The sequence below is a fragment of the Metallococcus carri genome (genome assembly GCF_011440275.1).
GTDB lineage: Bacteria > Actinomycetota > Actinomycetes > Actinomycetales > Dermatophilaceae > Metallococcus > Metallococcus carri.
Genome location: NZ_JAAOIV010000001.1, coordinates 111779 through 168507 on the forward strand (window position 1 = coordinate 111779; position 56729 = coordinate 168507).

The 56729-nt window shown below is 69.3% G+C and carries 54 protein-coding genes (2 of these 54 running past the window's edge); 18 read left to right on the forward strand and 36 right to left on the reverse strand.

The features are described 5' to 3' along the window. On the forward strand, nucleotides 1-349 hold the 3' portion of the coding sequence (locus G9U51_RS00565) for a VOC family protein (protein ID WP_166191672.1). Its footprint begins 17 nt before the window's first position; only the last 349 of its 366 coding nucleotides appear in the window; the start codon falls outside the window, past its left edge; its stop codon occupies nucleotides 347-349. Between the two features lie 240 nt (nucleotides 350-589). Here G9U51_RS00565 and infB read toward each other — a convergent pair whose 3' ends face one another. The 4 genes from infB to rimP all read right to left on the reverse strand — a co-directional run bounded on the left by infB (nucleotide 590) and on the right by rimP (nucleotide 5534). Continuing rightward, nucleotides 590-3466 carry a translation initiation factor IF-2 gene (gene infB, locus G9U51_RS00570; protein ID WP_166191675.1) on the reverse strand — a complete coding sequence of 959 codons (2877 nt, stop codon included), beginning with the start codon at nucleotides 3464-3466 and terminating at the stop codon, nucleotides 590-592. A gap of 81 nt (nucleotides 3467-3547) precedes the next feature. Next, a complete protein-coding gene (locus tag G9U51_RS00575; RefSeq protein WP_166191678.1) occupies nucleotides 3548-3871 on the reverse strand; it encodes a YlxR family protein in 324 nt (107 codons plus the stop codon). A gap of 74 nt (nucleotides 3872-3945) precedes the next feature. Continuing rightward, on the reverse strand, nucleotides 3946-4998 hold the full coding sequence (nusA, locus tag G9U51_RS00580) for a transcription termination factor NusA (protein WP_166191681.1): 1053 nt from the start codon (nucleotides 4996-4998) through the stop codon (nucleotides 3946-3948). Beyond that, the gene (gene rimP / locus G9U51_RS00585) at nucleotides 4998-5534 is read right to left on the reverse strand and encodes a ribosome maturation factor RimP (RefSeq protein ID WP_166191683.1); all 537 of its coding nucleotides are present in this window, start codon (nucleotides 5532-5534) and stop codon (nucleotides 4998-5000) included. Before rimP ends, nusA begins: the two co-directional genes overlap by 1 nt. Nucleotides 5535-5646: 112 nt before the next feature. On the opposite strand from rimP, the gene G9U51_RS00590 reads away from it, so the two are divergent. Both G9U51_RS00590 and G9U51_RS00595 read left to right on the forward strand, forming a co-directional pair. Then, nucleotides 5647-5964, forward strand: a complete 318-nt coding sequence (locus G9U51_RS00590) for an ArsR/SmtB family transcription factor (RefSeq protein ID WP_166191686.1) — start codon at nucleotides 5647-5649, stop codon at nucleotides 5962-5964. Then, complete coding sequence (locus tag G9U51_RS00595) at nucleotides 5961-6383, forward strand: SRPBCC family protein (protein WP_166191689.1); 423 nt, start codon at nucleotides 5961-5963, stop codon at nucleotides 6381-6383. Before G9U51_RS00590 ends, G9U51_RS00595 begins: the two co-directional genes overlap by 4 nt. Nucleotides 6384-6854: 471 nt before the next feature. On the opposite strand, the gene G9U51_RS00600 is transcribed toward G9U51_RS00595, so the two are convergent. The 5 genes from G9U51_RS00600 to G9U51_RS00620 are packed head-to-tail and all read right to left on the reverse strand — an operon-like array spanning nucleotide 6855 to nucleotide 12021. Continuing rightward, the gene (locus G9U51_RS00600) at nucleotides 6855-7778 is read right to left on the reverse strand and encodes an ABC transporter permease (protein WP_166191692.1); all 924 of its coding nucleotides are present in this window, start codon (nucleotides 7776-7778) and stop codon (nucleotides 6855-6857) included. Beyond that, the gene (locus G9U51_RS00605) at nucleotides 7765-8547 is read right to left on the reverse strand and encodes an ABC transporter ATP-binding protein (RefSeq protein ID WP_166191695.1); all 783 of its coding nucleotides are present in this window, start codon (nucleotides 8545-8547) and stop codon (nucleotides 7765-7767) included. Before G9U51_RS00605 ends, G9U51_RS00600 begins: the two co-directional genes overlap by 14 nt. Continuing rightward, nucleotides 8544-9635 (reverse strand): ABC transporter substrate-binding protein, encoded by a 1092-nt coding sequence (locus G9U51_RS00610; RefSeq protein WP_166191698.1) that lies wholly within the window; start codon nucleotides 9633-9635, stop codon nucleotides 8544-8546. Before G9U51_RS00610 ends, G9U51_RS00605 begins: the two co-directional genes overlap by 4 nt. A 32-nt stretch (nucleotides 9636-9667) precedes the next feature. Further along, a complete protein-coding gene (locus tag G9U51_RS00615) occupies nucleotides 9668-10366 on the reverse strand; it encodes a phosphoadenylyl-sulfate reductase (protein ID WP_166191701.1) in 699 nt (232 codons plus the stop codon). Beyond that, nucleotides 10363-12021: a nitrite/sulfite reductase gene (locus G9U51_RS00620; RefSeq protein ID WP_166191704.1), complete on the reverse strand. Its 1659-nt coding sequence runs from the start codon at nucleotides 12019-12021 to the stop codon at nucleotides 10363-10365. The genes G9U51_RS00615 and G9U51_RS00620 overlap by 4 nt, the downstream gene beginning before the upstream one ends. Before the next feature lie 106 nt (nucleotides 12022-12127). Between G9U51_RS00620 and G9U51_RS00625 the strand changes: the two genes are divergently transcribed. After that, on the forward strand, nucleotides 12128-13027 hold the full coding sequence (locus G9U51_RS00625) for a hypothetical protein (protein WP_166191708.1): 900 nt from the start codon (nucleotides 12128-12130) through the stop codon (nucleotides 13025-13027). After that, nucleotides 13024-13929 (forward strand): aminoglycoside phosphotransferase family protein, encoded by a 906-nt coding sequence (locus G9U51_RS00630; protein WP_328823233.1) that lies wholly within the window; start codon nucleotides 13024-13026, stop codon nucleotides 13927-13929. The genes G9U51_RS00625 and G9U51_RS00630 overlap by 4 nt, the downstream gene beginning before the upstream one ends. A 4-nt stretch (nucleotides 13930-13933) precedes the next feature. Here the strand turns inward: G9U51_RS00630 and G9U51_RS00635 are convergent, their stop codons facing one another. From G9U51_RS00635 to G9U51_RS00655, 5 genes are all read right to left on the reverse strand, one after another. Continuing rightward, nucleotides 13934-14692, reverse strand: a complete 759-nt coding sequence (locus G9U51_RS00635) for a DsbA family protein (RefSeq protein ID WP_166191714.1) — start codon at nucleotides 14690-14692, stop codon at nucleotides 13934-13936. Nucleotides 14693-14735: 43 nt separating this feature from the next. Beyond that, nucleotides 14736-15236, reverse strand: a complete 501-nt coding sequence (locus tag G9U51_RS00640) for a DoxX family protein (RefSeq protein ID WP_166191717.1) — start codon at nucleotides 15234-15236, stop codon at nucleotides 14736-14738. Between the two features lie 50 nt (nucleotides 15237-15286). Then, nucleotides 15287-16000 carry an HAD family hydrolase gene (locus G9U51_RS00645; RefSeq protein WP_166191720.1) on the reverse strand — a complete coding sequence of 238 codons (714 nt, stop codon included), beginning with the start codon at nucleotides 15998-16000 and terminating at the stop codon, nucleotides 15287-15289. Beyond that, on the reverse strand, nucleotides 15997-17757 hold the full coding sequence (locus G9U51_RS00650; protein ID WP_407941402.1) for a proline--tRNA ligase: 1761 nt from the start codon (nucleotides 17755-17757) through the stop codon (nucleotides 15997-15999). The genes G9U51_RS00645 and G9U51_RS00650 overlap by 4 nt, the downstream gene beginning before the upstream one ends. A 73-nt stretch (nucleotides 17758-17830) precedes the next feature. Further along, nucleotides 17831-17998, reverse strand: a complete 168-nt coding sequence (locus G9U51_RS00655; protein ID WP_166191722.1) for a hypothetical protein — start codon at nucleotides 17996-17998, stop codon at nucleotides 17831-17833. A 2027-nt stretch (nucleotides 17999-20025) separates the two neighbouring features. Here G9U51_RS00655 and G9U51_RS00660 point away from each other — a divergent pair. Continuing rightward, a complete protein-coding gene (locus G9U51_RS00660) occupies nucleotides 20026-20475 on the forward strand; it encodes a hypothetical protein (protein ID WP_166191725.1) in 450 nt (149 codons plus the stop codon). Nucleotides 20476-20756: 281 nt separating this feature from the next. On the opposite strand, the gene G9U51_RS17155 is transcribed toward G9U51_RS00660, so the two are convergent. Next, on the reverse strand, nucleotides 20757-20993 hold the full coding sequence (locus G9U51_RS17155; RefSeq protein WP_328823234.1) for an acyl-CoA dehydrogenase family protein: 237 nt from the start codon (nucleotides 20991-20993) through the stop codon (nucleotides 20757-20759). Between the two features lie 216 nt (nucleotides 20994-21209). Between G9U51_RS17155 and G9U51_RS00670 the strand changes: the two genes are divergently transcribed. The 3 genes from G9U51_RS00670 to G9U51_RS00680 all read left to right on the forward strand — a co-directional run bounded on the left by G9U51_RS00670 (nucleotide 21210) and on the right by G9U51_RS00680 (nucleotide 23909). Further along, the gene (locus G9U51_RS00670) at nucleotides 21210-21968 is read left to right on the forward strand and encodes a maleylpyruvate isomerase family mycothiol-dependent enzyme (protein ID WP_207947898.1); all 759 of its coding nucleotides are present in this window, start codon (nucleotides 21210-21212) and stop codon (nucleotides 21966-21968) included. Between the two features lie 65 nt (nucleotides 21969-22033). Continuing rightward, complete coding sequence (gene folP, locus G9U51_RS00675; protein ID WP_166192582.1) at nucleotides 22034-22876, forward strand: dihydropteroate synthase; 843 nt, start codon at nucleotides 22034-22036, stop codon at nucleotides 22874-22876. 211 nt (nucleotides 22877-23087) lie between these two features. Further along, nucleotides 23088-23909 carry a nucleotidyltransferase domain-containing protein gene (locus tag G9U51_RS00680; RefSeq protein ID WP_166191727.1) on the forward strand — a complete coding sequence of 274 codons (822 nt, stop codon included), beginning with the start codon at nucleotides 23088-23090 and terminating at the stop codon, nucleotides 23907-23909. Nucleotides 23910-24023: 114 nt separating this feature from the next. On the opposite strand, the gene G9U51_RS00685 is transcribed toward G9U51_RS00680, so the two are convergent. Next, the gene (locus tag G9U51_RS00685) at nucleotides 24024-24407 is read right to left on the reverse strand and encodes a DoxX family protein (protein WP_166191730.1); all 384 of its coding nucleotides are present in this window, start codon (nucleotides 24405-24407) and stop codon (nucleotides 24024-24026) included. Next, on the reverse strand, nucleotides 24404-25249 hold the full coding sequence (locus tag G9U51_RS00690) for a GNAT family N-acetyltransferase (RefSeq protein ID WP_328823235.1): 846 nt from the start codon (nucleotides 25247-25249) through the stop codon (nucleotides 24404-24406). Before G9U51_RS00690 ends, G9U51_RS00685 begins: the two co-directional genes overlap by 4 nt. Nucleotides 25250-25306: 57 nt before the next feature. Here G9U51_RS00690 and G9U51_RS00695 point away from each other — a divergent pair, with 57 nt between their 5' ends. Beyond that, a complete protein-coding gene (locus G9U51_RS00695; RefSeq protein WP_166191733.1) occupies nucleotides 25307-25849 on the forward strand; it encodes a DUF402 domain-containing protein in 543 nt (180 codons plus the stop codon). On the opposite strand, the gene ispG is transcribed toward G9U51_RS00695, so the two are convergent. The 10 genes from ispG to G9U51_RS00745 form a co-directional block, all read right to left on the reverse strand. Further along, complete coding sequence (ispG, locus tag G9U51_RS00700; protein ID WP_166191736.1) at nucleotides 25836-26993, reverse strand: flavodoxin-dependent (E)-4-hydroxy-3-methylbut-2-enyl-diphosphate synthase; 1158 nt, start codon at nucleotides 26991-26993, stop codon at nucleotides 25836-25838. The two genes, G9U51_RS00695 and ispG, sit on opposite strands and share 14 nt — an antisense overlap. A 27-nt stretch (nucleotides 26994-27020) precedes the next feature. After that, nucleotides 27021-28358 carry a M50 family metallopeptidase gene (locus G9U51_RS00705; RefSeq protein ID WP_166192588.1) on the reverse strand — a complete coding sequence of 446 codons (1338 nt, stop codon included), beginning with the start codon at nucleotides 28356-28358 and terminating at the stop codon, nucleotides 27021-27023. Nucleotides 28359-28374: 16 nt separating this feature from the next. Then, a complete protein-coding gene (dxr, locus tag G9U51_RS00710; protein ID WP_166191739.1) occupies nucleotides 28375-29559 on the reverse strand; it encodes a 1-deoxy-D-xylulose-5-phosphate reductoisomerase in 1185 nt (394 codons plus the stop codon). Further along, nucleotides 29556-30260 (reverse strand): hypothetical protein, encoded by a 705-nt coding sequence (locus G9U51_RS17160; protein ID WP_166191742.1) that lies wholly within the window; start codon nucleotides 30258-30260, stop codon nucleotides 29556-29558. Before G9U51_RS17160 ends, dxr begins: the two co-directional genes overlap by 4 nt. Then, nucleotides 30257-31552: a WXG100 family type VII secretion target gene (locus G9U51_RS00720; RefSeq protein WP_166191745.1), complete on the reverse strand. Its 1296-nt coding sequence runs from the start codon at nucleotides 31550-31552 to the stop codon at nucleotides 30257-30259. The genes G9U51_RS17160 and G9U51_RS00720 overlap by 4 nt, the downstream gene beginning before the upstream one ends. Beyond that, nucleotides 31549-31845 carry a hypothetical protein gene (locus G9U51_RS00725; protein ID WP_166191748.1) on the reverse strand — a complete coding sequence of 99 codons (297 nt, stop codon included), beginning with the start codon at nucleotides 31843-31845 and terminating at the stop codon, nucleotides 31549-31551. Before G9U51_RS00725 ends, G9U51_RS00720 begins: the two co-directional genes overlap by 4 nt. Before the next feature lie 102 nt (nucleotides 31846-31947). Then, the gene (locus G9U51_RS00730; RefSeq protein ID WP_166191751.1) at nucleotides 31948-33393 is read right to left on the reverse strand and encodes an NAD-dependent succinate-semialdehyde dehydrogenase; all 1446 of its coding nucleotides are present in this window, start codon (nucleotides 33391-33393) and stop codon (nucleotides 31948-31950) included. Nucleotides 33394-33427: 34 nt separating this feature from the next. Then, a complete protein-coding gene (locus G9U51_RS00735; RefSeq protein ID WP_166191754.1) occupies nucleotides 33428-35131 on the reverse strand; it encodes an APC family permease in 1704 nt (567 codons plus the stop codon). Nucleotides 35132-35164: 33 nt separating this feature from the next. Then, nucleotides 35165-36607 carry a gamma-aminobutyraldehyde dehydrogenase gene (locus G9U51_RS00740; RefSeq protein ID WP_328823236.1) on the reverse strand — a complete coding sequence of 481 codons (1443 nt, stop codon included), beginning with the start codon at nucleotides 36605-36607 and terminating at the stop codon, nucleotides 35165-35167. 16 nt (nucleotides 36608-36623) lie between these two features. Next, nucleotides 36624-37997 carry an L-serine ammonia-lyase gene (locus G9U51_RS00745; protein ID WP_166191756.1) on the reverse strand — a complete coding sequence of 458 codons (1374 nt, stop codon included), beginning with the start codon at nucleotides 37995-37997 and terminating at the stop codon, nucleotides 36624-36626. 136 nt (nucleotides 37998-38133) lie between these two features. On the opposite strand from G9U51_RS00745, the gene G9U51_RS00750 reads away from it, so the two are divergent. The 5 genes from G9U51_RS00750 to G9U51_RS00770 are packed head-to-tail and all read left to right on the forward strand — an operon-like array spanning nucleotide 38134 to nucleotide 43539. Further along, nucleotides 38134-38610 (forward strand): Lrp/AsnC family transcriptional regulator, encoded by a 477-nt coding sequence (locus G9U51_RS00750; protein ID WP_166191759.1) that lies wholly within the window; start codon nucleotides 38134-38136, stop codon nucleotides 38608-38610. Continuing rightward, on the forward strand, nucleotides 38607-40049 hold the full coding sequence (locus G9U51_RS00755; protein WP_166191762.1) for an aspartate aminotransferase family protein: 1443 nt from the start codon (nucleotides 38607-38609) through the stop codon (nucleotides 40047-40049). The genes G9U51_RS00750 and G9U51_RS00755 overlap by 4 nt, the downstream gene beginning before the upstream one ends. Nucleotides 40050-40052: 3 nt before the next feature. Next, nucleotides 40053-40850: a hypothetical protein gene (locus G9U51_RS00760; RefSeq protein WP_166191765.1), complete on the forward strand. Its 798-nt coding sequence runs from the start codon at nucleotides 40053-40055 to the stop codon at nucleotides 40848-40850. Between the two features lie 27 nt (nucleotides 40851-40877). Beyond that, nucleotides 40878-42116, forward strand: coding sequence for a saccharopine dehydrogenase family protein (locus G9U51_RS00765; RefSeq protein ID WP_166191768.1), 1239 nt, complete (start codon nucleotides 40878-40880; stop codon nucleotides 42114-42116). Nucleotides 42117-42126: 10 nt separating this feature from the next. Beyond that, entirely contained in the window at nucleotides 42127-43539 is a 1413-nt protein-coding gene (locus G9U51_RS00770) for an ATP-grasp domain-containing protein (RefSeq protein WP_166191771.1), read from the forward strand. A gap of 33 nt (nucleotides 43540-43572) precedes the next feature. Here G9U51_RS00770 and G9U51_RS00775 read toward each other — a convergent pair whose 3' ends face one another. After that, nucleotides 43573-45474, reverse strand: a complete 1902-nt coding sequence (locus G9U51_RS00775) for an acetate--CoA ligase (protein WP_166191774.1) — start codon at nucleotides 45472-45474, stop codon at nucleotides 43573-43575. A gap of 43 nt (nucleotides 45475-45517) precedes the next feature. On the opposite strand from G9U51_RS00775, the gene G9U51_RS00780 reads away from it, so the two are divergent. Continuing rightward, entirely contained in the window at nucleotides 45518-46768 is a 1251-nt protein-coding gene (locus G9U51_RS00780; RefSeq protein ID WP_166191777.1) for an MFS transporter, read from the forward strand. A gap of 1 nt (nucleotide 46769) precedes the next feature. Here G9U51_RS00780 and G9U51_RS00785 read toward each other — a convergent pair whose 3' ends face one another. Further along, a complete protein-coding gene (locus tag G9U51_RS00785) occupies nucleotides 46770-47942 on the reverse strand; it encodes an AAA family ATPase (RefSeq protein ID WP_166191780.1) in 1173 nt (390 codons plus the stop codon). 51 nt (nucleotides 47943-47993) lie between these two features. Here G9U51_RS00785 and G9U51_RS00790 point away from each other — a divergent pair, with 51 nt between their 5' ends. Beyond that, nucleotides 47994-49106 carry an LOG family protein gene (locus G9U51_RS00790; RefSeq protein ID WP_166191783.1) on the forward strand — a complete coding sequence of 371 codons (1113 nt, stop codon included), beginning with the start codon at nucleotides 47994-47996 and terminating at the stop codon, nucleotides 49104-49106. 250 nt (nucleotides 49107-49356) lie between these two features. Here the strand turns inward: G9U51_RS00790 and rlmN are convergent, their stop codons facing one another. The 4 genes from rlmN to pyrH are packed head-to-tail and all read right to left on the reverse strand — an operon-like array spanning nucleotide 49357 to nucleotide 52769. Next, nucleotides 49357-50520, reverse strand: coding sequence for a 23S rRNA (adenine(2503)-C(2))-methyltransferase RlmN (gene rlmN / locus G9U51_RS00795; RefSeq protein WP_166191786.1), 1164 nt, complete (start codon nucleotides 50518-50520; stop codon nucleotides 49357-49359). Nucleotides 50521-50527: 7 nt separating this feature from the next. After that, nucleotides 50528-51415, reverse strand: coding sequence for a phosphatidate cytidylyltransferase (locus G9U51_RS00800; protein ID WP_166191789.1), 888 nt, complete (start codon nucleotides 51413-51415; stop codon nucleotides 50528-50530). Nucleotides 51416-51421: 6 nt separating this feature from the next. Beyond that, entirely contained in the window at nucleotides 51422-51988 is a 567-nt protein-coding gene (gene frr / locus G9U51_RS00805) for a ribosome recycling factor (protein WP_166191792.1), read from the reverse strand. A gap of 49 nt (nucleotides 51989-52037) precedes the next feature. Further along, nucleotides 52038-52769, reverse strand: a complete 732-nt coding sequence (gene pyrH / locus G9U51_RS00810; RefSeq protein WP_166191795.1) for a UMP kinase — start codon at nucleotides 52767-52769, stop codon at nucleotides 52038-52040. A 182-nt stretch (nucleotides 52770-52951) separates the two neighbouring features. On the opposite strand from pyrH, the gene G9U51_RS00815 reads away from it, so the two are divergent. Next, on the forward strand, nucleotides 52952-54010 hold the full coding sequence (locus tag G9U51_RS00815; RefSeq protein ID WP_166191798.1) for an LGFP repeat-containing protein: 1059 nt from the start codon (nucleotides 52952-52954) through the stop codon (nucleotides 54008-54010). Here the strand turns inward: G9U51_RS00815 and G9U51_RS00820 are convergent. From G9U51_RS00820 to rpsB, 3 genes are all read right to left on the reverse strand, one after another. Further along, nucleotides 53929-55101: an aminotransferase class V-fold PLP-dependent enzyme gene (locus G9U51_RS00820; protein ID WP_166191801.1), complete on the reverse strand. Its 1173-nt coding sequence runs from the start codon at nucleotides 55099-55101 to the stop codon at nucleotides 53929-53931. The two genes, G9U51_RS00815 and G9U51_RS00820, sit on opposite strands and share 82 nt — an antisense overlap. Nucleotides 55102-55451: 350 nt before the next feature. After that, nucleotides 55452-56279, reverse strand: coding sequence for a translation elongation factor Ts (gene tsf, locus G9U51_RS00825; protein WP_166191804.1), 828 nt, complete (start codon nucleotides 56277-56279; stop codon nucleotides 55452-55454). A 39-nt stretch (nucleotides 56280-56318) separates the two neighbouring features. After that, on the reverse strand, nucleotides 56319-56729 hold the 3' end of the coding sequence (gene rpsB, locus G9U51_RS00830) for a 30S ribosomal protein S2 (protein ID WP_166191807.1). Its footprint extends 498 nt past the window's final position; only the last 411 of its 909 coding nucleotides appear in the window; the start codon falls outside the window, past its right edge; it ends in the stop codon at nucleotides 56319-56321.

The following is a 56729-nucleotide window of genomic DNA, read 5'->3' on the forward strand; positions in this document are numbered from 1 at the left end:
CGCGATGGTCACCATCGACGTCGCCGACGCCAGCGCCGCCGCGCAGTTCTACAGCGACCTGCTCGGTTGGGAGAAGATGTATGACGCCGACGGGTACGCCATGGTGCAGGGGCCGGGCGTGCGCCTCGGCTTCGGCTCGACGCCCGACCTGAAGGCGCCGTCCTGGCCGGACGACGGCCACAAGCAGTTCCACCTCGACCTGGCCTCGGACGACATCGAGGCGACGGCCAAGCGTGCGGTCGAGCTCGGTGCGACCAAGCCGGACGAGCAGCCCGGCGAGGGCCAGTGGACCGTGCTGATCGACCCGGGCGGGCACCCGTTCTGCATCACCAACGCCGCCAACTGGTGATCTACACCGGTAGGAGAGCCCACCGGCTGCAAGAGCGACCATTTCCCGAGGGCTCCAGGGGAAAGGCCCCGCACCCCCGTCACCGGGGATGCGGGGCCTCCGTTGCGTGTTTCGTCAGACGCGCGATTACTTCTGCGCGCCTTCCTCACACTCCGCTTCGGCCGCCGACTCGCTGACGCCCTTCGACTCGCTTCGCTCGCTCAGGACACCGCTCGCCGACAACCTCCGCTGCGTGTTTCGTCAGACGCGCGGCTTTTCCCGCATCTCGTAGGTCGCGATCAGGTCGCCGATCTGCAGGTCGTTGTAGGACCCGAGGTTGACACCACACTCGTAGCCCTCGCGGACCTCGGTGACATCGTCCTTGAACCGGCGCAGACCGGCCACCTCGACGTTCTCGGCCACGACGACACCGTCACGGGTGATGCGAGCCTTCGCACCACGACGGATCTCACCCGAGCGCACGATCGAACCGGCGATATTGCCGAACTTGGACGAGCGGAAGATCTCGCGGATCTCCGCGGTGCCCAGCTCGACCTCTTCGAACTCCGGCTTGAGCATGCCCTTGAGCGCCTGCTCGATCTCCTCGATGGCCTGGTAGATCACCGAGTAGTACCGGATCTCGACACCCTCCTTCTCGGCATACTCCGCGTTCTGACCCTCGGCTCGCACGTTGAAGCCGATGATCACCGCGTCGGAGGCCACCGCCAGGTTGATGTTGTTCATCGTGATCGCACCGACGCCACGGTCGATGATGCGCAGGTCGACCTCGTCGCCCACATCGATCTGCATGAGCGCGTCCTCGAGGGCTTCGACCGAACCGGACACATCGCCCTTGAGGATGAGGTTGAGCGTCTCGACCTTGCCCGCGGCGAGGGCCTCGTTGAGGTCCTCCAGGCTGATCCGCTTGCGGGCCTTGGCCAGCGACGCCTGCCGGTCGGCCGCCTCCCGCTTCTCCGAGATCTGCCGGGCGGTGCGGTCGTCGGGCGCCACGATGAAGGTGTCGCCCGCGCGGGGCACCGACGCCAGACCGGTCACCTGGACCGGACGGGATGGCAGCGCCTCCTGCAGGTGGTTGCCGTGCTCGTCGAGCATGGCGCGCACCCGGCCGTGCGCCGTGCCGGCGACGATCGCGTCACCGACCCGCAAGGTGCCGGACTGCACGAGCACCGTCGCCACCGCACCGCGACCGCGGTCCAGGTTGGCTTCGATCGCGACACCGCGGGCGTCCTTGTCCGGGTTGGCCCGCAGATCGAGCGCGGCGTCCGCGGTCAGCAGCACCGCCTCGAGCAGCGCGTCGATGTTTTCGCCCTGCTTGGCCGAGACGTCGACGAACATGGTGTCGCCGCCATACTCCTCGGCGATCAGGTTGTACTCGGTGAGCTGCTGACGGATCTTGGCCGGGTTGGCACCCTCGACGTCGATCTTGTTGACCGCGACCACGATCGGCACGTCGGCCGCCTGGGCGTGGTTCAACGCCTCGATCGTCTGGGGCATCACCCCGTCGTCCGCCGCGACCACGAGGATCGCGATGTCGGTCACCTTGGCACCACGGGCACGCATGGCGGTGAACGCCTCGTGACCGGGGGTGTCGATGAAGGTGATCGCCCGGTCGGTGCCCTCGTGCTCCTGGTGCACCTGGTAGGCACCGATGTGCTGGGTGATGCCACCGGCCTCGTGCGCCTGCACGTCGGCATTGCGGATCGCGTCCAGCAGTCGGGTCTTACCGTGGTCGACGTGACCCATCACGGTCACGACCGGCGGCCGCGGCTGCAGGTCATCGTCGGACTCCGCCTCCGCCTCGGCCTCAAGGTCGATGTTGAACGAGCTGAACAGCTCCTTCTCCTCGTCCTCCGGCGAGACCACCTGCACGTCGTAGCCGAGCTCGGCGCCGAGGAGCTTGAAGGTGTCCTCGTCCAGCGACTGGGTCGCCGTGGCCATCTCACCGAGGTGGAACAGCACGGTGACCAGCGATGCCGGGTTGGCGTCGATCCGGTCGGCGAAATCGGTCAGCGAAGCACCACGACGCACGCGCACCACGGTCGAGCCGTCGCCGCGCGGGACGGTGACACCGCCGACCGAGGGGGCCTGCATCTGCTCGAATTCCTGGCGCTTGGCGCGCTTGGACTTGCGACCGCGGACCTTTCCACCGCCACGACCGAACGCTCCCTGCGTGCCGCCACGGCCGCCGGGGCCACGACCGCCGCCACCGGGACGACCGGCGAAACCACCGCGACCGCCACCGCCACCAGGACCGCCACCGGCGCCACGACCACCACCGGGTCCGCCGCCACGACCGCCGCCGCTGGTGCCCGGACGCACCGACGAGCGGTCCGGCATCATGCCCGGGTTCGGACGGGCACCACCCGGACGCGGCCCACCGGGGCCGGCCTGACCGGGACGCGGCGCTGCCGGACGGGGGCCAGCGGAACCGCCGGCACCACGAGCACTGGCCGGACGCGGCATACCTTGGCTGGGCGCGAAGGGATTGTTGCCCGGACGCGGCGAGCCGCCACCACCGGAGCGCATGCCCTGGCTGGGTGCGAAGGGGTTGTTGCCCGGGCGCGGGCCCGGACGGCCACCGGCCGGACGGGGAGCCGCCGGACGGGGCGAACCGCCACGCTCACCAGAGCTGCGCTCCGCGGACGGACGCTCAGCACTCGGCTTGGGTGCGGACGGAGCCGCCGGACCCGGCTTGGGACCGGCCGGTGCCGCCGGAGCCGACGACGCGGCCGGCTTCGCGGGCGCGGGGGCTTCGGCGGTTTCCTGGGCAGCCGGCGCGGGGCCGGGTCCCGGCGTCGGAGCGCTCTCGGCGGTCTTCGCCGGTGCAGCCTTCGCCGGAGCGGCCGGGGCCGCCGGCGTGGGCGTCGCCTCGGTGGCCGCAGCCTTCTTCGCGGGTGCCTTGGGGGTCGCGGTCGTCTTCGCCGCGGGCTTGGCGGGCGCCGCGTCAGCCTTCTTGGCGGATGCGGGCGGGTTTTCCTTGATCTTGCGCACCACCGGAGCCTCGATGGTGGAGCTCGCCGTCTTGACGAACTCCCCCTGCTCCTTGAGGTACGCCAAGAGTTCCTTGCTCTCGATCCCGAGCTCCTTGGCGAGCTCGTGAACTCGGACCTTGGCCACACTTCTCCTTGATGGGTTGGCGACGGTCCGAGCGGTCGGCCTCAGGGCCGGGCGGACGGAACCGTCAAAGGGTGTACGTGCTCATCGCTGAGTACTCATCGGGTGCTCATCAGCGTCAAACCCGCTTTCCGGTATGCCGTCCGGTCCGGCGGGTGCCGGACCGGGGTGAAGGGTCGAGACCCAGGCCTGCAGCCGGCTCGCATCGACCGGGGAGGTCGCTCGCAAGGCTCGCCCGAAGGCCCGCCGCGAGATCGCCTTGTCCAGGCACTCCGCGGTCGGGTGCAGCCAGGCCCCTCGGCCCGGCCGCCGGCGCTCGGGATCGGGAACGACGTCCCCACCCTCGAGCACCACTCTCACCAGTGCTGAGCGCTCGTCGCGTGATCGACACCCGACGCAGGTCCGCATCCCGGCGTGAGCCGGTGCGGACGGAGGGGATTGTCGAACAGGCGGACGACCGCTCACCACACAGTCTATCGCAGTCAGGCCTCGGCCCCGGGAGCGGCCGAGGGCTCGGTCGTCTCGTCGTGGCCGACGCCGGCGCTCACCTCGGGGGCATTGTCGGGCCGGATGTCGATCCGCCACCCGGTCAGCCGGGCCGCGAGCCGGGCGTTCTGGCCCTCCTTGCCGATGGCGAGGCTGAGCTGGAAGTCGGGCACGACGACGCGTGCGGACTTGCCGGCCCGGTCCACGATCTCGACCGACTCCACCCGCGACGGGCTGAGCGCCGCCGCCACGAAGGTCGCCGGGTCCTCACTGAAGTCGACGATGTCGATCTTCTCGCCGCCCAGCTCGGTCATCACCGCCCGCACACGCGAGCCCATCGGGCCGATGCACGCGCCCTTGGCGTTGACCGAGGAGTCCTTGCTGAACACCGCGATCTTGGTGCGGTGGCCCGCCTCACGCGCGAGCGCCGCGATCTGGACGGTGCCGTCGGCGATCTCCGGGACCTCCAGCGCGAACAGCTTGCGCACCAGGTTGGGGTGCGTGCGCGACAGCATGATCTGCGGACCCTTCAGCCCGCGCTTGACCGACACGACATAACAACGGATGCGCTCGCCGTGGCGGTAGGTCTCCCCCGGCACCTGCTCCGAGCTCGGCAGCACGCCCTCGACGGTGCCGAAGTCGACGTGCACATTGCGCGGGTCGCTGGACTGCTGGATCACGCCGGCGACGATGTCGCCCTCGCGGCCGCGGAAGTCGCCGAGGATCGCCTCGTCCTCGACATCGCGCATCCGCTGCACGATCACCTGGCGCGCGGTGGCGGCGGCCACCCGGCCGAAGTCGTTCGGGGTGTCGTCGAACTCCGGGCCCGGCTCGCCCCGGTTGCCCTCGTCGTCGACCTCGCCGTCCTCACGGGCCCACACCACGACGTGTCCGGTCTTGCGGTCGAGTTCCACTCGCGCGTTGTGGTAGCTGCCGTCGACCCGGTGGTATGCCGTGAGCAGCGCCTGCTCGATCGCCGGCACGATGACGTCCATCGGGATCTCGCGCTCACGCTCCAGCGCTCGCAGTGCGGCCATGTCGATGTCCATCAGCGGTCCTTTCCTTCGTCATCGGCGGGCTCGGCGCGCGAGAACTCGACGTTCACGCGGACCCGGCCCAGGTCGGCATACGGGATGGTGCGGGTGGCGATGCTGCCGTCGGCACCGGCGACGGCCACGTCGATGTCACGCTCGCCCGCGCGTTCGAGTCGGCCCTCGACCTGCGAGCCGTCGGCGAGGGTGGCGGTGAGCAGGCGACCGACATTGCGGCGGAAGTGGCGCGGCTGCGTGAGCGGACGGTCGACGCCGGTCGAGCTCACCTCCAGCACGTAGGGCTGGTCCCCCATCAGATCGGAGCTGTCCAGGCGGTCGCTGACCGCGCGGGTGGCGTCGGCGACCAGGTCGAGGTCGAGCGGCGGCACGGGCGAGGTCTCGTCCTGCAGGCCGGAGAGTTCGCGATCGACCAGGACGCGCACGACCCGGCGCTTGCCGGCCGGGGTCACGGTGACGTCCTCGACCACCAGACCGAGCGGGGCGAGAGCCGGAGCGAGCAGTTGGTCGATGTCCGCAGCTCGTTGCGAGGTCATCACTGGCTCCTTGACGGCTCCGTCGATCTTCGGTTTGGGAAGACACAGCCTAACCCGACCGATCCCCGCTCTTCACTTGCGTTCCGCGGACCGCTGGCGAATACTGAACCTTATGGTTCAGCATCGGGAGGACGTGTTCGCCGCGCTCGGGCACCGCACCCGGCTGCAGGTGATGGCGGCGTGCTGCCGACGCCCGCACAGCACCACCGAGCTCTCCCGGCTGTGCGCACCGATCACGCTCACCGGCATGCGCAAGCACCTCGCCGTGCTCGAGGACGCCGGGCTGATCGAGCGGCGCAAGTCCGGCCGCACGGTGTGGTGCACGGCGCGGCCGGGCGCACTCGACGACGCGACCGCCTATCTCGCGCAGTTGCAGACCTTTTGGACCGGCCAACTCGATTCGCTTGCACGTCACCTGGAGGATTCATGACCGACTCGATCGCCTTCACCCGCACCGTCGCCGCGGACCTGCCGACGGTATGGCGGGCCTGGACGACTCCCGAAGGGCTGGCCGCCTGGTGGTGGCCGCAACTGCCGGACACCACCTACCGGATCGACGCCCGGCCCGGTGGGACCTACCACTTCGAGTCCAAGGCGGCCGGCATCGGAGCGCGGGGTGAGTTCCTCACTGTCGAGGAGCCGACGCTGCTGGAGATGACCTGGTGGTGGCTCGGCGGCGAAGGCACGCAGGAGGTTGCCGATGTCGTGCGGGTGCGATTGACGCGGGACGGTGACGGGGTGCGGGTCGACCTCGAGCACGAGTTGCGTGACGGCGTCGCCACCGGGAGCCCGAGCGACGGACTGCGTCAGGGCTGGACCGACGTCCTGGACCGGCTCGCTCGCCTCTGAGCCAACACGCCTGTGCGCGACTTCCCCCTGCGCGCTCGCCCCTGGGCGAGCACCTCCGGAAAGTCGACAGAATGTCGACTTTCCGGACGCAGACCCCGGCATACCGCCCGACCAGCGCAAGAAACCCGACACAATGTCAACTTTCCGGACGCAGACCCCGGCATACCGCCCGACCAGCGCAAGAAACCCGACACAATGTCAACTTTCCTGACGCGCAGGCCGGTATGGAGCGGGAACGGCCGGAGAAACCCGACACAATGTCAACTTTCCGGACGCAGACCCCGGCATACCGCCCGGCCAGCGCAAGAAACCCGACACAATGTCAACTTTCCTAACGACCAAGCCGGCGTGGAGCCCGACCGGTCGGAGAAACCCGACACAATGTCAACTTTCCTGACGCGCAGGCGGGCGTGGAGCGGGACCGACCGGAGAAACCCGACACAATGTCGACTTTCCTGACGCGCTCGTCGACTACAGGCCGCTGGCGGCGAGACCGCGATCGCGGAGCACCTTGCGCTCCAGCGGTCCGAACAGGAACAGCTCGACCACGACACCGACCACGAGGATCAGCCCGATCGCCGCGATGACGGTCGGCATGTCGAGCATGTCGCGGCCGTTCTGCAGCAGCTGGCCGAGACCGGTGCCGAGTTCGGGGCTGTTCACGATCACCTCGGCGGCCATCAGCGAGCGCCAGGAGAAGGCCCACCCCTGCTTGAGGCCGGACAGATAGGTCGGCAGGGCGGCGGGCAGCAACACGTGCCGCACCAGACCGAGCCGCCCGGCGCCGAGCACCTGACCCGCGCGGCGCAGGATCGGCGGCGTCTGGTCGAGACCGCCGATCAGGCCGTTGGCGACCGACGGCACCGCGCCGAGGAGTATGACGAAGTAGATCGTCGCCGGGCCGAGGCCGAACCACATGATGGCGAACGGCACCCACGCCACCGACGGCAGCGACTGCAATGCCGACAGCAAGGGGCGAAAACCCTTGCGCAACAACGAAACCTGACCCACGAGCACGCCGAGCACCGTGCCCGCCACCACCGCGATGACAAAACCCAGCAGACCCCGGCTGAGGCTGGTCCAGACCACACCCCAGGCCGTGCCGTCGGCGACAAGCGACCACAGGGTCGAGCCGACCGTGAGCGGTGACGGCAGCGTCGACTCCGGCTTCCACGCGCTCCACCAGACGAGCTGCCAGATGCCGATCAGGCCGGCCACGACGACGATCGGAGCGACGATCGCCATCCAGTCGACGGTGCGACGCTGCGCCGGGTGCTCCAGCGCGTCGAGGCCGTGGCTGAGCCGGTCGAGCCGGTCGTCGTCCTTCGACGCGATGGGTGCGGTCGGCGCAGCGGTCGCGGCGCTCCCGCCGTGCGCGGCGTCAGGCTGCGGCATGACGGCTGATCTCCTCTCGCAGCGCCTGGGTGATCTCCACTGACAAGGCGGCGACGCCCGGGTCCTCGATGCTGCGCGGCTGCGTCATACCGACCTCCCAGGTGCGCAGCACGCGGCCGGGGCGGGAGGACAGCAGCACCACCCGTTCGCCCAGGCGGACGGCCTCGCGCACGTTGTGGGTCACGAAGACCACGCTCATCCCGGTGCGCTGCCACAGCTGGGCGAGCTCCTCGTGCAGCACATCGCGGGTGATCGCGTCGAGCGCCGCGAACGGCTCGTCCATCAGCAGCACCTCGGCACCCTGAGCGAGGCTGCGGGCCAGGGCGATGCGCTGCCGCTGACCACCGGACAGCTCGTGGACGCGACGCCCCGCCGCGCCCTCCAGCCGCACCAGGCGCAGCAACTCGGCCACCCCGTCGCGGCGCTCGGAGCGCGGGACACCGGCGAGCTTGAGCGCCAGCTCGATATTGGCACCGGCGGTCAGCCACGGGAAGAGCGCCGACTCCTGGAACATCAGCGCCGGCCGGGAGCCGGCGACCTCGATCTCCCCCGAGGTCGGCTGCTCCAGGCCGGCGAGCAGCGACAGCAGCGTGCTCTTGCCGCAGCCGGACGCACCGAGCACGGTGACGAACTCACCGGCGCCGACCTCCAGGTCGATGCCGTCGAGCGCGACGACGGGTGTGCCCGCCTGCCGGAAGACCTTGGTCACCCCACTCACACGCACGCGCGGCTGCACCGCCGACGCGGCGCGGGTCTCGGTGATCGTCATGAATTCCCCTTCGTCCCGAGCCCGGCGTCGGAGACGGCGGGCAGCGACGCGGCCTTGAGGACCGCGTTGAGCGGAGCCAGGTCGTAGATGCCCCGCAGGTCGGTCTTCTTCAGCAGGCCGATCTCGATCGCGTGGTCGGCCACCTGCTGCAGGCTGGCGGCATACGGATCCCAGCCGACGGTGACCTTCGCGAGCGCGGCCGAGGCGACGCCTGCGGGCAGCTTCTTGCCGGTGAGTTTGGCCAGCGCCGCGTCGAGGTCGGTCGCCGCCTTGGTGCGGTCGCCGTTGATCTGCTGCACGGTCTGCACGTGCGCGGTGAGCAGGGCCTTGACCGTCTCCGGGTATTGCGTGAGGAAGGTCTTGGCCACCAGCAGGTTCGTGGTGACGAACTGGCCACCCTTCCACTGCGTGCGCTCGTCGACGAGCACCTTGCCGCCGCCCTGGATCTGCAGCCGAGTGGCCCACGGCTCGGGCAGCCAGCCGCCGTCGATCGACCCCTCCTTGAATAACTGCAGCGTCTGGGAGTTCTCCTGCGCGATCACCTGGACGTTCTTGGCGCCGGAGCCGTTGACGGTGAACCCATTGCGGCGCAAGAAGTATTTTGCGGCGATGTCCTGGGTGCCGCCGAGCTGCGGGGTGGCGATCCGCTTGCCGGCGAGCTGGGCGACCGAGGTGATCGAGGGATGCACCACCAGGGCCGCACCGCCCGATGCGCCGCCGGCGATCAGCCGCACCGCTCCACGACTCTTGGAGTAGGCGTTGATCGCCGGGTTGGGACCGAGGTAGACCGCGTCGATCGACCCGGCGAGCAGCGCCTCGGTGGCCGACGGTCCGGCGTTGAAGGTCTGCGTCTTGAGCGCGGTGGCGCCGAGCGCCTTGGCGTAGGCGCCACCCGCGACGCCGAGCACCGGCACCGCGTGGGTCAGGTTGGGGAAATAGCCGAGCCGGAGGGTCTTGGCGGCCGCGGTGCTCGCGGCGGACGACGGGGTCGCGCCCGCCGCGCGCCGGCTGCACGCGGACAGCGCGACGCCGGCGGCGCCGAGCAGCGGCAGAGCGAGGAACTGTCGTCGAGAGGCAGCGTGAGTCATGGAGGGTTCCTGAGGCTTGGGTCTGTCGGGGATCAGAGCTGTATGCCGCATTCGGTCTTGTCGGTGCCTGACCAGCGGCCCGCGCGGCGGTCCTCACCGGGCGCCACGCGGCGGGTACACGGCCAACAGCCGATCGACGGATAACCCTGTGCCAGAAGGGGATTCGTGACCACGTCGTGTTCGCTGGCATAGGCCTCGACCTGTTCGTCGGTCCACGTCGCCAGCGGGGCGAGCTTGAGGATCTCGCGTCTTTCGTCGAAGGCCAGCACGGGTGTGTTGGCCCGGGTCGGCGACTCCGAACGCCGCACCCCGGTGGCCCAGATGTCGTAGCCGTCGAGGGCCTCGTCGAGCGGCTGGGTCTTGCGCAGGGCGCAGCACAGGTCGGGATCGCTGGCGAACAGGTCCTTGCCGTAGGCCTCGTCCTGCTCGGCGACGGTCAGCCGCGAGCGCAAGTCGCGCACGGTCACGGCATACCGGCGGGCCACCTCATCGCGGGTCTGCAGGGTCTCGGTGAAGTGATAGCCGGTCTCGAGGAAGAGCACGTCGACACCGGGCAGCGCGCGACTCGCGAGGTGGGCGAGCACGGTGTCCTGCATCGAGGCGGCAACGGCCAGCCCTCGACCGAATTCGTCTGCGGCCCAACGCAATACCTCGAGCGCGTCGAGCTTCTCCAGCCGCGGCCCCTCGGTGCGGGCGATATCGCGCAGGCGGTCGATCGTCGCCGTCGTCATCGCAGATCGGCCTCCTCGGCGCGCTGGACCCATTCGGCGAACCGCTCACCGGGGACGCGCTGCTCGTCGAACCGCCGCACCACCCGCTCGACATAGTCGCCGAGCTCGGCGGAGGTCACCTTGAGTGCGCGCAGCTTGCGGCCGAAGCCGGCGTCGGCGCCGAGGCCGCCGCCCAGGTGCACCTGGAAGCCCTCGACCTGCTCCTCACCCACGGTGACGATCTGGCCCTTGAGGCCGATGTCGGCGGTCTGGATGCGGGCGCACGAGTTGGGGCAGCCGTTGAGGTGGATCGACACCGGGGTGTCCAGGCCGAGACCGTCGAGGCGCTGCTCGAGCTCGTCGACCAGATCACGTGCGCGCTGCTTGGTCTCCACGATCGCGAGCTTGCAGAACTCCAGGCCGGTGCAGGCCATCACCGAGCGGCGCCAAGGCGTCGGGCGAGCTTCCAGCCCGAGTGGGCGCATGGTCTCGATCAGCGGCTCGACCCGGTCCTCGGCCACGTCCAGCACCAGCAGCTTCTGGTATGGCGTGAGCCGCACCCGCTGCGATCCGGCCGCCTCCGCCGCGTCGGCCACCGACGACAACACGGCGCCGGACACCCGGCCCGCGACCGGCGCGAACCCGACATACCGCAGTCCGTCGGTCTGCTCGTGCACGCCGATGTGGTCCATCGGCACCTCCGACACCGGCGCGGCCGGCCCGTCGGCGAGGCGACGGCCGAGGTATTCGGTCTCGAGCACCTCGCGGAACTTCTCCGGCCCCCAGTCCTGCACGAGGAACTTGATCCGGGCGCGGTGCCGCAGGCGGCGGTAGCCGTAGTCGCGGAAGATCTCCACGACGCCGCGCCAGACGTCCGGGACCTCCTCCAGCGTGGCGAAGGCACCGAGCCGCACCGCGAGCTTGGGGTTGGTCGACAGGCCGCCGCCGACGAGCACGTCGAAGCCGGGGCCGAGCTCGGGGTGCACGACACCGACGAAGGACACGTCATTGATCTCCGGCGCGGTGTCCGGCAGCCACGAGATCGCGGTCTTGAACTTGCGGGGCAGGTTGGAGATCGTCGGGTCGCCGATCCACCGGCGCGAGATCTCCCGGATCGCCGGGGTGGCGTCGATGACTTCCTCGGCACTGACGCCGGCGACCGGCGAGCCGAGCAGCACCCGCGGGCAGTCGCCGCACGCCTCGGTGGTCGACAGCTCGACCGCTTCGAGCCGGCGCCAGATCTCCGGCACGTCCTCGATCCGGATCCAGTGCAGCTGGATGTTCTGCCGGTCGGTGATGTCGGCGGTGTCGCGACCGAACTCGGTGGAGATGCCCGCGATCACCCGCAACTGCTCGGTCGACAGGGCGCCACCGTCGCAACGCACGCGCAGCATGAAGTATTCGTCGTCGAGCTCCTCCGGCGGGATGCTCGCCGTCCGGCCGCCGTCGATGCCCTGCCGGCGCTGGGTGTAGAGGCCCCACCAGCGCATCCGGCCGCGCAGGTCGTCCGGCGCGATCGAGGCGAAACCCTCACGCGCATAGACCTCTTCGATCCGGCGACGGACGTTGAGGCCGTCGTCCTCGGCCTTGAATTCCTCGTTGTGGTTGAGCGGCTCGCGCTCGTCGAGGGCCCACTGGCCGTGCGTCTTGGTGGGAGTCGTCGCAGTCACTCGCATAACTTCGCATTTCGCTCCGATAAACGCGAACTAATGCAGGCGTGATCCCATCCAGCGAGATGGCCGACCGGTCGGTGAGCGCAGTCGCCCGTGGCAGGATGTCCGGGTGTCCCGCCGTCCAGTTGCCCCGCTGGCCCGCCGGACCGTTCTCGCCGGCGGCATCCTGGCCCTCGCTGGCTGCGGCGTGCGCCTCGAACGCAGCGCGCCGCGGATCCCCGGCATACCGACCCAAGGGCCTCCGCCGGATGGCGAACTGCTGCTCGCGACGATCGACCGGCTGAACCGCGCGGCGACCACCGTGGGCGCGGCCGCCTCGCCGTGGGGCACCCGGCTGGCGTCGGTGCACCTCACCCAGAGTCGCAAGGTCATCGAGGTCGCCGCGTCGCAGGGGGTGCGGGTGCCGACCTCCGCGCCGACCTTGCCGTCCACCGACGGCGCGACCCCACTCGCGGTCGAGAGCGAGGGCGCCACGCCCGCGGTGGTGCGCGCCATCGCGGGCGCCGAACCGGCGATCATGCCGATGCTGCTGGTGATCGCCGCGACCCAGGCTGCGGGCAGCAGCCTGCTCGGCGCCCCGCCGGCCGCCGACCCGGCGCCCGTGTCCGGCTCCGTCGCGAACGCGTTGCTCACCCCCGTGCGCCGGGCCACCTATGCCGTCGAGGTCGCCATCGCCAAGACCCCGCTCGCCCAGCGCACGACCCTGCGCGCCCTGCTCACCATGCTGTATGCCGAGCGCTCGCGCATCGAGGTCGCGGCCGGGGCGAAGGCGCCTGCTCCGCCCACGGCCTTCTCGCTGCCCGTCGCGGCCGACACGCCACAACGCCGCACCCAGCTGGTGCAGCGCGTCCTCGCCGATGTCGTGCAGGCCTGCGGGCACGCGACCGGCACCCGCGACGGGCTGGGTGGTGCCGACGGAGCGGTCGGGCTGGTGCGCACTTGGGGTGTCTTCCTGAGTGCGGCGTGGACTGCGGGTGTCGCCCCGGCCGCCTTCCCGGGGTTGCGGTGAGCGTGACCATTCCGGCGTCCTTCGTCGACCTGGTCGCCGGACGCCCGCCCGAGCCCGCGATCAGCGGTGACGACTGGCTGGCCGGACTGCCGGCGCTGATCGAGCGGTCGCTGGATCGGTTCGAACTCGCCGTCGACGAGGGGCCGGTGCGGCATGGCGTCGCGGCCATCGTCGTGCCGGTCCGGCGCGGTGACACGCCCGCGGTGCTCAAGCTCTCCTGGCCGCACACCGAGGCCTCGCTCGAACACCTCGCCCTGCGCACCTGGGATGGCCGCGGAGCGGTCCGGCTGCTGGCCGCGGACCCGGCGACCTACGCCCTGGTGCTCGAACGCCTCGACGGCGCCCGTGACCTCACGTCCGTGGACCTGCTCGAGGCCTGCGAGCAACTCGGCCGCCTGTTCACCCGGCTGGACCGGCCCGCGATCCCCCAGCTCCAGCGTCTGTCGTCGGAGGCGCAGCGCTGGATCGCGTTGTGCCACAAGGGTTCTGACGCGGTGCCGCGCAGGCTGACCGATCAGGCTGCCGTCCAGATGACCGAGTTGATCACCGACCCGGACGTCGATGCCCACCTGATCCACCAGGACCTGCACTACGAAAACGCCCTCGCCGCCGACCGGGAGCCCTGGCTGGCGATCGACCCCAAACCCCTCGCGGGTGAGTGGGCCTTCGGCGTCGCGCCCGCGGTGTGGAACCGCTGGGAGGAGGCGCAATCGGCATACAACCTGCGCGCGCACCTGCGGCTGCGCCTCGGAATCATCTGTGAGACAGCGGGATTGGCTGAAGAACGCGCCCTCGCGTGGACCTTCTGCCGCCTGGTCCTCAACGCCCTGTGGTCAGCCGAAGACGACGACGCGGCGGCGATCACGCAATGGATCGCCGCCGCGAAGGCGATGACGGGTTAGGCGCTCACTTGGCGTACTGCGCCAGGATGCCGTCGAAGCTGCCGGGGTCGTTCAGCAGGCCGCCCATCTGGTTCTGGTCGAGCGCCTGACCGTTGATCTTCAGGGTCGGGGTGCCGTTGACGCCGTCCTTGCTGGACTGGGTTTGGGTGGCGGTGACGTACTTGCTGTACTTGTCGCTCGACACGCACTGCTGGTAGGTCGTCAGCGCCGAGCCGCTCAGGCCCATCTTGCTGGCATATCCCTTCACCTCGTTGACGCTGAAGGTGTCGCCCTGTTGCGCCTGCTCCTCCGGCCGCTGGGCCGCGAAGGCCGCCTTGTGGAACTGCGGGAACTTGCCGGCGTCCGAGGCGCAGAACGAGGCGTTGGCCGCGATCTTGGACCCGTCGTTGCGCAGGTTGTCGTCCAGGAAGGACATCATGTGGTAGACGAGCTTGATCTTGCCGGCCTTGGCCGCAGCGTCGATCGCCGAGCCATTGGTCGTCTCCAGTTGCTTGCAGATCGGGCACTGGAAGTCCTCGTAGAGGTCGACCACCGGTGCGCCCTCGGCCGCCTTGCCCGGATAGGCGACGACGCCCTTGCCACCGGGGTTGGAACCCTTCGGCCCGTCCGCGGCCGTGTTGCCTGAGCCGCGGGTGGCGAAGATCGCCACCACGATGCCGACCACGGCGATCACGGCGATGGCCGCGATGATGGCGTTGCGCAGACCGGAGCGGTCCTTGGGTTTGGCCTGGGCGAGCTTGGCGGAAGCGTCGGGGCGGGGCATCAGGTGTCCTTGTCGTCTCGATCGAATCGGTGATATCCGGGGGTCAGCCCCAGAGCTTGGAGTCCAGGTCGAACTTGGTGCGGGGCTTGAGGATCAGCCAGGCGCAGCAGGCGAAGAGCGCGATATCGCGCGCGAGTTCCATCGGGTATGCCGGCTCCTTGGTCGTCCCGCCGCCACCGAAGCAGCCGCAGTCGATGCTGATCCCGCGCACCCAGACCGAGATGATCCCGATGATGAACGCGACCATCAGCAGTCCGGCGACGATCGCCGCCGGCCGCACGAACAAGCCCACCACGAGCAGCGCCCCGACGAGGATCTCGACGAAGGGCATCACCAGACCCCAGGCTCCGGCGAGCTCGTAGGGCAGGATTTGGAAGGCCCGGGTCGCCATCTGGGTCTCGGAGAGGTTCATGGCCTTGGTGATGCCGGCCCAGAGCATCACGGCTCCGACGATCAGCCGGAGCACCAGGCCGATCCAAGCCGTGATGTCGCGCCGCGGGGCGGTGGTGGCGTCGGTCACCAAATCGTCCTTCGTCGTGGTCATGGCGGTCATGATCGCATGCCCCCCTATGGGTGGCCGCCTGGTCCAACGGCTCACTGCCCGCTGGCGTTCCACTCCCGCACGATCCGCACCACATCGCTGATTTCCTGGGCCACCGCATCGGGTGTCGCGCCGGTCTCGACCCGCTGCGCGACGGGAATGTCGCTATGCGGCACCCAGATCGCGCGCATGCCGGCGCCCTGGGCGCCGTGGACATCCTCGAAGAGCCGGTCGCCGACATACACGCTCTCGGCGACCGCGACACCCACCGCATCGGCGGCCGCACGGAAGGCCTGCGGGTGCGGCTTGGTCCACGGGATCTCGCTGGAGTAGACCTCGCCGTCGATCAACTCGGCGACACCGTCGCGCTCGAAGATCGCGCGGTGGTAGCCGCCTGTCCACAAGGTGTTGGACAGCACGCCGATGCGAATTCCCATGTCGCGCAAGGCTTCCCAGGTCGGACGCACGAGCGGATCGGTGAAGGTGTGCTCCTTCCAGAACTCCTGATGACCTATCAACCCGGCCGTATGCCGTTCGTCGGCCGGGTCGAGCCCGGCCGCCTCGGCGATGCTCTCGATCGAGGCGCTGGTGTGGTCTTCCCTGGAGCGCTGCCAGGCGGCCTCGCACTGGTGCAGCAGTGACTCCACGAGCAGGTCGTCGCCCTGCCAGGCGGCGGCATACGCCTGCCATTCGGCGCGGACGTCGATGTCTCCGTGCCACGGCGTGAGCGTGCCGCCCCAGTCGAACAGCACCGCCCGCACGGTCACGAGCCGCGCACCTCGCGCAGCACCTCGGCCACCGCGTCGTCGACCGGCACGTCGCGGCGGTCGCCGGAGCGGCGGTCCTTGATCTCGATGGTGCCGTCGGCCAGGCCCTTGCCGAGCACGACGATCGTCGGGACGCCGATCAGCTCGGCGTCCTTGAACTTCACGCCGGGGCTGACCTTCTGCCGGTCGTCGTAGAGCACCTCCAGGCCCTCGTCCTCCAGCCCGCGCACCAGCTCCTCGGCGCGCACGAAGACCGCCTGGTCCTTGCCGGTGGCCACGACGTGCACGTCCGCGGGAGCGATTTCGCGCGGCCAGATCAGGCCGAGCTCGTCGAGGTTGTCCTCGGCGATCATCCCCACCGCGCGGGTGACGCCCACGCCATACGACCCCATCGTGACCGTGACGAGCTTGCCGTGCTCGTCAAGGACCTTCAGGCCGAGCGCCTCGGCATATTTCGTGCCGAGCTGGAAGATGTGGCCCATCTCGACGCCCCGAGCCAGGCGCAGCGGCAGCCCGCCAGGACCGATATCGCCCTCGCGGATCTGCGCGGCCTGGATCGTGCCGTCGGCGGTGAAATCGCGGCCGTAGACCAGGTCGATGACGTGGCGGCCGTGGCTGTCCGCGCCGGTCACCCAGGCGCTGCCCTCGGCGATGCTCGGGTCGAGCAGATAGCGGATGCCGCTCGCCTTGTCGGTGCCCAGCACACCAGGACCGATATAGCCCTTGGCCAGGGTCGGGTGAGCGGCAAAGTCCTTGTCCTCGAAGGGTTCCACGTCGGCCGGGGCCACCTTGACCTCGAGCCGTTTGGGGTCGACCTCGCGGTCGCCCGGCACGCCGATCGCCAGCGGCTCGCGGGTGCCGTCGGGGTGGACGAGCATGACCAGCACGTTCTTGAGAGTGTCGGCCGCGGTCCACTCGCGGCCGTCGTCGCGCGGGTGGTCCTTGTTGAGCGCGGCGACCAGGGTCTCGATGGTCGGGGTGTCCGGAGTGTCCTCGACGTGGGCGGGGCCGGCGGTCACCTCGACCGGTGCGGCCTGCGGCACCTCGACGGCCTCGACATTCGCGGCATACCCGCTCTCGTCGCGCACAAAGGTGTCCTCGCCGTGCTCGCTCACCGCGAGGAACTCCTCGCTGGCCGAGCCGCCCATGGCGCCGGAGTCGGCGTGCACGATGACGTATTCGAAACCGAGCCGCTCGAAGATCTTGATGTAGGCATCGCGGTGCGCGTCATACGCCTTCTGCAGGCCGGCCTGATCGACGTCGAAGGAATAGGAGTCCTTCATCACGAACTCGCGGGCGCGCAGGATGCCCGCGCGCGGACGCGCCTCGTCGCGATACTTCGTCTGGATCTGGAAGAGCGCGAGCGGCAGGTCCTTGTAGGAGTTGTACATGTCCTTCACCGCGAGGCAGAACATCTCCTCGTGGGTCGGGCCGAGCAGCATGTCGGTGTCGCGACGGTCCTTCAACCGGAACAGGTTGGGGCCGTATTCGGTCCACCGGTTGGTCGCCTCGTAGGGCTCGCGCGGCAGCAGGGCCGGGAAGAGCACCTCCTGCGAGCCGATCGCCTCCATCTCCTCGCGGATGATGCCCTCGACCTTGGCGCGCACCTTCATGCCGAGCGGCAACCAGCTGTAGATGCCCGGCGCCACCCGGCGCACGTAGCCCGCCCGGACCAGCAGCTTGTGCCCCGGCAGCTCCGCGTCGGCCGGGTCCTCGCGCAAGGTTCGCAGGAACAGGGACGACATACGCATGGCCACGGGGGCTCTCCTTCGGGCGTGGGCTGGACGCCGGTCAGGATATCCGCCGCCCTCCCCCGGATTCGCGTGGGTTTCAGGCGGGCAAGGGGTCGGCGCGGCGGACGATGGCGGCCGTGTCGAGTCCATGGGGCGGCGCCCCGAAGACGCCGGCAGGTGCGTCGAGGCGACTGGCGACGAAGGCGTCCCCCACCTCGGGCGTGCTGTGCCGCACCAGCAGCGAGGCTTGCAAGACGGTCGCCATCCGGGCGGCGATGCTGCGGGCCTGTCTATGAGCAGACCGCCGAAGGCCGACCGGTGCGCGGCATACCAATGTGCTTCTGCCACAGCACGTCTCATCAGCGACGCGGAGCCGAGCTCGCAATCCAGCCGGGTCGCCGCGACCATCTCGATGATGGTGCGCATGCCGCGTTCCTCGCCACCCAGCCGCACCGGCATACACGTCGTGGAACTCGAGTTCGGAGGACGCGTTGGAGCGATTGCCGAGCTTGTCCTTCAGGCGGAGCGCACCAGGTCGCCCGCGGTGCGCTGCTCATGAGGATGCGTCTGGCGCGCGGCGCGCGGCCCGCCGTGATACGCCTACTTAACCTTGATCGGGACAAAAACAGCAGTTCGCTCTTGCGAGTCGCACCCGTGCGCTGAAGGCGTCGGCCAGGTTGCTGCACCCCGCGACACGCAGATGACAACCGAGCTTCTGCGGACCGGGCTGAGAACAGGGCTCGTCGATCGGAGCGCCCCTTTCAGGGTCCGAGGGACCCGCGAGCAGCCCGGGGAAAAGGCTCCGGCTGGCCTATTGCGCGCCGAGCGACCCTGGGTCTACTGTCCGAGCTGTCTCGCAACGGAGCGGGCACTTCACCTCGGGGGTTACTGTCATGAAAGAAAAAGCAGTCGGCCGGCGTGCGCGTCGAGCTGTTCCGTTGATCACAGTCGGAGTTATCGCCGCGACATGGGCCGGGAGCGGTGTGCCGGCGCCCGCAAAAGCAGAGGCGGTCGCTAGTTCGACCATATCTGGGTCGGTGACCAATGCTACTGGCCAGGCGATCTCCGGAGAGTCGGTGACGGTCTATGCGATGCCACCTATCACAGCTTCCACGCTCCCGGCGCTCAACTCCGAGTTTCAGTTGCGACCTCTCGGCACGGCGACGACAGGCGCTGACGGGACCTACTCGACCACGCTAGATGCGGCGGCGGTGTCGGCTACCGCTACGAGCACGGGGCGCAATCAGATCGATGGCATCGTGGTTGCTGGCGCCAGCGGCACCGAGCAGCGCGCTTACGTGGTGAACATCGAGGTCACGAACCCCAGCTCCGGCGCCAACACGCTCGCAAGCGAGCCACTTCGGGACACGAGTGCAAGTGAGTCGGCACCACCAACAACGGATAGCGCCGACGACAACGTGCCACCACCCGGCGGTGCCGCTCTCAGCAATCTCCGTACATCACAGCTTGGGACGAAGTCCACCTCCGCAACAGGAGGAGCTACCAGCTCGGCCGCCGGCAAGATCGACTTCGTGATGGCCGCCGCCGCTAGTGGATCAAAGGCAGCGGCGGTCACCCCGTCCAGCACGAGTCCGTACTGTGGTGTCCGCGTTCGAGACGTGGGCAACCAGCCGGTCACCGTCGTTCAGGGATGGTCCACCACCGGTGCTCCCTACACCGGTCAATTGAGTTACACCCAAGGGGCATCATCGACTCTGGGGACCGGGATCAGCTACGGCGGGTCGTACGGCTCTTTCGAACACTCCGGCACCGTGGGACGTTCGTCGTCGGTGACCATCAACTACGCGCAGTTCTCCCGCTATGTCGGAGTGCGGCTATCGCGGACATACTTCCACTACGGGGTGTACCAAGTGCGTGCTTGTGGGACACCTGACCCGTGGCGGAATTATTGGTACGTTCTGTGGCCTGAATACCACGCTGGAGGGTCCAGCACACGCCTCGGAGCGGCATCCGCGTTCCAATACTGTGTGCCCCAGGGGTATAAGGACGATTACATCACGCAAAACCAACGAGCGATCAACTGGACCGATGGGGCTTCCATCTCCGGAAACGGGGTGACTGCATCATTGTCCGCGCAGACCGGATATAACAGCACTACGAGAGTCCGTCTCACCCCTGGCGGATATCACATGCAAATCTGCGGCAAGTACAGCTGGCCGGCAGGGTCTGGCCTGATTGAGATCCGTGGAAGCTACTAGGTCACTGGCCCGGTGGGCGGTCCGTATGGGACTACCCACCGGGCTTGTCATCACAGTCGCATCCTGCAGTTTTTTGAGTGGCGATTCCGCATCGAATCTGCGGACCGTTGATCAAAATGCCAGCTACTGCGCCTCCTACGTGCGCCAGGACTCGACCTACACGATCTCCATGGTTGAAAACACGACGGCACAGAAAGTCACCGTGCTTTCCGTCGAGTCTCGCGACAAGGCCAAGGCATCAGTATCCGCCTGGACGATGATCCCCGCCCCGTACACACCACGAGACCCGCAGCCGGCAAACGGCACGGGCAAGCACGTCTCGCCCCAGAAAGTGACGGCCATCCGTGCTCACGGCCTGGTGTTCGTCAGTGTCTCGCTCCGATGGGTCAAACCCCTGACCAGCAAGACGTTCATCCCAGGAGTGACAGTGCGCTACCGGTCACCAGATGGTGAAGGAACCGTCAACACCAGGATTGAGCTTGGGGCTGCCCCGCAGATGTGCACCCCGACGGCCGCTTCGTAGAGCTGAGCCCTTTTTGAACACCCTTAGCTCTGAGGATTTCTAAGTACCAAGAACCAACGGCAACGCCAGCGTCCGGAGCGAGTCGATGCTCAGGTCGGCGACAGCCAAAGATGCGGGCCGGGCTCTCGCGCCACCCGGCCCCCACTGGCGCCGCGGGTGACGCCGGTGGGGCGCGGCCGTGGATGCGATTCACTCGCTGATGGCCGCGGCAGAGGCGCGCCCGTTGGGACGATCTGCAGCGCGTTGCGTGTGCCGTCCGGCCGCACCCGCGGCACGACGAATCACGTCACGCCGCCCGGTGCCTGCGCGAGCACCAGGAAGATGTCGTTGGCCGGCGCCGAGGTGAACGACTTGTGCCCGCGCAGCAGGTAGCTGTTGTCGTCCTGCCGCGCTGCCTCGGTGATATTGGTGCGCACATCCGAGCCGCCCTGCTTCTCGGTCATGCCCATGCCGGCGAGGATCGCGGCCTCGTTGCCCGCCGCGTCGACCGGCTGCAGCCGCCGGGTGGCCGAGCTCACGGGTGGCCGGGTCCCCGGCAACCCGGCCGAGTTCGTTGAGCGAGTCCACGACCGTGCCGTATGCCGAACCCGCTTGTGCCGCAAGCGCATCCAGCAGGGCACGGTCACCGCGGACGGTGTGGTGACCGACGAGTGGACCGGGCTGGTTGGTGGGTGTGCGCGCGAACAGGTCCATACCGCTGAACCTAGTCGCGGGCGCCGCGTACCGTGTCCCGTATGCCGACGACGATGGCCTTCGAGGACCACCTGGACGGGCTGGCCCGGGCAAGTGCCCGACTGCGCACCGAGGCCGAGGAGGCCGGTGTGGACCTGCCGGTGCCGACCTGTCCCGGCTGGACGGTGCGCGATCTGCTCGCCCACCAGGGCATGGTGCACCGCTGGGCCGACAGCAAGCTGCGCGGCGAACGGGTCGACCCGCGCGAGTTCGAGCGCGAGGGCGCGGCCTCCGACGATCTGCTCGGCTGGTTCGACGCGGGCGCCGAGCAACTCGCCACGACCTTGCGGGCGACGCCTGCGGATGCCAATGTCCGGTTCTTCCTGCCCGACAGCGGATCCGGCCGCGACGCTTGGGCCCGCCGCCAGTGCCACGAGACGACGATCCACGCGGTCGACGCGCTGAGCGCCCGGCTGGGTGCTGCACCCGACACCACCGTCGCCGATCTGGACGCCGCGCTCGCGACCGATGGCATCGACGAGTTGCTGTGCGGCTTCCTGCCCCGCCCGGACGGACTCACGGTGGACCGCCCGCACGTCGTGGCGATCCAGGCGACCGACTCCGGTGCGGCCTGGCAGGTGCACCTCGGGCCGCACGAACCGGTGGCCGGCCCGGGCCTGCCCGCTGACGCGGAGACGACGTGGACCGGGAGCGCTGCCGACCTCTACCTCGGGCTGTGGAACCGCGGCGACGCGGTGCGGGAGACCGGCACACCTTTGCTCGAGGCGTGGCGCACCGGCATGCAGGTCAACTGGGACTGACCCACGTGCATCCGGCTCCCCTCGTGCTGCGCGGGCAGTGCTTCGACGCCTCCCGGCCGGCGGTCATGGCGATCATCAACCGCACGACAGATTCGTTCTGGACGGGCAACCGGCACGCCTCGATGGACTCCGCGCTCGATGCGCTGGCCGCGGCCGTCGAGGCAGGTGCCGACATCGTCGACGTCGGTGGCGTGCGGGCGGGGCAGGAGGGTGAGCAGGTCGACGCGGCCGAGGAGATCCGGCGCGTGGTGCCCTTTCTCGAGGCCGCTCGCACCGCTTATCCGCGGTTGGTGCTGAGCCTGGACACCTGGCGCTCTGAGGTCGCCCGCGCGGCCGCACCGGTCGTCGACCTGATCAACGACACCTGGGCGGGGCATGACCGTTCGCTCGTCGAGGTCGCCGCCGAGACAGGGGCGGGGTATGTCGTCTCGCACACCGGCGGCCTGCCCCCTCGCACCGACCCGGTGAACATCCGGTATGCCGACGAGCAGGGTGACGACGACCGTGCCGTGGTCAGGGACGTCCTGCGGACACTCTCCGCCGGTGCGGCGCGTGCCGTGGAGGCTGGCGTCCCGCGCGAGCGGGTGCTGATCGACCCGACCCTCGACTTCGGCAAGACCACCCGCCACTCGTTGTCGGTGCTGCGTGCCACCGGCGAGGTTGCCGGCTTGGGTTTCCCTGTGCTGCAAGCGATCTCGCGCAAGGACTTCGTCGGCGAGACGCTCGACCTGCCGCCCGACGACCGGCTGGAGGGCACCCTCGCCGCCACTGCCGTCGCCGCCTGGCTGGGCGCGACCGTCTTCCGGGCGCACGACGTGCTCGCGACCCGCCGGGTGCTGGACATGGTGGCCTCGATCCGCGGCGACCGGCCGCCGGCGCTCAGCGTGCGCGGCGAACCGACCGGCTGACTCCACTTGCATGCGGCCGTCCCACCTGCATGCCGCCATCCCACCTGCGTGCCGTGATCACGGCATGCGAGTGCGGCGGACGCATGCGAGTGAGGTGAGCGTTTGCGGGTGGGGTGCGGCGCTTCAGCACGTAGGGGCACCACCCCCACGACCGCGACGCCCACCCGAATTTCGCGAGCACCTCCACCGCGGGTTTGCCAGAGTGGCAGGCATGCGACCCGACCTCCACGCCATCGCGGCGGACCTGGTCACCGTCGACGGCGTGCTGGGCGTGACCCTGGGCGGCAGCCGAGCCCGCGGCGACGCCCTGCCCGAGTCCGACGCCGACCTGGGCGTCTACTACCGCGGCCCGCTCGACCTGGTCGGCCTGCAGCAGCGGGCCGACGCCTGGTCGAGTGCGCCGGCGTCGATCGCCGGCCCCGGTGAGTGGGGTCCGTGGGTCGACGGCGGAGCGTGGCTGACCGTGGACGGGGTCGCGGTCGACTGGATCCTGCGTGACGTGGATCGCGTTGCAGCACAGTGTGATCGGGCACTGCGCGGCGAGTTCGCCTTCCACGCCCAGGCCGGTCATCCGCTCGGCTTCCTCGACATCGCGTATGCCGGTGAGCTGGCCTCCAGCGTCCTTCTCGCCGATCCGTCCAGACAGTTGGCGGCGCTGCGAGCCAGACTGACCAGCTATCCGGCCGCCCTACGCACCGTCCTGATCGAGGCGACCTGGGAGGCGGACTTCCTGGTCGGGGCCGCTCGCAAGGGTGTGCCACGCGGTGACCGCACCTATGTCCTGACCTGCCTCACCCGAGCAATTCTGTTGTGCGCGCACGGGATTCAGGCAGCAGCCGGTCAGTGGGTGACCAACGAGAAGGGCCTGGTCGCGGCCGCCGCCACCGCAGCAGAGGCACCACCAGAGTTCGCACGGCGAGCAGACCTGATGCTTGCCGATCCCGACCTCGGCACGGCCATCGGCCAGGCCGAAGCTCTGGTGCACGAGACGCGCACACGAATCAGCACGGCGTCGTCGCCGCGCGGGGTGTGACATCTGGCACGAGGCGTGACATCTGGCACGAGGCGTGACATCTGGCGGCGTATGCCGTGCCAGTTGCGACCTACGGTGCCAGTTGTAGCGCGCTGTGCCAGATCGGCGCCCAGATCAGCGGCGGGCCTGCCAGGCCCAGCGCATGAGCGGCAGTTGCAGCGGCATCCGCGCCCAGGTGCCGACGCGCATCACCTGGTTGCGAGCGGTCGGCCGACGCCGGGCGGCGCGGTCGACGTCGAGCGCCATCTGCAGATTGGCCGGCCAGACCGCAGCGAGCAGCGCGACGGTGGCGGGGGCGGCATACGGACGGAGTCGGGGCACGAAAAGCCCTGCGCCACAAGCGATTTCGGCCACGCCAGAGGCGAGCACCAGCTCGCGGCGGCGCGGCAGGACCCGCGGCACGATCGGCTCGAAGATCTGCGGCCGCACCAGGTGAAGGGTGCCGGATCCGAGGAACGCGAGCGCGACGCCGCGCGCCCCCAGGGACAACCCACTCACAAGATCACCGTAGCGAACTCGGCGCGCTGCTCGAATCCGCACGCGCGATAGGTGCGCACCGCCGGCTCGTTGAAGTCGTTGACATAGAGCGAGACCGTGGGCGCGAAGGTCGCCAGCACCTGCTCGACGACGGCGTTCATCGCCGGCACCGCGATGCCGTGCCCGCGCAGCTCCGGCGCCACCCAGACCCCCTGGATTTGCGCGACGCCCAGCCCGAGCGACCCGACATCTGCCTTGAAGATCACCCGCCCGCGCTCGACGATCACATAGGTGTGACCGGCCCGGATCAGCGCCGCGATCATCCGGCGGTACTCCCGATCGGAGCCGACATAGGGCGGATAGCCGATCTCCCCGGTGAACATATGCGCCGCCGCCGGGAGCACCAGGTCGACCTCGTCCAGGTGAGCCGGCCGCACCCGGGGGTCGGTCGGGCCGGGCGTCCAGTCCCGGTCGTCCAGCGCCATCATCGGCTGGTGCCGGCGGATCGCCCGCGGGCGCGTCCAGGTGCGCTCCATCCGCTCCCAGAGCGTCAGCACCTGCTCGGCCGTGCCGAAGATCGAGCTGCATCGCCGGCGGTGACGCCGCAGCCGGCCGACGAAGTGGTCGGCATTGCGCGGGGTCACCCCCACCGGCACCAGATTCGCCGACGCCCAGCACATCGCGGTGATCATGCCTTCCTCCCGCAGCCCGATGAGCGAGGAGGTGTGTGCGGGCCCGCCGTCGAGCAACCGGGCCGCGACGAAGACGTTGGTCAGCGGATCCTCGGCGCACAGCTCGAGCGCCTCGTCATAGTCCGCGGCACTCAGCGGAGCGGCAGCGGTGCTGCCGAACGTCCTCAACACACCCCTAGCCTGCCAAGGTCGCGGCGTCCGTGCGAGTCATCCCCCTAGGCTGCCACCGTGCGACCAACCAGCGAGACTCCCGCGGGCACCCCTGTGCATTGTGACTTCCGGAAGTTCGATGGCACCGAGCACTGGCAGGAGGACTACCAGTTGCTGGGGGTCGACGCGGACGGCGTCTGGCTGGGTATGCCGGCGGGCACACCCTTCGCGCGGCCGGACTTCGCGACGACGGCAAAGACCGACACCGTGCGGCTGATCACCGACGCGGGTTATGCCGCCTGCTTCAACGGCCCGGGCAACGGGCAGCGCACGCATGTCTACGTCGACATCACCGACCAGCCGGTATGGCGGCGCGACGGCGACCGCTTCGTCGTCACCCTGGTCGATCTCGACCTCGATGTGATCGAGCGGTTCGACGGCACGACCTTCGTGGACGACGAAGACGAATTCGCCGAGCATCAGGCGTCCTTCGGCTATCCGGCGCAGGTGGTGACCCACGCGCAGCGGACATGTGACGCGGTGTTCGCGGCGGTGCGTGCCAAGGACGCACCCTTCGACGGCCGCGGCGACGCGCGGCTGGGGCAGATCAGCCGACGGTGACCGACGGAGCTGCTGTCTCGCCGTCGACCGGCTCGCCCATCTCCTCGGCGATCCGCATCGCTTCCTCGATGAGCGTCTCCACGATCTGCGATTCCGGCACGGTCTTGATGACCTCGCCCTTGACGAAGATCTGGCCCTTGCCGTTGCCGGAGGCGACGCCGAGGTCGGCCTCGCGCGCCTCGCCCGGGCCGTTGACGACGCAACCCATGACGGCCACGCGCAGCGGCACCGTCATACCCTCCAGGCCAGCGGTGACCTGGTCGGCGAGGGTGTAGACATCGACCTGCGCGCGACCACACGAGGGGCAGGAGACGATCTCCAGCTTGCGCGGCTTGAGGTTGAGGCTCTGCAGGATCTGGTTGCCGACCTTGACCTCCTCCACCGGCGGGGCGGACAGGGACACCCGGATGGTGTCGCCGATGCCGCGCGACAGCAGCGCACCGAAGGCGGTCGCGGACTTGATCGTGCCCTGGAAGGCCGGCCCCGCCTCGGTCACCCCGAGGTGCAGCGGCCAGTCACCACGCTCGGCGAGCAGCTCGTAGGCGCGCACCATGACGACCGGGTCGTTGTGCTTGACCGAGATCTTGAAGTCGTGGAAGTCGTGCTCCTCGAAGAGCGAGGCTTCCCACACCGCCGACTCGACCAGCGCCTCGGCGGTCGGCTTGCCGTATTTGTCGAGCAGCCGCTTGTCCAGCGAGCCGGCGTTGACGCCGATGCGGATCGAGACACCGGCGGCCTTGGCGGCGTCGGCGATCTCCTTGACCTTGTCGTCGAACTGGCGGATGTTGCCCGGGTTGACGCGCACCCCGGCGCACCCGGCGTCGATCGCCGCGAAGACATATTTGGGCTGGAAGTGGATGTCGGCGATCACCGGGATCTGCGACTTCTGGGCGATCGCCGGCAAGGCGTCGGCGTCGTCCTGGGACGGGCAGGCCACCCGCACGATGTCGCAGCCGGAGGCGGTCAGCTCGGCGATCTGCTGCAGCGTCGCGTTGATGTCCGTGGTCGGCGTCGTGGTCATCGACTGCACCGAGATCGGGAAGTCGCTGCCGACGCCGACCTTGCCCACCTGGATCTGGCGGGTCTTGCGCCGCGGCGCGAGCGTGGGCGGCGGTGCGGACGGCATACCGAGCGAAACGGACATGCTGCCAGTATCGCTCACCGCGAGAGGTCAGAGTTTGACCGGGTTGACGATGTCGGCATACATCAGCAGGCCGAACATCACCACGAGCAGCAGCGACACGCCATACGCCACGGGCAGCGCCTTGGCCACGTCGACATAGACCGGCCCCTTGACCCCGCGGGCACGCATGATCGGGCGCTTGATCGCCTCGACGATCGCGCCGGCGATATGGCCGCCGTCCAGCGGCAGCAGCGGCACCAGGTTGAAGACGAAGAGCGCAAGGTTCAGCGAGGCGAGGATCGACAACAGGATGACGAACCGGTCGGCGAGCGAGATCTGGCGCGCCTGGGCGACATCGCCGGCGATCCGCCCGACGCCGACGACCGACATGGGTCCGTTGGCGTCGCGCTGACCGGAGCCGAAGGCGGCGTGCGCGACGCCGACCATCTTGCGCGGTATGTCGAGCACCACCGAGGCGGTCTTCCAGGTGGCACCACCCACCATGCCGGGAACGGCCGTGATCGACTGGCGCTCGGTCACGGTGTCGGCGCCGATGCCCGCACCGATGACGCCGACCCGCACAGTCTCGGGCGTGCCGTCCCAGGCCGTCACCGGGATGCCGCTGGAGTCGAGCTTGGGCATGGTGCGCAGCACCGGGGTCAGCGTGAGCGTGCGGCGCTGCCCGCCCCGCTCGATGACCATCGGCACCGCCTGATTGGCGTGCGCGCGGATCTGGGTGGTGGCATCCGAGGAGGACCGCACCGGCACGCCCGCTACCGACACGATCACATCACCGGCGGCCAGGCCGGCGCGGGCCGCGGGCGTCTGGGCCTGGCCCGCGCAACTCTTCGGCGAGCTGCCGTCCGCCGCGGGCAGGCAGGCGACCACGGAGGCGACCTTGGCGTTGACCTCCTTGGGCAGGCCGAACCCGCAGGCGATGACGGTGAGCAGCACCGTGGCGATGACGAGGTTCATGAACGGGCCGCCGAACATCACGACGACCTTCTGCCAGCTTTTCAGCTTGTAAAAGACCCGGCCCGAGTCCTGCGGACCGATCTCCTCGTAGGACTCATCGCGCACCTGGTCGGCCATCTGGCTGAAGCGACCGGTCGAGGAGGCCCGCACCCGGATCGTGCCGTCGGCGCGCTCCTCCCCCGCCCGCGGCGGGAACATGCCGATCATCCGGATGTACCCGCCGAGCGGGATGGCCTTGAGCCCATATTCGGTCTCGCCGCGTCGCCGGGACCACAGCGTCGGGCCGAAGCCGATCATGTACTGGGTCACCTTGACCCCGAATTTCTTGGCCGGGACCAGGTGGCCGATCTCGTGCAGTGCGATCGACAGCGCGACGCCGATGGCGATCAGCAGCACCCCCAGGAGGAACATCACATCCGACAGGGTCTCACGTCCGGGCGAGTATGGCGTGCGCCTCCTGCCGCGCCCAGGTCTCGGCGGCCAGCACCTGCTCGACCGACAGCTCGCCACCCTCGGCCCGATGCGCGTCGACGACCCGCTGCACGGTCTGGACGATGTCGGGGAAGGCGATCGCCTCGTCGTGGAAGGCGGCGACGCATTCCTCGTTGGCGGCGTTGTAGACCGCGGGGAAGGTCGACCCGGCCGCACCGACCTGACGGGCGAGCCGGACCGCGGGGAAGGCATCGTCGTCGAGCGGCTCGAACCGCCAGTCCATCGCCCTGCTCCAGTCGATCGGTGTCTCGACGTCGGGCACCCGATCGGGCCAGCCGAGACCAAGGGCGATCGGCACCATCATCGTCGGCAGCCCCAGCTGGGCGACGACCGCACCGTCGACGAACTCGACCATCGAGTGGATGTATTGCTGCGGGTGCACCACCACGTCGATGTCGTCCATCGGGATGTCGAACAGCAGGTGCGCCTCGATCACCTCCAGCCCCTTGTTGACCAAGGTGGCGGAGTTGGTGGTGATCACCGTGCCCATCGCGAAATTCGGATGCTTCAGCGCCTGCTGCGGGGTGACCTGTTTGAGCTCATCCGGGCTCAGGCCGCGGAATGGCCCGCCGCTCGCGGTCACGACCAACCGTCGCACCTCGCGCGGCTGCCCGGCGAGCAGCGACTGGGCGATCGCGGAGTGCTCGGAGTCGACCGGGACGATCTGCCCGGGCCTCGCGGCCGCCTTGACCACCGGGCCGCCGACGATGAGGGACTCCTTGTTGGCGAGCGCCAGCGTCGAGCCGGCGGCCAGCGCGGCGAGGGTCGGCTTCAGCCCGATCGAACCGGTGATGCCGTTGAGCACCACGTCCGCGCCGCACCCGGCGACCTGCTCGGCGGCTGCCGCTCCGGTCACGATCTGCGGGAGGTATGCCGCCCGCCCCGCCTCCCGCGCCACCGCACCGATGCGGTCGCGCAGGTCGTCGGCGCGCTCGCTGGCCACCCCGACCAGCTCGACGTCCAACGCCACCGCCTGGCGCGCCACCTGGTCCAGATCACGCCCCCCGGCCGAGATCGCGGTGACCCGGAAGCGGTCGGGGTGGTCCGAGACGATGCGCTCGGCCTGGGTGCCGATGGATCCGGTGGACCCGAGCAGGGCGACGGTGCGGGGTGCGGTCACACCCCCATTCTGTCCATCGCCCGGTCGGCCGCGCCGAGCAGTGCGGCGATCCGGTGCGGCACCTCCACCACGGCGACCGGTTCGGCCGACAGGGTGCGGCCGTCCGCGGGCGTGGTCGTCACCCAGGTGCCCCGATCCCCCGCGAGCACACCGAGCAGCACCTCGCGCTCCTGCCCGGCTCGCCGCACGGTGGCCTCCAGCCGCACCGTCGCCTCTCCCCACGGCGAACGCGGCGGCAGATCTTGTCCGCGCACCAGGTCGACGGTGAAGGGCCGCCCGCTGCCGTCGACGGACCCCGCCAGAGCTGCGAACCGCTCGATCGACGCCGGCAACTCCTCCGGCGTGGCCAGGGCGGCGAAGGCGTGCAGCCCGGAGCTGTCGACCTCCTCGGCGATCACCACCTCGCCGAGGTCGTGCAGATAGAGCGAGGCGACCGCCTCGTCGCTGATCCGGTCCACCGCGAGGAGGCGAGGCGCCGACCGCCGCAACCGCAACAGGGCGACGAGCGCCTCGGGCACCTGCAGCGCCCCGGACGACGAGACCGGTGTGCCATGGGCGATCAGCGCCCGGTGTGCCGCGAGCACAGCCACGCGCCGGTCAGCGGCAGGCAGCGCGTCGAGGAAGGGCAGGACCACCCCCGGATGCTCGGCGTTGAGCAGCACGAGCTCCTCGTCGGTGAGCCGCACCGGCGCCCCGGTCATCGCAGCACCGGGGCGACCGGGCCGCAGCGCATCGGGCCGCCATAGACCGGGAATCCGGGGATCGGTCCGATCGGCAGGGCCGGGAGGACCGGCCGCACCGGACCGCAGCGCAGTCGCAGATCGGGCAGCGGGTTGACCGGGAAGGGCGGCTTGGGCCAGGACAGCTTGGGCAGCGCTGGCGGCCACGGGTTGACCCGCTTGCGCGCCAGCTCGCGCAGCGCGATCGCGCCCACCCCGAGCTGGCCGCTCTCGTCCAGATCGTCGAGCGTCTTGCCCACCAACGTGCCGACCCCGCCGACCGAGGTCAGCAAGGACGGGTCGTCGATGGTCCGGTTGACCGCCTTGGTGACCGCCCACGCGGTCACGAAGAGCCCGCCGGCACCGATCGCCCAGGGATTCTTGGTGCGGGTCAGGATCACGCCAGCGACCTCGGCAACGCCGGCCTGGCCGGTGATATACCCCCGGACGCCGCCATACCCGCCGCCGGTCTGCATGTCCTTCCAGCCCGGCCGCGCCGCCGCGATGGCTCCGGCGATGCCAGTGGCGCGGCCGAGCTTGCCCAGCGCGGGATTGGCTGCCAGGCGACTGAAGGGTGCCATCCACGGTGGCGTGCTCTGCAAGGTCTTCACCGAGGCCTGGTAGGCGGCCAGCAGCTTGGTGACATCAGCACCTCGGGGCGCCTTCGCCAGCGCGCGTGAAGTGGTCCACAACTTCACCGTGGCGGCGCCCTTCTTCAGCAAGGACCAATAGGTCTTGCCGATCCCGGCATACCGTAATCCCTTGTCCCACACCATCATTGGTGGTTTGGACGCCGACAGCTCGGACTGGTAGTGGCGCCGCGCGAGGGTCACCTGCCGCTGCAGGTCCTCGAGTTCGCGTTGCACCACGCGCAGGTCGGCGAAGACCCGGTGCAGCTCGCGCTCGTCGTCGGCCCGGGTCACCGGATCGGTGGGCAACCGCAGGTCGCGTTGCACGGTGCGCAGCTGCGTGGTCAGCGACTCGTGGCGCAGGGTCAAGGTGGTTTCCTGGGTCTGCGCCGTCTCCAGGGCGTCGGCATACGCCTTGGTCGCCCGCGTCGCGCGGGTGAGTTGCCCGATCGCGGCCGTCGCATCGCTGCGGTGACCGGCGGCCGCCTGCGCGAAGACGATCGACGACGCGCCGCTCCACCTCGCGAGCGCGGTGCTCACGCCGCTCAGCACGCAGCGCTGATGTCGGCGCAAGTCCTCGATCAGATCGTCCAGCCGGCCGGCCGCCTCCCAGAGCCCCTGCGGGTCTCCGGCCGCGATTCTCATGACGCGGTCCCGACCGCCGTGGCGACCACCCCGTCGGCCCCGGCATACGCCGTGCCCGCCGCGAAGGTCGCGCCGCCGAGACCGAGCGCGGTGTCGCTCAGCGCGGCGAGCGCATCGGCCCACGAGCCGGCCAAGGCCGCGGCGACACCGGCACAGGCCGGATCACCGCACGCCACCTCGATCTTCCCGAATGCCCAACGCGCCTGTCCGGGCGTGCTGACCACCCGAGTTGCACTGCGCCGCAACGCTTTTGAGCTGCGCTGCAGATCGTCGGGTGTGACTGAATACCCCATAACGCATCCCCTCCGGTTCGACTCCTGCGAGCGTATGCCGACCGCCGCGGAGCCTGCCGAAGTTATCCACAGGGCCGCTGTGCGCGGCCCGGTGGCGATGCCTCAGAGGGCGAAACCGACGTACTTCGTCTCGAGATATTCCTCGATGCCCTCGAAGCCTCCCTCGCGGCCGAAGCCGCTGGCCTTGACCCCACCGAAGGGCGCGGCGGGGTTGGAGACGATGCCTTGGTTGACGCCGACCATGCCGTACTCCAAGGCCTCGCTGACCCGGATGGAGCGCGACAGATCGCGGGTGAAGAAATAGGCGACCAGGCCGAATTCGGTGTCATTGGCCCGGCGCACCACGTCGTCCTCGTCGGTGAAGGTCTGCAGGCCGGCGACCGGCCCGAAGATCTCCTCGCGCACCATGTCGGCGTCGCCCGGCACCTCGTTGAGCACGGTCGGGGCGTAGAAATAGCCCTTGTCGCCGGTGGTCGATCCGCCGGTGACGACCTTGGCTCCGCGGCCGATCGCGTCCTGCACCAGCGCGTCGACCTTCTGCACCGCCTTGGCGGTGATCAGGGGACCTACGGTGACGCCGTCGTCCATCCCGTTGCCGACGGTCATCGCGCCCATCTTGTCCGCGAGCCGGCGGCCGAACTCCTCGGCGACCGACTCGTGCACATAGAACCGGTTGGCCGCGGTGCACGCCTCGCCGATATTGCGCATCTTGGCGAGCATCGCGCCCTCGACCGCCTTGTCCAGGTCGGCGTCCTCGAAGACGATGAACGGCGCATTGCCGCCAAGCTCCATCGACACCCGCAGCAGTTGCTCGGCCGACTGCTCGACGAGCTTGCGGCCCACGGGGGTCGAGCCGGTGAAGGTCAGCTTGCGCGAGCGCGGGTCACGAATCAACGGCTCCATCACGCCACCGGAGTCGCTCGTCGTCACGACATTGAGCACGCCCTTCGGCAGGCCAACTTCCTCGAGCAGTTGCGCCAGCGCGAGCATCGTCAACGGGGTCTCGGCCGCGGGCTTGACCACCATCGTGCAGCCGGCGGCGATCGCCGGCCCGATCTTGCGGGTGCCCATCGCCAGCGGGAAGTTCCACGGCGTGATCATCAGGCACGGACCGACCGGCTGCTTCATCGTGGACAGCCGGGTGGCGCCATTGGGCGCGACCGCCCAGCGACCGGAGATGCGCACCGCCTCCTCGGCGAACCACCGGAAGAACTCGGCGCCATAGGTGACCTCGCCCTTGGCCTCCGCGAGCGGCTTGCCCATCTCGAGCGTCATCAGCTCGGCGAAGAAGTCGGCCCGCTCGGTGATCAGGTCGTATGCCGCCCGCAGGATCTCGCTTCTGTCACGCGGCGGCGTCTTGGCCCAATCCGCTTGTGCCGCAACGGCTGCGTCCAACGCGGCCAGGCCGTCGGCGGGGGTCGCATCCGCGACCGTGGCCAGCACTTCCTCGGTCGCCGGGTTGTGCACCTCCAGCGTGCGGCCACCCTCCGCGGGGCGCCACTGTCCGGCGATGAACAGTCCGGTCTGCACCTTCTCGACAGCACTCATAGCTGGTCCTTCCGTCGTTCGGCTGATCGCGACATTACGCGTCGTCGTGAGTGGTGGGCCGCGCGGTTCGGCCGGTGGACCGGTCGACCGCGGTCGCTCCATCGGGCAGATTCGACAGGTCCGGAGCGATCACCGTGTACTCCGTCGAATCGGGCAGGCGCACCTGCCCGGCCACGTCGCGCTGGTGGTCGAGCAACACCAGGTCGGCGTGCGAGGCGCGCGGCAGGGTGCGGCCCCGGAAGAAGCCGGGCGCGGCGAGCCACTGCGCGGCCATCAGCACCAGACCGAAGAGCAGCGAGACGACGCCGACCACGGCGACCGCGCCCATCCCGAAGATCGTGACATTGCGGCCCTGCTCGTCCTGCAGATAGTCCGGCGCGATGTAGGTGACGAAGGCGTAGCCGAACATCACGAACAAGAAGACGCCGCCGACCAGCGGGATCACCCCGCGCACGAACAGATGCCGGATGCTGCCGAGCAGGCTGTGCCGGTAGAACCACGCGCAGGCCACGCCGGTGAGGCCGTAATAGAAGGCGATCTGCAGGCCGATCGCGCCGATGAGCGCCAGCAGGATGGTCGGGCTGATCCAGGTCATCAGCAGGTAGAACGCCGCCGAGATGACGCCCATCCCGATCGTTGACCAGGTCGGTGTCAGGTAGCGCGGGTGGATGGTGGCGAACCGGCCGGGGATGGCCTTGAACACTGCCATCGACAACGCGGTGCGCGCGGTCGGCAGGATCGTGGTCTGGGTGGACGCCGAGGCCGAGGTGAGGATCGAGATCGCGAGCAGCGCCAGCCCGATGTGCCCGAGCGTGCTCGAGCCGTAGAGCGTCGGGCCGATCGCGCTGAACACATCCGCAGCGTTCTGCTCATTACCCAGGCCCACCCCGGCGGTGCCGGTGCCCGCGAAGGCCACCGTCGCCACCGACACCAGCACGTAGATCAGCAGCAGCAAGACCGTGGAGATCACGGCCGCGCGACCGGGCGTGCGGCCCGGGTCGTCGCTCTCCTCGTTGGTCGCGACCGCGGTGTCCCAGCCCCAGTAGATGAACACCGCCAGCAGCACCGTCGACGACAGCACCGACATCGACAGCCCGCCCGGCCACAGCCACGACAGCGAGGGATGCACCGAACCCTGCGGGGCGCGACCGGCATACACCTTCCACAAGGCGACGCCCGCAAAGAGCACGAGGGTGACGACCTCGATCGACAGCAGCGCGTACTGCAACCGGGCCGACACCTCGATGCCGCGATAGCAGATGTAGGTCATCAGGCCGATCCAGATCAGCCCCGCGACCGTCGACCACAGCGTGCTGGAGGCCAGGTCGTTCTGCAGCCCGAACTCGTCGGCGAGGGTGAACGAATACGAGCCCGCGATCGAGGCGAGATTGGCCATCACGATGATGTCGGCGACGATGATGCCCCAGCCGCCCATCCAGCCGACGACCGGGCCGAAGGCCCGGCTCGCCCAGGTGAAGGTCGTCCCACAGTCGGGCACCGCCTCGTTGAGCTCCTTGTAGGCCACCGCGATGAAATACATCGGCACGAACGCGAGCAGCATGATCGCCGGCGCCTTGAAGCCCGCGCCCGTCACGACGACGAACCCGAGGGTCGCCGCCAGCGAATAGGCGGGCGCAGTCGAGGCGATGCCGACGACGACACTGCCGACGAGGCTGAGCGCCCCAGATTTCAGGCCCTTGTCCTGCCCGAGGGCAGGCTGCAGCGAGGTATCGGTCATACCGATCCTTTCGAACGGGGGTTGGCGGCCGGTTCAGCCCTCGATATTGGCCATCACGTGCTTGATGCGCGTGTAGTCCTCGAAGCCGTACATCGACAGGTCCTTGCCGTAACCCGAATGCTTGAAACCGCCATGCGGCATCTCGGCGACGAGCGGAATATGGGTGTTGATCCACACGCAACCGAAGTCGAGCGCCTTGCTCATGCGCATCGCCCGACCGAAGTCCTTGGTCCACACCGAGGAGGCCAGGCCGTACTCCACGCCATTGGCGAAGCGCACCGCCTCAGCCTCATCGGACACTTGCTGCACCGTGATGACCGGGCCGAAGATCTCGGTCTGCACCGCCTCGTCGTCCTGCTTGAGGCCGGACACCACGGTGGGTTCGATGAAGTAGCCGTCGCCAAGGCCCTCGACCCGGTGACCGCCCGCGGCGATCGAGGCGTGGTCGGGCAGGCGGCCGAGCATGCCGGTGACATGCGCCAGCTGGTTGGTGTTGTTGACCGGCCCGAGGAGTGCGTCCTCGTCGTCCGGCATACCGACCTTGGCTTCCTTCTTCGCATACTCCGCCAAGGCGGCCACGAAGTCGTCGTGGATGCCCGGCGTCGCGAGCACGCGGGTCGCGGCAGTGCAGTCCTGGCCCGCGTTGAAATAGCCCGCGACCGCGATGCCCTCCACCGCCGCCTCGATGTCGGCGTCGTCGAAGACGACGACCGGCGCCTTGCCGCCGAGCTCCAGGTGGACCCGCTTGAGCTTCTTGGCCGCGGCCTCGGCGACCTGCATGCCCGCGCGCACCGAGCCGGTGATCGCGACCATCTGCGGGATGTCGTGGTCGATGACCATCGAACCGGTGGTGCGGTCACCGGTGACCACATTGAAGGTGCCGGCCGGCAGGAACTGCGAGGCGATCTCGGCCATCAGCAGCGTCGTCTCCGGCGTGGTGTCACTCGGCTTGAGCACGATCGTGTTGCCCGCGGCGAGCGCCGGGGCGATCTTCCACATCGCCATCATCATCGGGTAGTTCCACGGCGTCACCTGACCGATGACCCCGATCGGCTCGCGCCGGATCCAGCTGGTGTGCCCCTTCAGGTACTCCGCGGACGCCCGCCCCTCCAGCACCCGCGCCGCGCCCGCGAAGAACCGCAGCTGGTCCAGCATCGGCGGAATCTCCTCGGAGGTCGTCAGCGCGAACGGCTTGCCGGTGTTCTGCGCCTCGAGCTTGACGAAATCCTCCGCCCGCGCGTCGAGCGCGTCCGCGAACTTCAGCAGCGCCTCCTGCCGCTCCCCCGGCGTCGTCTGCCCCCACTCGCCAAACGCCTGGTCCGCCGCGGCGTATGCCGCATCGACGTCCGCCTGGCCGGACACCGGCGCCTTCGCGACCACCTGGGCGGTCGAGGGGTCGATGATGTCGGTCGTCGCATCGGACTCGGCGGCGACATATTCGCCCCCGATGAAGTTCTTCAGTTCGCGTGCGGTCACTGACAGCTCCTTTGGTTTAACACTCGATCACATTCACAGCGAGGCCGCCCCTCGCCGTCTCCTTGTATTTGATGGACATATCGCGCCCGGTGTCGCGCATGGTCTTGATCGCCTTGTCCAGGCTCACGGTGTGGATGCCGGTGCCGCCGAGCGACAGCCGGGCGGCATTGATCGCCTTGACGCTGGCGATGGCGTTGCGCTCGATGCACGGGATCTGCACCAGGCCACCCACCGGATCACAGGTCAGCCCGAGGTTGTGCTCGATGCCGATCTCGGCGGCATTCTCCACCTGCTGCGGCGAGCCACCCATCACCTCGCACAGCGCACCGGACGCCATCGCGCAGGCCGACCCCACCTCACCCTGGCAGCCGACCTCGGCGCCGGAGATCGAGGCGTTCTGCTTGAAAAGTATGCCGATCGCGGCGGCGGTCAGCAGGAAGCGCACGACACCGTCCTCGTCCGCCCCGTCGACGAACCGCCAGTAGTAATGCAGCACCGCGGGGATGATGCCGGCCGCGCCATTCGTCGGCGCCGTGACGACCCGGCCGCCGGAAGCGTTCTGCTCGTTGACACTCAACGCGAAGAGGTTGACCCAGTCCATGACGTGCAGCGGATCGGGGGTGCCGGTGTCGGCGGTCAGATCGGCATACATCGCCGGGGCCCGACGCGGCACTTTCAGTCCGCCCGGCAGGCAGCCCTCGGCGTGGAAGCCGGCCTCGACGCATTCCTGCATCACCGCCCAGATGCGCAACAGCCCCTCGCGGATCTGCTCATCGGACCGCCACGCGCGCTCGTTGCGCCACATGACCTCCGAGACCGAGATGCCCTCCTGCTCGCAGATCGCGAGGAGTTCGGCACCGGTGTTGAAGGGATGCGGCACGACGGTCGGGTCCTGCACCACCCGGTCGGCACCGGTGGCGTGTTCGTCGACCACGAAACCGCCGCCGACGGAGTAGTAGATCCTGCTCACGATGAGCTCGCCGTCCTCGCCGAACGCGTCGAACTGCATGCCGTTGGGGTGGGTCGGCAGCGATTTGCGCCGGTGCAGCACCAGATCGGTGTCCGCATCGAAGGCGACGGTATGCCGGCCGGCGAGCCGGATCAGCCGCCGCGCCCTCATCGCCGCGACCCTGGCGTCGGCGGTCTCGGTGTCCACCGTCTCGGGGTCCTCGCCCTCCAGGCCGAGCAGCACCGCCTTGTCCGAGCCGTGGCCGTGTCCGGTCGCGCCGAGCGAGCCGAACAGTTGCGCCTTGAGCCGCGCGACCTCCTCCAGCCGCCCCTGCTCGGCGATGCCGTCGGCGAACAACCTGGCCGCTCGCATCGGCCCGACCGTGTGCGATGACGACGGTCCGATGCCGATCGAGTACAGCTCGAAAGCGCTCAAAGCCACGGGGCTATCGACCTCCTCGTCGTGCACTGCTCGGGTGGGGGCACAGGTGTGACCTGCGCCATCTTCTCGTAGCCTAACCACGAATTTCGCCGATGAAAAGGTTGTTGAGGTACGAATTTCGTGCCAACATGCCGGTATGACTGAGGGAATCCGCAATGGCGGACGCGATGTCCTCGACGAACCGTCGAAGGCCATCGTGGCGCACCTGCAGCGCGACGGCCGGGCGTCCTATTCGGCCATCGCCCGCGACGTGGGCCTGTCCGAGGCGGCCGTCCGGCAGCGCGTGCAGCGGCTGATCGACGCCGAGATCGTGCAGATCGTCGCCGTCACCGACCCCGCCCAAGTCGGCTTCCACCGCCAGGCGATGGTCGGCGTCGTGACCGACGGCGACGCGCTGACCGTCGCCGACGCCCTCGCCGAACTGCCCGAGGTGGCGTATGTCGTGGTCACCGCCGGCCGCTTCGACCTGCTGGTCGAGGTGGTCTGCGAGGACGACGACCACCTGCTCGACCTGCTCGTCAACCGGTTGCGCGGCGTCGACGGGGTGAGCCACACCGAAACCTTCAACTACCTCAAACTCACCAAACAACGCTACGACTGGGGAGCGCGATGACCGCCACCGACCACCAGATCACCACCCACGACCCGCAGGCAGCGGTGACCCCGCAGGGCACGCCCCGCTGGGAGGCCGCCCGCGACCACCTGTGGGGCCACTTCACCCGGCACTCGGTCTACGAGCCCAAGGAAGCCGGCGGACTCGGCATACATATGCCGACGATCGTCCGCGGCGAGGGCGCCTACATCGAGGACTCCGAGGGCAAGCGCTATCTCGACGGGCTCTCCGGCCTGTTCGTCGTGCAGGTCGGCCACGGCCGCGAGGAGCTCGCGCGGGCCGCGGCCGACCAGGCCCAGCGGCTGGCGTTCTTCCCGCTCTGGTCCTACGCGACACCTGCGGCGATCGACCTGGCCGAGCGGCTCGCGGCATACGCTCCGGGCGACCTCAACCGGGTGTTCTTCACCACCGGTGGCGGCGAGGCCGTCGAGTCGGCCTGGAAGCTTGCCAAGCAGTACTTCAAGCTGGTCGGAAAACCGTTGAAGCACAAGGTGATCAGCCGTTCGATCGCCTACCACGGCACGCCCCAGGGTGCGCTGTCGATCACCGGTCTGCCGCCACTGAAGGAGATGTTCGAGCCGCTGGTGCCGGGCGGCTTCAAGGTGCCCAACACCAACATCTACCGCGCGGCGCCGGAACTGCGCGAGGACCCGAAGGCCTTCGGGCGCTGGGCCGCCGACCGCATCGCCGAGGCGATCGAGTTCGAGGGGCCGGACACCGTCGCGGCCGTCTTCCTCGAGCCGGTGCAGAACGCCGGTGGCTGCTTCCCGCCGCCGCCCGGCTACTTCGAGCGGGTGCGCGAGATCTGCGACGAATACGACGTGCTGCTGGTGTCGGACGAGACCATCTGCGCGTTCGGGCGGATCGGGTCGATGTTCGCCTGCGAGGACTTCGGTTATGTGCCCGACATCATCACCTGCGCCAAGGGCATGACCTCGGGCTACTCCCCGATCGGCGCGATGATCGCGAGCGACCGGCTGTTCGAGCCGTTCAAGCACGGCACGACGTCGTTCCCGCACGGCTACACCTTCGGTGGCCACCCGGTCTCCTCGGCGGTCGCGCTGGCCAATCTCGACATCTTCGAGCGCGAGGGCTTGAACCAGCACGTGAAGGAACAGGGCCCGGCCTTCCGGCGCACGCTAGAGAAGCTGCACGACCTGCCGATCGTCGGTGACGTGCGCGGCGAGGGGTTCTTCTACGGCATCGAGCTGGTGAAGGACAAGGAGACCCGCGAGACCTTCAACGAGGACGAGGCCGAGCGGATGCTGCGCGGCTTCCTGTCCAAGGCGCTCTTCGACGCCGGCCTCTACTGCCGCGCCGACGACCGTGGCGACCCGGTCGTCCAGCTCGCGCCGCCGCTGATCTGCGGCCAGGCGGAATTCGACGAGATGGAACAGAAGCTGCGCGATGTGCTGACCCGCGCCTGGGACATCCTCTGACCCATGCAGGAGCCGCCGCGCTATTGGGAGTCGGCCTCCTCCCCCACGCCTGCCGTGCAGGTGTGGGGGTGGTCCGACACCTCGCCCGATGATGCTCGATCCGTTGCAGCACAGCGCCTTTCGCGCATGCGCGAGCTGATCCTGTCGGGCAAACGGCCGGCTGAGCGCTACTACGACCGGGCGCCTCTGCGCGAGCCGGTGCTGCACCGGTTGGTCGTCGAAGGAGAACTGGTCGGCCTGGTGACTCGCAATCGGTATGGCGCGCACGTGCTCGCCACCGAGCGCGTCGTGGTCGCCGATGTCGACCTGTCCCCGCAGCACCGCGGCCTGTTCCGCAAGACCAAGGAGCCCGACCCGGGTCCGGCGATCGAACGCATCCGCCGCTTCGCTAACACCAACCCGGGCTGGGGCGTGCGCACCTATCGCACCGCCGCCGGCTTGCGGGTGCTCATCACCGGGTCGGGTCTGACACCGTCCTCACCGGCGACCACCTCGGTTCTCACCAGCCTGCAGACCGACCCGGTCTACCTGCGGCTGTGCGGCGCGTATGACTGCTTCCGGGCCCGGCTGACGCCCAAGCCGTGGCGACTCACGCGGTCCTTCCCGCGCTATCCCGGGTGGCCGGCGCGTGACGAACGGGCGCTCGCCGCGTGGATCGATCGCTACGAACGCGAGCGGCAGGAGTTCGCCGGTTGTCACCTGCTGGCCGTGCAGGGGCCGCCGCCCGACGCGGTGTCGGGTGCTGTCCTCGAGCTGCACGATCTCGCCACCCGGGCGGATTCTCAGGCGCCGCTCGCCTGACACGTGGCGGCTGCGAGGATGGCCCGCATGACCTCTCGCGAGTTCGACATCGTCCTGTTCGGCGCCACCGGTTTCGTGGGCGCCCTCACCGCCGCCCATCTGGCCGAACACGCTCCGGCGACCGTCCGGATCGCCCTGGCCGGCCGGTCCGAGTCGAAGCTGCGCCAGGTGCTGGCCGATCTGCCGGGCGCGCCGGATTGGCCTGTCGTCATTGCGGATTCGTCCGATCCGGCGAGTCTGCGGGCGATGGCCGAGCGCACCCGAGTGGTGATCACGACGGTCGGGCCTTATGCGAAATACGGTCTCCCGCTGGTCGAGGCGTGCGCCACCACCGGCACCGATTACGTCGACCTCACCGGTGAGGTGCTCTTCCACCGCGAGGCCGTCGACCGGTTCGACGCCGCCGCCGAGGCGAGCGGGGCGCGCATCGTGCCGTCCTGCGGCTTCGACTCGGTGCCGTCCGATCTGGCCGTGCTCTTCCTGGCCGATGCCGCCTCGCACGCCGGCGACGGCGAACTCACCGAGACCACGCTCTACGCGACGATCAAGGGTGGTGCCAGCGGTGGCACCGTCGCGTCGGCGATCGGCCAGGCCGACGAGATGCGTGGGTCCAAGGACAAGCGCCGGATCGTGCTGGACAAATTCGCCCTCAGCCCGGACCGGGGTGCCGAGCCCAGCGGGGAGTATCGCGACGGTGCGACGGCGGCATACAGTGACGAAATCCGTTCGTGGACAGCGCCTTTCGTGATGGCGTCATACAACACGCGGGTCGTGCGCCGCAGCAATGCGCTGCTCGGCCACCGCTACGGACGCGGGTTCCGCTATCGCGAGCTGATGCGCACCGGCGACGGCCTCAAGGGTCGCGCCACGGCGTATGCCGTGCTCGGCGGGCTCGGCGCGATGATGGGCGCGATCGCCGTGCCCTTCCTGCGGCCGGTCGTCGACCGCGTCGCGCCGTCGCCGGGTGAAGGGCCGTCGGCGCAGGCCCGGGCGAAGGGATACTTCCGCATGGACGCCCGGTCGACGACGACCTCCGGCGCGCGGTATCAGTCGGTGGTCGCGGCTCAGGGTGACCCGGGTTATGCCGCCACCGCGGTCATGCTCGGCGAGGCGGGCCTCGCACTCGCTCTGCAGCGCGACGAGCTGCCGCTGCCCGCCGGGCGTCGTGGTGGGCTGTTCACGCCGGCCACCGCGTTGGGCCGGCCGTATGCCGATCGCCTTGTCGCACAAGGCTTTACGATCGAGGCCGGCAAAACCTCGGCATAAGCTGCCGCACGTGAACGGCAACCTTGCAGCGGACCTCAGGACGCTCAGCGAGTGGGCCCGAGACCAGCGGCGCGACCTGGTGCACGCCCGTCCGGTCATCATCGTCGCGCCCGTGCTGGCCGCGACCACCCGCCTGCTGCCCGGGCTGCAGGACGACGGCGCCGGCCCGATCCTGGTCGTGACCTGGGGTGACGGCACCGGCGAGCTGCCAGCCGAGGGGTCCGTCACGGTGGTGCGGGCCGGCTCGCTCGAAGCGCGGGATGTCGTGGACGAACTACAGGCGTGGTCCGCGCTGCTGACCGAGCCGCCGGCACGGGTGCGCACGGCTGTGGAGGCCCACGATCCCGAGCGCTCGGCGATCGTCCTGCTGTCAGTCCCGGCGCCTGCTGCGAGCTTCTGTGGGCGGCCGACCGTCGGCAACCGGTCGGCCGAGCAGGAGAAGCTCGAGGACAAGACGCTGAGCCGGCAGATCTGGTCGGGCGCCGGCATTGCACACGCGCCGGAGGAGGTCGTCGATGTCGACCGAAAAGCGTTGTGCGACAGCGCTGCTCGACTCGACCACGGCGCCGGGACAGTCTGGTCGGCGGACGCGTCACGTGGCGTCAATGGCGGCGCGGCCCGGGTGCGCTGGGTCCGCGATGTGACCGATGCCGCGCAGGTCGACGCGGCGATGGTGGTGCTGGACGGCAGTGACCGGGCCCGGGTGATGCCCTTCCTGGAGGGCGTCACCTGCAGCATCCACGGCATCGTCACCGACGACGGCGTCATTGTGCTGCGGCCGGTGGAGTTGGTGATGCTGCGCCCGGTCGGGTCCGGCACCTTCCGCCAGGCCGGCATCTCCTCGTGGTGGGATCCGTCGGTGGCTGAGCGCAATGAGATGCGCGCTGCCGCGCGCCACGTGGGTGACTATCTGTCCCGAGAGCACGGTTATCGCGGCGCCTTCGGCATCGACGGCATCCTCACCGCTGACGGCTTCCGCCCGCACGAACTCAACCCGAGGTTCTCCGGCGGCTTGTCCACCCTCGGCAGAGGTATGCCGGAGGTCCCGCTGGTCGACCTCGACCGGCAGGCCCGGCTGGGCGGCGGGTTGCCGTTGCCGGTGCAGCGCGTCGAGGCCGCGCTGGTGGCGGCGGCCGACGAGGCGCGGTTGGGCTCGGCATACCTGGCCACCTCGACGATCCGCCCGACAGAGACGCAGACGGTCTGCGTGACCGGCTCGGCCGACGAACTCACGCTCCAGCAGGACGGCGAGACGAGCGTCGGTGTGCTTGAGCTCGGCCCCGCGTCCCAGGGCGCGCTGGTGCGGTTCACCCCGCTGGCGCTCGCCCCCGGCGAACGCCTCGCGCCGTGGGCTCTGGCGGCCTACCGCCTGGCAGATCGCCTGTGGGACACCGGTTTTGGCGCGATGCACGCTCCCGCTTAGCGCGGCACGCTGGTCGCACTAACCGCGGAAGCGCTACGGGTGCAGGACGGGGCGGAGGTCGTTGAGCACCGAGGCGTCCTCGATCGTGCTGGGCACCAGCGCCTCGTCACCGTCGGCCAGCTGCCGCATCGTCTTGCGCAGGATCTTGCCCGAGCGCGTCTTGGGCAGAGCGGGCACGATGTCGACCTGCTGCAGCGTGGCGATCGCCCCGACCTGCTCGCGCACGACCGCGCCGAGCTCACTGCGCAGGGTGTCGAGCTGATCGTCGGTGAGGGTCGACCACTGCTCACCGGCCTTGAGCACCACCAATGCCCGCGGCACCTGCCCCTTGAGCTGGTCCCGGACGCCGATCACCGCGCACTCGGCCACGGCCGGGTGCGACGACAGCGCCGCCTCGATGCCACCGGTCGACAGCCGGTGGCCCGCGACATTGAGCACGTCGTCGGTGCGACCCAGCACGAAGACATAACCGTCGTCGTCGATGTAGCCGCCGTCCCCGGTCAGGTAGTAACCGTCGTAGGCCGACAGATATGACGAGACATACCGCTCGTCATCGCCCCACAAGGTGGGCAACGTCCCCGGTGGCAGCGGCAGCTTGATGCACACCGCGCCCTCGGTCCCGGGTGGACACTGCTCACCACGCTCGTCGAGCACGCGCACGTCATACCCGGGCGACGGCACGGTCGCCGAGCCGGGTTTGATCGGAAGTCGTTGCAGCCCAACGGGATTGATGGCGATCGGCCACCCGGTCTCGGTCTGCCACCAGTTGTCGACCACCGGCACGCCGAGCATGTCGGTGGCCCACTGCCAGGTGTCCGGGTCGAGCCGCTCGCCGGCCATGAAGAGCGTCTGCAGCGAGGAGGTGTCGTGCGCCTTGAGCAGCTCGCCGGACGGGTCCTCCTTCTTGATCGCCCGCAACGCGGTCGGCGCGGTGAACATGCCCCGCACCCGGTGCTGCTGCACGATCCGCCAGAAGGTCGACGCATCCGGTGTGCCGACCGGCTTGCCCTCGAAGAGCACCGTCGTGCAGCCGACGATGAGCGGTGCGTAGACGATATAGGAGTGGCCGACCACCCACCCGACGTCGGAGGCGGTGAACCACACATCGCCCGGCTGCATGCCGTAGAGGTGGGTCATCGAATACTGCAGCGCCACGGCATAGCCGCCGCTGTCGCGCACGATGCCCTTCGGCTTGCCCGTCGTGCCCGAGGTGTAGAGCACATAGAGGGGGTCGGTCGCGGCGACCGGCACGCAACCGGCCGGTTCGACGGCGCCGGGCCGCATCGCGGTCGCCCAGTCGACATCCCGCTCCCCCATCTCGGCCTCGACTTGCGGACGCTGCACGACCAGGACTCGGTCCGGCTTGTGTCGCGCCCGCTCGATCGCCTCGTCGACCATCGGCTTGTAGGGGATGACGCGCGTGCGCTCCACGCCCCCGGACGCCGTCACCACGACCGTCGGTCGCGCGTCGTCGATCCGGGCGGCGAGCTCAGCCGGCGCGAACCCGCCGAAGACGACCGAGTGCACCGCACCGATGCGCGCGCAGGCCAGCATGGTGATGACGGCCTCGGGGATCATCGGCAGGTAGACGACGACCCGATCCCCTTGTCGCACACCAAGATCGCGCAGCACTCCCGCCGCGCGACCGACCAACTCGAGCAGCTCGGCATACGTGAAGGTCGTGACGGTGTCGGTGACCGGGCTGTCGTAGATCAGCGCCGGCTGATCGGCCCGCCCAGCGATCACATGCCGGTCGAGCGCGTTGAAACAGACGTTGAGGCGCGCATCGGGGAACCAGCGGTAGAACGGCGGCCGGCTGTCGTCGAGCGCCCGCTTGGGCGGGTTGATCCAGTTGATCGCCTTCGCCGCATCCAGCCAGAACCGCTCGGGGTCGGATCTGCTCAGGTCGTATGCCGCCCGGTACGCGTTCGTCATACCTCCCCATCCAAGCACCGCGAGCATGCGGTAGGCAGTTGCCATGACGATCGACCGCGAGCAGTTGCAGCGCCGCACCGTGCGCACCCTCGTCGCCTCCCAGGTCTGCGGTGGGGTGGGCGTCGCCAGCGGCATCGCCGTGATGGCGTTGCTGGCGCTGCGGCTGTCCGGCTCGGAAACCCTCTCCGGCCTCGGCACGACGGCGCAGGTGCTCGGCGGCGCGCTCATCACCGTGCCGGTCGCCGCTCTGTCGGCCCGCCGGGGCCGCCGCGCCGGGCTCAGCCTCGGGTATGCGCTCGCCGTCCTGGGAGCGATCGTCATCGTGCTCGCGGCCGCCGCGAGGTCGTTCCCGCTGATGCTGCTCGGCGCCCTGCTCTTCGGCGGCGCGACGACTGCCAACAGCCAGGCGAGGTATGCCGGAGCCGACCTGGCCAGCGCGCAGCATCGCGGCCGCGACCTGTCGTTGGTGGTGTGGGCGGCCACTATCGGCTCGGTGCTCGGGCCCAATCTGGTCGGCCCGGGCGAATCGGTGGGCCGGGCGCTGCACCTGCCGCGCCTCACCGGCTCGTTCGTGCTCGCCACGCTCGGCTTCGTGCTGGCGCTCGTCGTGCTGACCCTGCTGCTGCGCCCCGACCCGCTGCTCGCCGCGCGCGAGCTCGACCGCGACCCGGCCGGCACGACCGCTCCCGCGGCCGACGGCTCGTTGCGCACCGGCATCCGGGCGGTGCTGTCCGACCGGCGAGCGCTGTGCGGGATGCTCACCACCGCCCTCGGGCACGCGGTAATGATCTCGGTGATGGTCATGACGCCGCTGCACATGGACCACGGCGGCGCCAGCCTGCGGCTCATCGGCCTGGTGATCAGCGGGCACATCCTCGGCATGTACGCCTTCTCCCCGGTCACCGGCTGGCTGGTCGACCGCTTCGGTGGCCCGGTCGTCGCCCTCGGTGCAGCGGCGATCCTGCTCAGCGGCGGCTTGCTCGCGGCCACCACCCAGGAGGGGATGTCCGCCCGACTCGCGGTCGCGCTCTTCCTCGTTGGCGTCGGCTGGTCCGGCACGCTTGTGTCCGGGTCGACGATGCTCACCAACGCCATACCGCTCGCGAAACGGCCTGCGGCACAAGGGTTTGCCGATCTCGCGATGGGTTTGGCGGGTGCCGCCGCGGGAGCAGGTGCAGGGGCGATCCTGCAGCACTCGGGCTTCGCGATGCTCGGCTACCTCGGAGCGGTCATCGCGATCTGCATCGCCGTCGCCGTGCTCGTGCTCGGTCGCACTCCCCGACCGAGCACCTAAATCAACGCTTGCCCCACTCCCAGCTCGGCGTCGTCAGCATGCCCATGCCCTCGACCCGCGTCTCACCGAGATCCTTGGCCAACTCGAACCGCACGGCCGACCCGTCGATCTCACCGTCGAACGGCTTCGCGCCGAGGTGGTCGACCAGTTCGCCCGCATGCGAGACGACGATGAGTTGGGTATGCCGGGCCACCCGGGTCATCAGCTCAGCGAGCGCCGGCAGCAGCGAAGGGTGGATCGAGCTCTCCGGCTCATTCAGCACCATCAGGCTCGGCCGGTGCACGCTGGTCAGCGCCGCCGCCCACAGGATGAAGCGCAGCGTGCCGTCGGACAGCTCGGACGCGCGCAGCGGCCGCAGCATTCCCGGCTGGTGCAGCACCAGCTCGAAGACGCCGTCACGCGAGACGACCTCCGGCCGCGAGCCGTCGAGCGCCTCGGCGATCGTCTCGGCGAAGTCGGTGTGCCCCGACTCGATCGTGGTCTGCACCGTTGCGGCGAGGTTGGCGCCATCACCCGCGAGCACTGGCGAGCGGGTGCCGACCTGCGGCAGCCGGGCGGGAGCCTCACTGTCGCAACGGAATCCGTCATAGAACCGCCATGACCGCAGCTGGCTGCGCACCGCGGCGAGCTCGGGCCAGCGTTCGTGATCGCTGAACTCGGTCAGCATGCTGCGGAAGCTCGGCAGCGCATCGGTGAGCTCCACCCAACCCGACTCCTCGCGGCACCGCGCGAGCCGCCGCGTCCGCTGCACCAGCGCGGTCGCCGGGCGCATCACCGCCCCGCTCCAGACCACCTCGCGCTTGATCTCGGGGTCCCGGTCGAAGAGCGAACTCGACGGCACCGGCAGCCCGAGGTCGATGAGATAGCCGAAATCGTCGGTCGCGCAGCCGAGCCGCAGGCTGATCCGCTCCTTGCGCATCGTGCCCTGCACCACGCCCTCCCGACGAGCGCCGGCGAGCGTCTCCGGCCCGGCCCACAGCACCGACTGCAGCCCGCCTTCCCGGGCGAGGGAGCCGATCACATCACCGGTGCCGCAGTCGGCGAGCAGCCGGAGCGCGCGGTAGAGCGAGGACTTGCCGGTGCCATTGGCGCCGGTCACCACGGTGAGCGGCGCGAGCGGCAGCACGACATCGCGCAGCGAGCGATAACCCGACACGGCGAGGGTGGTGATCACGTCGGCGACGTTATCGGGCCGGGCCGACAGCCCGCATGATGAACTGACCCCATGCCACCGATCGAGGTCGAGACCGCCGACCAGTTGCGCACCGTGCTCGCGTCCGGACGCAGCCTGCACGGCCTGCGCTTCCAGGATCTCGACCTGACCGTCTGTGAGAGCCAGTTGCTGGCCCGCGGCGACTTGCGTGGTCTGGTCGTCCTCGGCGGCCAGTGCTCGCAGCGGCTGGAGGTCCACCTGCGCAGCCACGGTGCGTTCGTCTTCGCCGAAGACCCGTCGCTGCCGATCGACACCTACCGGGCCCACCTTTACACCTACCGCGACCTGTATGCCGGGCTCCCCGACCGCGGCTATCCCACCACTCCGGACGCGCGCGCCTATGCGTGGTTCAAGGACCCCTCGGTGGCGCAGGACGCCTACATCACCCTGCAGCGTGCGATCCATGACGACGGCATCAGCGACGCCTTGCGCGAGTTCGCCGACGGACGACTGATCGTCGGCATCATGGGCGGTCACGCCGTCGCCCGCGGGACGACGGAGTATGCCGACACCGCTCGGCTCGCGCGCGACCTCGCCAACCGTGGCTTGGGGATCGCTACCGGTGGTGGGCCGGGGGCGATGGAAGCCGCCAATCTCGGTGCGCTGCAACGCGATTCGGCCCAGCTCGACCTTGCCCTCACCGAGCTGGCAAAGGTTCCGGACTTCCGGCCGAGCATCGACGCCTGGGCCAAGGTCGCCTGGCAGCTGCGCGATCGATGGGGCGACGCGGTCGACGAGGCCGCCTCACTCGGCATACCGACCTGGTTCTACGGGCACGAGCCGCCCAACCTGTTCGCCGGAATGATCGCGAAGTTCTTCAGCAACGCCCTGCGCGAGGATCTGCTGCTGCAGGTGTGCACCGGCGGCATCATCGTGATGCCCGGCGCGGCCGGCACGGTGCAGGAGATCTTCCAGGCGGTGACCCCGCGCTATTACGCATCGCCCGATGTCCCGCTGTCGCCGCTGGTGCTGGTCGGCCGGCGCCAGTGGACGACCGACGTGCCGGTCTGGCCGGCGCTGCAGGCCCTCGGTCAAGGCTCCCCGCTCGGCCCGGTGGTGCACCTCGTCGACTCACCGGCCGAAGCAATCGCGGTGATCGCTCAGGCGGTTGAGGCCGCCAGCTGATGTCTCCAGGCGATGCCGCCAATCCGGACACCTAGCCCAGCACCAAGCAATGACATCAGGGAACGCTAGGAGCGGCTCTTCATGGCGATCATGGTGGACATAGGTCGGCCGCGCATGAGGCGGCAGCGATGACAACAGCCGACGGTCGTATCGCTCCATCGTGACGTCGCGATCGAACACCAAATGCGCGTCGGTGGCGTCGATCCGTGCAAGAAGCGACTTGAGCTCACGCCGACGGACGACGTAAGGATCAGGCGGTCGAGGCCGCCAGCTGACCGCAGGCCCCGTCGATGTCCGAGCCGCGGGTGTCGCGGATCGTCGTCGGTATGCCGTGCGCCCGCAGCCGCTCCACGAACTGCTGCTCGACCCCGGTGCGGGAGGCGGTCCACTTCGACCCTGGGGTCGGGTTGAGCGGGATCGGGTTGACGTGCACCCAACCCTTGCCACGCTGAACCAGCTTGTCCCCCAACAGGTCCGCTCGCCACGCCTGGTCGTTGATGTCGCGGATCAGGGCGTATTCGATCGACACCCGGCGACCGGTCGCGTCGAAATAGCGGCGGGCGGCATCGAGCGCCTCGTCGACCTTCCAGCGGGTGTTGATCGGCACCAGCTCGTCGCGCAATTCGTCGTCCGGGGCGTGCAGGCTGAGCGCCAGGGTCACCGGGATGCCCTCGGCTGCGAGCTTGTCGATCGCCGGCACCAGCCCGACCGTCGACATCGTCAGGCCGCGAGCGCTCATGCCCAGGCCGGAGGGCACCGGGTCGACCATCCGGCGGATCGCATTGACCGCCTGCCGGTAGTTCGCGAGCGCCTCGCCCATGCCCATGAACACGACATTGGACACGCGCAAGGCCTGGTCGCCGTCCTCGCCGCCGCCACCGGCGAGGGCACCATCACGCAGCATCCGTCCGCCGGCGACGACCTGCGCCACGATCTCGGCAGTCGTCAGATTGCGGGTCAGACCCTCCTGCCCGGTGGCGCAGAACGGGCAGTTCATCCCACAACCCGCCTGACTGGAGATGCACATCGTCACCCGGCCGGGGTAGCGCATCAGCACCGACTCCACGAGAACTCCGTCGAACAACCGCCAGACCTGCTTGATCGTGCGTCCGTCGTCGGCCTGCACCGAGCGCACCGGCGTGAGCAACTGCGGCAGCAGCGCACCGACCAGTTCCTCGCGGCCGTCCTTGGGCAGGTCGGTCATCGCCGCGGGCTCGTCGACCAGATGCTGGAAGTAATGGGTCGAGAGTTGCTTGGCCCGAAAACCCTTGTGCCCCAAGGCTTCCACTGCTGCCTTGCGGCCCGCGTCGTCCAGATCGGCGAGATGCTGCGGGGGCTTCCCGCGCCGCGGCGCGGCGAAGGTCAGCTGCCCCGGGGCGGGACGTAGCGCGGGTTCGGGCAGATCAGTCGGCATGCAGCACCTAAGACACGGGAACGAACGGAGTGAGCACGGCCCACACCACCGGCACCGCGATGACGAGTGAGTCGAGCCGGTCCATGATCCCACCGTGGCCGGGGATGAGGTTGGACATGTCCTTGATCCCCAGGTCGCGCTTGAGCATCGACTCACACAGGTCGCCGATCGTCGCGGCCACGACAACCAGCACACCGAGGATCGCACCGACCCACCACCGGCCCTGCAGCAGGTAGTGCACCGTGAGCGCGCCGCCGACGACGGTGAACAGCACCGAGCCGGCGAAACCCTCCCAGGACTTCTTGGGCGACACCGTCGGAGCCATCGGATGGCGGCCAGCGACGACGCCCACGGCATACCCGCCGATGTCCGAACAGACCGTGACGACCACGAAGGTGACCACCCGCCAGGGCCCGTCGTCGGCCTGCAACAACAGCATCGCGAAGGACACCAGCGCGGGCACATAGAGCGTGATGAACGCGCCGCCGGCGACATCCGCGGCGGCATCGCGCGGATCACCGAGCGAACGCCACGCGAGGATCGCCAGCACGACCAGCAGGACCGCCGGTGCCAGCGCCTCTGCACCGAAGAAATAGGCGACGGGCGGCACCACGGCGGCACCGGCCAGGGTCGGCACCGCGGGCGGGGTGATATCGCGTTCGCCCAGGGCGCGCAGGAACTCCCAGGCGCCGATCACCGAGGCGATCGTCGCGACGACGACGAACAACTCTTTGCGCCAGAACAGCGAGCCGACGATGATCAGCCCGAGCAGCGCGCCGGTGCCGATCGCGGCATACAGATTGCGTCCCGCCCGCGGCGTGGGGTTGATCGCCACCGGACGGGCCGCCCGCTGCGCCCGGCGCTCGCCGCGGGTGGGGGTGCCCTCGGAGGTCATCGAGCCTCAGACCTCGAGGAGTTCGGCTTCCTTGTGCTTGAGCAGCACGTCCACGGCGTCGACATACTTCTTGGTCGTCGACTCCAGGTCCTTCTCCGCGCGGCTGCCCTCGTCCTCGCCGACGTCGCCGTCCTTGACGGCCTTGTCGATGTCTTCCTTGGCCTTGCGGCGGATGTTGCGGACCGAGACGCGGGCCTCCTCGGCCTTGCTGCGGGCCATCTTGATGTAGTCCTTGCGGCGCTCCTCGGTGAGCTGCGGCAGGACGACCCGGATGACATTGCCGTCGTTGCTCGGGTTGACCCCGAGATCGGACTCGCGCAGCGACTTCTCGATCGCCGACATGGACGACTTGTCGAAGGGCGCGATCAGGATCATCCGCGCCTCGGGCGTCTGGAAGGACGCGAGCTGCTGCAGCGGGGTCGGCGCACCGTAGTAGTCGACCAGCAGCTTGTTGAACATGGCGGCATTGGCCCGGCCGGTGCGGATCGCCCCGAAGTCCTCCTTGGCGACCTCGACGGCCTTCTCCATCTTCTCCTCGGCCTCGAGCAGGCTCTCTTCGATGCTGCCGTCCATGGGGTGTCGACTCCTCGTTCGTGACGTGACGATGTGGTCAGTGGCGCCGTCAGGGCGCGGTGACCAATGTGCCGATCCTCTCACCCCGCAGGGCCCGGGTGATATTCCCCTCGCCCTCCATGCCGAAGACCAGCATGTCGAGCTTGTTCTCCTGGCACAGGCTGAAGGCCGCGGCATCGACGATGCGGATGTTGTTGGCGAGCGCCTCGGCGAAGGTGAGTTCGTCGTATTTGGTCGCCGAGGGGTCCTGCTTCGGATCGGCCGAGTAGACCCCGTCGACGCCGCTCTTGGCGATGAGCAGCCGGTCGCATTTGGTCTCCAGGGCGCGCTGGGCGCTGACGGTGTCGGTGGAGAAGAACGGCATACCGGCTCCGGCACCGAAGATGACCACGCGCCCCTTCTCCAGGTGACGTATGGCGCGGCGCGGGATATACGGCTCGGCGACCTGGCCCATCGTGATCGCGGTCTGCACGCGGGTGTCAATGCCGTCCTTCTCCAGGAAGTCCTGCAGCGCAAGGCAATTCATCACCGTGCCGAGCATGCCCATGTAGTCGGCGCGGGTGCGGTCCATGCCGCGCTGCTGCAGCTCGGCGCCGCGGAAGAAGTTGCCACCGCCGATCACGACGCCGACCTGCACTCCGTCGCGCACGGCATCGGCGATCTGCCCCGCGATGGCGCGCACCGTGTCCGGTGATACGCCGATGCTGCCGCCACCGAAGACTTCGCCGGAGAGCTTCAACAGGACTCGGGTCTGATGGCCGCGGCTGGGCTGCTCGGTCATGGGGGCTCCTCGCGTCGGGGTCGGGCGCATCCTTCCACACCCAGCCCGGACTTCCCTGACGAGGTTGCCTGCTGGGCCCAACGCTGGCACAGTGGTCGCGCCTCAACTACCACATCTGCATCACCCGTCAAGTCTCGCCGCGGCGTGTCGCCGCCTGAGGTCCCCCGTCTCCAGGAGTTGCCGTGCGCCGAACCGGTCTGCTCACCGCCACCGTCGTTGCTCTCACCGCCGCTGGCAGCTCGCCGGCCTTCGCCGATCCCGGCCACGCCAGTGCCTACAACGCCAACGGCATCCGCACCGCCGGAGCCAGCGTGCTTGCCTGCTACACCTACCCGACCACCCGCGACATCAACGTCACCCGGCGCATGTACGCGATCGCCGACGCCCGCAATGTGTCCCAGAAGGTCATGCTCGGCATGTTCGAGGCCGGCTGGGTGGAGTCCTGGCTGAACAACCTCGACTGCGGCGACGCCGACTCGATCGGCATCTTCCAGATGCGCCCGTCGATGGGCTGGGGCACCTACGAGCAATTGCGCAATGTCGACTACCAGGTCAACAAGTGGATCGACGTCGCGCTGCCCCTGGAAAGCAAGGCGTCCACCCCTGGCACCCTCGCCCAGATGGTGGAGCGGTCGGCATACCCCTATCGCTACGACCAGGCGCAGGCGACCGCGCAGAAGTACATCAACGAGGCGATCCTGCCCTACGGCACGATCGGTGACCTGTGGACCCGCAGCGGCGGGGCGAGCGGCAGCTACGGCAGCCCGCTGGCGGTGCAGGCGGCCTACACCGCGACCTCGCAGTGGGTGCCCTTCGCCAAGGGCGCGATCATCAGCAGCAGCCGCGGCACCTACGGCATCGCCGGCCAGATGTACTCGGTCTACAACACCGCAGGTGGAAAGTCCCGGTTCGGCTATCCGGTCTGGGAGACCCGGACCGGTATGACGAGCCCGTTCGGCACGACCGGTCTCAAGCAGGGCTTCGTCCCCGGCCGATTGTTCTGGTCGAGCAAGACCGGCGCCCATGTCATCAAGTGGGCGATGACCCCGACCTTCGACTCCCTGGGTGGCGAGGCCAAACTCGGCTACCCGACGACCGAGACCAATGTCAGCGTGGACGGCACGGTCGTGCAGCGGTTCGAGAAGTCGATCGTGACGCGCTACAAGGACGGCCGCGTCGTCGTGACGGCCAATCGGGTCATGTCGGCCGGGCCGGTGAGCGCGTCGCCCAACCTGCGGTAGTCCTCGGGCTCGGTGTAGAGCTGACCGGCGAACCGGATCAGCGACCGCTCGCCGAAGAACATCGGCGGGCACTCGATGCCCTGGTCGCTCAACTGCTCGTAGCGCTGCTGCCGGTTGTCCTGGGTGACCCAGCCCGGCGGCAGTTCGACCACGCGCATCGTGGGCGCCGTGCGACGTGGCCAGTCCGCTGGGTGCTCGGGCGCACCAAGATCCCGCAGGCGCGCCGAGAGCTCGATCGCCGCGTCGGCGAGCATCCGCCGGGACCGTTCGGCGATCGCCAGGCCACCGTGCTCGGCCCAGAAGTCCAGCCCGGCCGGGATCGCGAGGAAGGGTGTGAAGTCGACCGTGCCGGGGAACTCGAAGCTCGCCGGAAAGCCCTCCTCGGCAGTCCAGCTGGTGACCGCCGGGCGCACCCGATCGCGCCAATCCGCGGCAACCCAGAAGGCTCCGGTGCCGCGCGGGGTGTAACACCACTTGTGCAGATTCGTCGCCCAGAAGGTCGCGCCGGACCCCTCGATGTCGACCTGCGTGGTGCCGGCCGCGTGCGCCGCATCGACGTAGACCGGCACGGGAGCGACCGCCTCGGCGACGGCTCGGGTCGGCAGCCGGATCGCCGTGGGCGAGGTGATGTCGTCGATGCACACGAGCCTGGTCCGCTCGCCGACCGCGGCGGAGAACGCCGCCACGATTTCCTCGTCGGTCGCGTCCAGATCGAAGCTCACCGTGCGCACGGTCGCACCGCGCGCTCGCACCGCCCAGGCGACCGTCGGGTAACCGTGCTCGCTCACCACCACCTCGTCCCCTTCGCGTATGCCGACCGCCTCGACGACCGCTCCGAACGCCTCGGAAACGTTGCGCACCAACGCAATTGCGCCATCGGGCACACCGACGAAATCGGCCACGCGGGCGCGGACGGCGACGAGTTCGGCATACACCGGTCCGCGCATGAAGCGCAGCGGGTTGCGTTCGATCCGGTCCGACCAAGTTCGCTGAACCGCACGCACCGACCGGGGCACCGCACCGAAGGCGCCGTGGTTGAGGTGGACGCGGTCAGGGTCGACGTCAAACAGCTCGACATACTCGCGGCGCATGCGCCCATCCTGCCGAAACCAACCCCGCAGGTATGACGAAGGGCCGGTCACCGCGAACGATGACCGGCCCTTCAACAGAGGTGTTACACGCCGTGTCTTCTGGCGTCTTCCTCACACTCCGCTCCGGCCGCCGACTCGCTCCGCTCGCCGACAACCTTCGCTGCGTGTTTCGTCAGACGCCACACCTTCTGACGTCTTCCTCACACTCCGCTCCGGCCGCCGACTCGCTCCGCTCGCCGACAACCTCCGCTGCGTGTTTCGTCAGACGCCACACCTTCTGGCGTCTTCCTCACACTCCGCTCCGGCCGCCGACTCGCTCCGCTCGCCGACAACCTTCGCTGCGTGTTTCGTCAGACGCCGACCTTGAAGCGCGCGAAACCCGTCACCGTCAAACCCGCCTCTTCGGCGACCTTGGCGACGGTCTTCTTGGCGTCCTTGGCGAACGGCTGCTCCAGCAGCACGTTCTCCTTGAAGTAACCGTTGACGCGACCCTCGATGATCTTGGGCAGCGCCTGCTCGGGCTTGCCCTCCTCGCGAGCGGTCGCCTCGGCGACGCGGCGCTCGTTGGCCACGGTGTCCTCGTCGATGTCCTCGCGGTTCAGCACCGAGGGGCTGAACGCGGCGATGTGCATCGCGATGTCACGCGCGGTCTGGGCGTCGTCACCGGTCACGGCCACCAGCACGCCGATCTGCGCGGGCAGGTCGGGGCTGGTCTTGTGCAGATAGGACACGACGGTGTCGCCCTCGAGCCGTGCGACGCGGTTGACGACGATCTTCTCGCCGATCGTCGCGTTGGCGTCGTCGAGCATCGCCTGCACCGTCTGGCCGTCCAGGTCGGACTCCAGCAGCGCCGGGGCGTCGGCCGCCTTGGTGGCCACCGCCTGCTCCAGCACCCGGTCGGCCAGCGCGATGAACTTCTCGCCCTTGGCGACGAAGTCGGTCTCGCACAAGACCTCGACCAGCGTGCCCACGCCACCATCGGCCTTGGCCGCGACCAGGCCGTTCTCGGTGGTGCGGCCCTCGCGCTTGGTGACGCCCTTCAGGCCCTTGACCCGCAGGATCTCGGTGGCCTTGGCCTGGTCGCCGTCGGCCTCATCGAGCGCCTTCTTGACGTCGAGCATGCCGGCGCCGGTGGACTCCCGCAGCGCCTTGATGTCAGCGGCGGTGTAGTTCGCCATACGGTATTTCGCTCCTTCGCGAAGTGGTTCTGCGGTGGGTCAGGACAGCTCTTCGGCGGCCTTCTCGGTCGCCTCGGCGACCGCGGTCTGCTCGGCCGGGTCGACGACATCCGCGGCGGCGGTCGCGTCGGCGGCCTCCTTGGTGGAGGTCGGGCCGGTCACGACATCGGTCTGGTCCGCGGCGTCCTGCGAGGCGAGCAGCTCGCGCTCCCACTCGGCCATCGGCTCGGCGGTCTCGGCCGCACCGGAGCCGCCACCGGAGCGGGCGATGAGGCCCTCGGCGACCGCGTCGGCGACCACGCGGGTGAGCAACGTGACCGAGCGGATCGCGTCGTCATTGCCCGGGATCTTGTAGTCGACCTCGTCCGGGTCGCAGTTGGTGTCCAGGATCGCGATGACCGGGATGTTGAGCTTGCGCGCCTCGGTGACCGCGAGGTGCTCCTTCTTGGT

Bases quoted from the DNA above. Each gene is read 5' to 3' on its own strand.
- G9U51_RS00575 (WP_166191678.1), bottom strand. From the start codon at position 3,871: ATGCGGACCTGCGTCGGGTGTCGATCACGCGACGAGCGCTCAGCACTG.
- nusA (WP_166191681.1), bottom strand. From the start codon at position 4,998: ATGGACATCGACATGGCCGCACTGCGAGCGCTGGAGCGTGAGCGCGAG.
- rimP (WP_166191683.1), bottom strand. From the start codon at position 5,534: ATGACCTCGCAACGAGCTGCGGACATCGACCAACTGCTCGCTCCGGCT.
- G9U51_RS00590 (WP_166191686.1), top strand. From the start codon at position 5,647: ATGGTTCAGCATCGGGAGGACGTGTTCGCCGCGCTCGGGCACCGCACC.
- G9U51_RS00595 (WP_166191689.1), top strand. From the start codon at position 5,961: ATGACCGACTCGATCGCCTTCACCCGCACCGTCGCCGCGGACCTGCCG.
- G9U51_RS00600 (WP_166191692.1), bottom strand. From the start codon at position 7,778: ATGCCGCAGCCTGACGCCGCGCACGGCGGGAGCGCCGCGACCGCTGCG.
- G9U51_RS00605 (WP_166191695.1), bottom strand. From the start codon at position 8,547: ATGACGATCACCGAGACCCGCGCCGCGTCGGCGGTGCAGCCGCGCGTG.
- G9U51_RS00610 (WP_166191698.1), bottom strand. From the start codon at position 9,635: ATGACTCACGCTGCCTCTCGACGACAGTTCCTCGCTCTGCCGCTGCTC.
- G9U51_RS00615 (WP_166191701.1), bottom strand. From the start codon at position 10,366: ATGACGACGGCGACGATCGACCGCCTGCGCGATATCGCCCGCACCGAG.
- G9U51_RS00620 (WP_166191704.1), bottom strand. From the start codon at position 12,021: ATGCGAGTGACTGCGACGACTCCCACCAAGACGCACGGCCAGTGGGCC.
- G9U51_RS00635 (WP_166191714.1), bottom strand. From the start codon at position 14,692: ATGCCCCGCCCCGACGCTTCCGCCAAGCTCGCCCAGGCCAAACCCAAG.
- G9U51_RS00640 (WP_166191717.1), bottom strand. From the start codon at position 15,236: ATGACCACGACGAAGGACGATTTGGTGACCGACGCCACCACCGCCCCG.
- G9U51_RS00655 (WP_166191722.1), bottom strand. From the start codon at position 17,998: ATGGCGACCGTCTTGCAAGCCTCGCTGCTGGTGCGGCACAGCACGCCC.
- G9U51_RS00670 (WP_207947898.1), top strand. From the start codon at position 21,210: ATGCCGACGACGATGGCCTTCGAGGACCACCTGGACGGGCTGGCCCGG.
- folP (WP_166192582.1), top strand. From the start codon at position 22,034: ATGGCGATCATCAACCGCACGACAGATTCGTTCTGGACGGGCAACCGG.
- G9U51_RS00680 (WP_166191727.1), top strand. From the start codon at position 23,088: ATGCGACCCGACCTCCACGCCATCGCGGCGGACCTGGTCACCGTCGAC.
- ispG (WP_166191736.1), bottom strand. From the start codon at position 26,993: ATGTCCGTTTCGCTCGGTATGCCGTCCGCACCGCCGCCCACGCTCGCG.
- G9U51_RS00705 (WP_166192588.1), bottom strand. From the start codon at position 28,358: ATGTTCCTCCTGGGGGTGCTGCTGATCGCCATCGGCGTCGCGCTGTCG.
- G9U51_RS17160 (WP_166191742.1), bottom strand. From the start codon at position 30,260: ATGACCGGGGCGCCGGTGCGGCTCACCGACGAGGAGCTCGTGCTGCTC.
- G9U51_RS00720 (WP_166191745.1), bottom strand. From the start codon at position 31,552: ATGAGAATCGCGGCCGGAGACCCGCAGGGGCTCTGGGAGGCGGCCGGC.
- G9U51_RS00725 (WP_166191748.1), bottom strand. From the start codon at position 31,845: ATGGGGTATTCAGTCACACCCGACGATCTGCAGCGCAGCTCAAAAGCG.
- G9U51_RS00730 (WP_166191751.1), bottom strand. From the start codon at position 33,393: ATGAGTGCTGTCGAGAAGGTGCAGACCGGACTGTTCATCGCCGGACAG.
- G9U51_RS00735 (WP_166191754.1), bottom strand. From the start codon at position 35,131: ATGACCGATACCTCGCTGCAGCCTGCCCTCGGGCAGGACAAGGGCCTG.
- G9U51_RS00750 (WP_166191759.1), top strand. From the start codon at position 38,134: ATGACTGAGGGAATCCGCAATGGCGGACGCGATGTCCTCGACGAACCG.
- G9U51_RS00755 (WP_166191762.1), top strand. From the start codon at position 38,607: ATGACCGCCACCGACCACCAGATCACCACCCACGACCCGCAGGCAGCG.
- G9U51_RS00760 (WP_166191765.1), top strand. From the start codon at position 40,053: ATGCAGGAGCCGCCGCGCTATTGGGAGTCGGCCTCCTCCCCCACGCCT.
- G9U51_RS00765 (WP_166191768.1), top strand. From the start codon at position 40,878: ATGACCTCTCGCGAGTTCGACATCGTCCTGTTCGGCGCCACCGGTTTC.
- G9U51_RS00775 (WP_166191774.1), bottom strand. From the start codon at position 45,474: ATGACGAACGCGTACCGGGCGGCATACGACCTGAGCAGATCCGACCCC.
- G9U51_RS00780 (WP_166191777.1), top strand. From the start codon at position 45,518: ATGACGATCGACCGCGAGCAGTTGCAGCGCCGCACCGTGCGCACCCTC.
- G9U51_RS00790 (WP_166191783.1), top strand. From the start codon at position 47,994: ATGCCACCGATCGAGGTCGAGACCGCCGACCAGTTGCGCACCGTGCTC.
- rlmN (WP_166191786.1), bottom strand. From the start codon at position 50,520: ATGCCGACTGATCTGCCCGAACCCGCGCTACGTCCCGCCCCGGGGCAG.
- G9U51_RS00800 (WP_166191789.1), bottom strand. From the start codon at position 51,415: ATGACCTCCGAGGGCACCCCCACCCGCGGCGAGCGCCGGGCGCAGCGG.
- frr (WP_166191792.1), bottom strand. From the start codon at position 51,988: ATGGACGGCAGCATCGAAGAGAGCCTGCTCGAGGCCGAGGAGAAGATG.
- pyrH (WP_166191795.1), bottom strand. From the start codon at position 52,769: ATGACCGAGCAGCCCAGCCGCGGCCATCAGACCCGAGTCCTGTTGAAG.
- G9U51_RS00820 (WP_166191801.1), bottom strand. From the start codon at position 55,101: ATGCGCCGCGAGTATGTCGAGCTGTTTGACGTCGACCCTGACCGCGTC.
- tsf (WP_166191804.1), bottom strand. From the start codon at position 56,279: ATGGCGAACTACACCGCCGCTGACATCAAGGCGCTGCGGGAGTCCACC.